Annotated in this window: 39 protein-coding genes (1 of these 39 running past the window's edge); 24 read left to right on the forward strand and 15 right to left on the reverse strand. The window is 44.8% G+C overall.

The window, feature by feature from the left end; all coding sequences use genetic code 11:
• Positions 1 to 144: 144 nt before the first annotated feature.
• The 4 genes from AC19MX_RS16635 to AC19MX_RS16650 all read right to left on the reverse strand — a co-directional run bounded on the left by AC19MX_RS16635 (position 145) and on the right by AC19MX_RS16650 (position 7,882).
• Positions 145 to 1,437, reverse strand: a complete 1,293-nt coding sequence (locus tag AC19MX_RS16635) for a hypothetical protein (RefSeq protein WP_432403615.1) — start codon at positions 1,435 to 1,437, stop codon at positions 145 to 147.
• Between the two features lie 1,039 nt (positions 1,438 to 2,476).
• Positions 2,477 to 4,054, reverse strand: a complete 1,578-nt coding sequence (locus AC19MX_RS16640; protein WP_432403613.1) for a hypothetical protein — start codon at positions 4,052 to 4,054, stop codon at positions 2,477 to 2,479.
• 118 nt (positions 4,055 to 4,172) lie between these two features.
• Positions 4,173 to 6,611 carry a LamG domain-containing protein gene (locus AC19MX_RS16645; protein ID WP_432403611.1) on the reverse strand — a complete coding sequence of 813 codons (2,439 nt, stop codon included), beginning with the start codon at positions 6,609 to 6,611 and terminating at the stop codon, positions 4,173 to 4,175.
• Between the two features lie 2 nt (positions 6,612 to 6,613).
• Entirely contained in the window at positions 6,614 to 7,882 is a 1,269-nt protein-coding gene (locus tag AC19MX_RS16650) for a hypothetical protein (protein WP_432403609.1), read from the reverse strand.
• A 409-nt stretch (positions 7,883 to 8,291) separates the two neighbouring features.
• Between AC19MX_RS16650 and AC19MX_RS16655 the strand changes: the two genes are divergently transcribed.
• The 21 genes from AC19MX_RS16655 to AC19MX_RS16755 all read left to right on the forward strand — a co-directional run bounded on the left by AC19MX_RS16655 (position 8,292) and on the right by AC19MX_RS16755 (position 43,053).
• On the forward strand, positions 8,292 to 10,922 hold the full coding sequence (locus tag AC19MX_RS16655) for an HzsA-related protein (protein ID WP_432403607.1): 2,631 nt from the start codon (positions 8,292 to 8,294) through the stop codon (positions 10,920 to 10,922).
• A gap of 54 nt (positions 10,923 to 10,976) precedes the next feature.
• Positions 10,977 to 11,717, forward strand: a complete 741-nt coding sequence (locus AC19MX_RS16660) for an outer membrane beta-barrel protein (RefSeq protein WP_432403605.1) — start codon at positions 10,977 to 10,979, stop codon at positions 11,715 to 11,717.
• Entirely contained in the window at positions 11,687 to 12,349 is a 663-nt protein-coding gene (locus AC19MX_RS16665) for an outer membrane beta-barrel domain-containing protein (RefSeq protein ID WP_432403603.1), read from the forward strand. The genes AC19MX_RS16660 and AC19MX_RS16665 overlap by 31 nt, the downstream gene beginning before the upstream one ends.
• Positions 12,350 to 12,400: 51 nt before the next feature.
• Positions 12,401 to 12,919 carry a TlpA family protein disulfide reductase gene (locus AC19MX_RS16670; RefSeq protein ID WP_432403601.1) on the forward strand — a complete coding sequence of 173 codons (519 nt, stop codon included), beginning with the start codon at positions 12,401 to 12,403 and terminating at the stop codon, positions 12,917 to 12,919.
• A gap of 7 nt (positions 12,920 to 12,926) precedes the next feature.
• Positions 12,927 to 13,187 (forward strand): DUF4266 domain-containing protein, encoded by a 261-nt coding sequence (locus tag AC19MX_RS16675; protein WP_432403625.1) that lies wholly within the window; start codon positions 12,927 to 12,929, stop codon positions 13,185 to 13,187.
• A complete protein-coding gene (locus AC19MX_RS16680) occupies positions 13,174 to 14,328 on the forward strand; it encodes a DUF3570 domain-containing protein (protein ID WP_432403599.1) in 1,155 nt (384 codons plus the stop codon). The genes AC19MX_RS16675 and AC19MX_RS16680 overlap by 14 nt, the downstream gene beginning before the upstream one ends.
• Positions 14,328 to 14,948 carry an AraC family transcriptional regulator gene (locus AC19MX_RS16685; RefSeq protein ID WP_282109931.1) on the forward strand — a complete coding sequence of 207 codons (621 nt, stop codon included), beginning with the start codon at positions 14,328 to 14,330 and terminating at the stop codon, positions 14,946 to 14,948. The genes AC19MX_RS16680 and AC19MX_RS16685 overlap by 1 nt, the downstream gene beginning before the upstream one ends.
• A 108-nt stretch (positions 14,949 to 15,056) precedes the next feature.
• Complete coding sequence (locus AC19MX_RS16690; RefSeq protein WP_432403597.1) at positions 15,057 to 17,096, forward strand: tetratricopeptide repeat protein; 2,040 nt, start codon at positions 15,057 to 15,059, stop codon at positions 17,094 to 17,096.
• On the forward strand, positions 17,096 to 20,140 hold the full coding sequence (locus AC19MX_RS16695) for a tetratricopeptide repeat protein (RefSeq protein WP_498299254.1): 3,045 nt from the start codon (positions 17,096 to 17,098) through the stop codon (positions 20,138 to 20,140). The genes AC19MX_RS16690 and AC19MX_RS16695 overlap by 1 nt, the downstream gene beginning before the upstream one ends.
• Positions 20,127 to 20,918 (forward strand): tetratricopeptide repeat protein, encoded by a 792-nt coding sequence (locus tag AC19MX_RS16700; RefSeq protein ID WP_432403593.1) that lies wholly within the window; start codon positions 20,127 to 20,129, stop codon positions 20,916 to 20,918. Before AC19MX_RS16695 ends, AC19MX_RS16700 begins: the two co-directional genes overlap by 14 nt.
• A gap of 1 nt (position 20,919) precedes the next feature.
• Complete coding sequence (locus AC19MX_RS16705; protein WP_432403591.1) at positions 20,920 to 21,282, forward strand: hypothetical protein; 363 nt, start codon at positions 20,920 to 20,922, stop codon at positions 21,280 to 21,282.
• Positions 21,283 to 21,403: 121 nt separating this feature from the next.
• Complete coding sequence (locus AC19MX_RS16710) at positions 21,404 to 22,057, forward strand: MotA/TolQ/ExbB proton channel family protein (protein WP_160054681.1); 654 nt, start codon at positions 21,404 to 21,406, stop codon at positions 22,055 to 22,057.
• 5 nt (positions 22,058 to 22,062) lie between these two features.
• Entirely contained in the window at positions 22,063 to 22,617 is a 555-nt protein-coding gene (locus tag AC19MX_RS16715; protein ID WP_432403588.1) for a biopolymer transporter ExbD, read from the forward strand.
• A complete protein-coding gene (locus AC19MX_RS16720) occupies positions 22,614 to 23,147 on the forward strand; it encodes an ExbD/TolR family protein (RefSeq protein WP_432403586.1) in 534 nt (177 codons plus the stop codon). Before AC19MX_RS16715 ends, AC19MX_RS16720 begins: the two co-directional genes overlap by 4 nt.
• Before the next feature lies 1 nt (position 23,148).
• Positions 23,149 to 24,153, forward strand: coding sequence for an AgmX/PglI C-terminal domain-containing protein (locus AC19MX_RS16725; protein WP_432403584.1), 1,005 nt, complete (start codon positions 23,149 to 23,151; stop codon positions 24,151 to 24,153).
• Between the two features lie 388 nt (positions 24,154 to 24,541).
• Entirely contained in the window at positions 24,542 to 25,405 is an 864-nt protein-coding gene (locus AC19MX_RS16730) for a helix-turn-helix domain-containing protein (protein WP_432403582.1), read from the forward strand.
• A complete protein-coding gene (locus AC19MX_RS16735) occupies positions 25,389 to 33,251 on the forward strand; it encodes an SDR family NAD(P)-dependent oxidoreductase (RefSeq protein ID WP_432403580.1) in 7,863 nt (2,620 codons plus the stop codon). Before AC19MX_RS16730 ends, AC19MX_RS16735 begins: the two co-directional genes overlap by 17 nt.
• Positions 33,248 to 35,341, forward strand: coding sequence for a PfaB family protein (locus AC19MX_RS16740; RefSeq protein ID WP_432403578.1), 2,094 nt, complete (start codon positions 33,248 to 33,250; stop codon positions 35,339 to 35,341). The genes AC19MX_RS16735 and AC19MX_RS16740 overlap by 4 nt, the downstream gene beginning before the upstream one ends.
• Positions 35,338 to 41,130, forward strand: coding sequence for a hotdog fold thioesterase (locus AC19MX_RS16745; protein ID WP_432403575.1), 5,793 nt, complete (start codon positions 35,338 to 35,340; stop codon positions 41,128 to 41,130). Before AC19MX_RS16740 ends, AC19MX_RS16745 begins: the two co-directional genes overlap by 4 nt.
• Before the next feature lie 19 nt (positions 41,131 to 41,149).
• Positions 41,150 to 42,778: an eicosapentaenoate synthase subunit PfaD gene (gene pfaD / locus AC19MX_RS16750; protein WP_432403573.1), complete on the forward strand. Its 1,629-nt coding sequence runs from the start codon at positions 41,150 to 41,152 to the stop codon at positions 42,776 to 42,778.
• 17 nt (positions 42,779 to 42,795) lie between these two features.
• Positions 42,796 to 43,053, forward strand: coding sequence for a hypothetical protein (locus AC19MX_RS16755; protein WP_432403571.1), 258 nt, complete (start codon positions 42,796 to 42,798; stop codon positions 43,051 to 43,053).
• Between the two features lie 75 nt (positions 43,054 to 43,128).
• On the opposite strand, the gene AC19MX_RS16760 is transcribed toward AC19MX_RS16755, so the two are convergent.
• The gene (locus AC19MX_RS16760) at positions 43,129 to 43,818 is read right to left on the reverse strand and encodes a fumarylacetoacetate hydrolase family protein (protein ID WP_432403569.1); all 690 of its coding nucleotides are present in this window, start codon (positions 43,816 to 43,818) and stop codon (positions 43,129 to 43,131) included.
• 248 nt (positions 43,819 to 44,066) lie between these two features.
• Here AC19MX_RS16760 and AC19MX_RS16765 point away from each other — a divergent pair, with 248 nt between their 5' ends.
• Positions 44,067 to 46,103 (forward strand): methyl-accepting chemotaxis protein, encoded by a 2,037-nt coding sequence (locus AC19MX_RS16765; RefSeq protein WP_432403567.1) that lies wholly within the window; start codon positions 44,067 to 44,069, stop codon positions 46,101 to 46,103.
• 199 nt (positions 46,104 to 46,302) lie between these two features.
• On the opposite strand, the gene AC19MX_RS16770 is transcribed toward AC19MX_RS16765, so the two are convergent.
• The 4 genes from AC19MX_RS16770 to AC19MX_RS16785 all read right to left on the reverse strand — a co-directional run bounded on the left by AC19MX_RS16770 (position 46,303) and on the right by AC19MX_RS16785 (position 50,625).
• Positions 46,303 to 47,886: a methyl-accepting chemotaxis protein gene (locus tag AC19MX_RS16770; protein WP_432403564.1), complete on the reverse strand. Its 1,584-nt coding sequence runs from the start codon at positions 47,884 to 47,886 to the stop codon at positions 46,303 to 46,305.
• A 387-nt stretch (positions 47,887 to 48,273) separates the two neighbouring features.
• Positions 48,274 to 49,284: a succinylglutamate desuccinylase/aspartoacylase family protein gene (locus AC19MX_RS16775; RefSeq protein WP_432403561.1), complete on the reverse strand. Its 1,011-nt coding sequence runs from the start codon at positions 49,282 to 49,284 to the stop codon at positions 48,274 to 48,276.
• Complete coding sequence (gene rimK, locus AC19MX_RS16780) at positions 49,284 to 50,189, reverse strand: 30S ribosomal protein S6--L-glutamate ligase (RefSeq protein ID WP_188958869.1); 906 nt, start codon at positions 50,187 to 50,189, stop codon at positions 49,284 to 49,286. The genes AC19MX_RS16775 and rimK overlap by 1 nt, the downstream gene beginning before the upstream one ends.
• A 4-nt stretch (positions 50,190 to 50,193) precedes the next feature.
• Positions 50,194 to 50,625: an ATP-dependent zinc protease family protein gene (locus AC19MX_RS16785; protein WP_432403559.1), complete on the reverse strand. Its 432-nt coding sequence runs from the start codon at positions 50,623 to 50,625 to the stop codon at positions 50,194 to 50,196.
• A gap of 609 nt (positions 50,626 to 51,234) precedes the next feature.
• Here AC19MX_RS16785 and AC19MX_RS16790 point away from each other — a divergent pair.
• Together AC19MX_RS16790 and AC19MX_RS16795 are read left to right on the forward strand one after the other, a co-directional pair.
• Positions 51,235 to 51,906 (forward strand): DUF2461 domain-containing protein, encoded by a 672-nt coding sequence (locus AC19MX_RS16790; protein WP_432403557.1) that lies wholly within the window; start codon positions 51,235 to 51,237, stop codon positions 51,904 to 51,906.
• Between the two features lie 157 nt (positions 51,907 to 52,063).
• The gene (locus AC19MX_RS16795; RefSeq protein WP_432403555.1) at positions 52,064 to 53,458 is read left to right on the forward strand and encodes an RsmB/NOP family class I SAM-dependent RNA methyltransferase; all 1,395 of its coding nucleotides are present in this window, start codon (positions 52,064 to 52,066) and stop codon (positions 53,456 to 53,458) included.
• A gap of 175 nt (positions 53,459 to 53,633) precedes the next feature.
• Here AC19MX_RS16795 and AC19MX_RS16800 read toward each other — a convergent pair whose 3' ends face one another.
• The 6 genes from AC19MX_RS16800 to AC19MX_RS16825 form a co-directional block, all read right to left on the reverse strand.
• Positions 53,634 to 54,032, reverse strand: a complete 399-nt coding sequence (locus AC19MX_RS16800; RefSeq protein WP_432403553.1) for a DUF2802 domain-containing protein — start codon at positions 54,030 to 54,032, stop codon at positions 53,634 to 53,636.
• An 82-nt stretch (positions 54,033 to 54,114) separates the two neighbouring features.
• Positions 54,115 to 54,609: a chemotaxis protein CheW gene (locus AC19MX_RS16805; RefSeq protein ID WP_432403551.1), complete on the reverse strand. Its 495-nt coding sequence runs from the start codon at positions 54,607 to 54,609 to the stop codon at positions 54,115 to 54,117.
• A 2-nt stretch (positions 54,610 to 54,611) separates the two neighbouring features.
• Entirely contained in the window at positions 54,612 to 55,682 is a 1,071-nt protein-coding gene (locus tag AC19MX_RS16810; protein ID WP_432403549.1) for a chemotaxis protein CheW, read from the reverse strand.
• A complete protein-coding gene (locus AC19MX_RS16815) occupies positions 55,666 to 56,460 on the reverse strand; it encodes a ParA family protein (protein WP_432403547.1) in 795 nt (264 codons plus the stop codon). Before AC19MX_RS16815 ends, AC19MX_RS16810 begins: the two co-directional genes overlap by 17 nt.
• Before the next feature lie 37 nt (positions 56,461 to 56,497).
• A complete protein-coding gene (locus AC19MX_RS16820) occupies positions 56,498 to 56,953 on the reverse strand; it encodes a membrane anchored protein in chemotaxis locus (RefSeq protein WP_432403545.1) in 456 nt (151 codons plus the stop codon).
• Positions 56,946 to 57,671, reverse strand: the 3' portion of a protein-coding gene (locus AC19MX_RS16825; protein WP_432403543.1) for a protein-glutamate methylesterase/protein-glutamine glutaminase. The gene runs 501 nt beyond the window's last position; 726 of the gene's 1,227 nt are visible here — the last part of the coding sequence; the start codon falls outside the window, past its right edge; it ends in the stop codon at positions 56,946 to 56,948. Before AC19MX_RS16825 ends, AC19MX_RS16820 begins: the two co-directional genes overlap by 8 nt.

Consider the following 57,671-nt stretch of genomic DNA (forward strand, 5'->3'; position numbering starts at 1 on the left):
TTCACTAAGAGATGGATGGATCGCAGTTCATTATCCTAACCAAAAAGTGAGTTAGGAGTTCTAAATGAACCGCCCTGTGCGGAGCCGCATGCAGGGTGGTGTGGGGGCTGGAGGCTAGATACCTCCGACTACCCGATTAGCCATTTACCACGCAGGTATTTGTGGTCTTTTCCCTCTGGCTATAGATACGCGATTAATTACAGCAGTATATTTAGCTATATAAATTGGATCTTTTAGCAAACCAATAGCATAAGTTTCCATATCATTTCTAGTATTAAAAACTTTATCAGCAATTAACTCAATTACATCTTTTATGTAACTAAACATCTCTTCACAAGAATCATCAGGATCTTCATTTAATTCATAAAAATCCTTACCTTCATGCACCAGTTTATTTCTTACATCGGTATATAATAAATCGTATTTCTCTAGCTTACTCTCAAATGCATTTGCAGAACCTTTAGATAATAATGCAGCAATGAAAGTTCGATGTTTCCATCCATTACCAACAGGATCAGTTAGCCCATCTAGCGTAAATACCAAGTTCAAAAACTGTGACTCAGAACCAATTGAATAGAATGATTGACGACATGATCTTAAAGCTGAAATCACCGATTTTGCAATTTCATTGTTGGTATCATTGCTATAAATATAAGAAAGATATTGAATACCTGGAACATAAAACCCATCCACTTGGGGCCCTAGCCAATTATTACTTACAGAAATAGGTCTTGATATCCCACTGAGCTCAAATGCCTTCATGTGGGTTTGCTCCATGGGAATAATATTCACAGAATAAAATCCATTGCTCATTTGCCCTGCTGGATTTGGGGTAAACTCTTTGACCTTAAATGAACTATGAGAAAACCTTACAATATCAAGTGCATGCTCAGCGAGAGCTAAACATTTATTAATAACGTAGTCATTATGATCCATTGTTTTATTGAGCCTTAGTAGATCTTTATAATTTAGATCAACTTCAAACTGAACATATTCACAGTCGAAGTTTCCATATCGCTCGTAAGGTTCTTGATCAAATTCTTTTCGACAGAAAAATGTATATTTATCTAAGTGGATTTTTTCTTGAATGTATATCTTATCCAAAGGAACAACTACGATACATTTTAATAAACGATCATCACTTTCTAAGTCTGCTAACTCGGTATTTGAATCAGATGAAATGCCTTTATCAATATCAACCCAATCAAAACACAGGATAAAATCTTCTAACATCTCTTCATTATTTCTAATGATTTTTTCATCATAAATATTAAAAGTAACACCATCCCCTTCAGGAAATTGACTAGCCCAATACCCAATTTCTCTTAGCTTATTAAGTGATATCTCTATTTCAGCTTTCTTAGTCGAAAAGCTTTCTTTATTCCAAAGTAAATTACCAGAATAGTTTTCTCTAGGGGGCAAAAACCTTGCTTTCATGCTAAATCCTATTTATGGCTAACAGCTTATTGAACGGCCAAATAAATTTAAATTCGGCAGCTTAAGTTATTGATTAATATCATCCTACATTTGCTATCTTACTGAAGTAAAGCAATTAATTATGTCTAACCGACAAAAACAAACCGTGCTTGCGCGTAAAGTAGAATTCACCTTCATTTTACAAAAAACTAAAGATAACAATATCAGACAATTACGATTTCTCAATTGATAAACCGATACAATTAAAGAACGACTGTTAATCATTTTTGTCGTAAACCAGTGAAAAACCATTATACCTGTACATAAAATCGGTACATGCCACATAAAAGTATTCATGTTGATTTTGTTTTTAACGCTTTTGATTTTTTTACATGCGCAGCATGTGATGCTTGGGGGGTAAAATCCCCCCTTTGTTCGAGGTGATTCTGCCACATCCATGAGCCATTATTTCTCTACACTTTAGAGTCAATACACAGCAAGCAACGAAGACATAGAGCCTCAGGTGCAAGCGCGGCTGTGATCGTCCATGACATGGACGTTATGGCCGAGCTTACAAGGATGTACTCGCAGCGTGTCACAGAAGCGTTTGAACTTGAGGTGATTCAGCCAAATCCATGAGCCAATATTTAGGCTACATATCTGTCCAGATACAAAGCCAGCAACGAAGGCATAGAGCCTCGGATGCAAGCGCGGCTGTGACCGTCCATGATATGGATGTCATGGCCGAGCTTACAAGGATGTACTGGCAGCGTGTCACTGAGGTGTTTGAACTTGAGGTGACTCTGCCACATCCATGAGCCAATTTAGCTACACATCTGTGCCGATACACAGCCAGCAACGAAGAAATAGAGCCTCGAGTGCAAGCGCGGCTGTGACCGTCCATGACATGGACGTCATGGCCGAGCTTACAAGGATGTACTCGCAGCGTGTCACAGAAGCGTTTGCACTTGAGGTGATTCAGCCGCATCCATGCGAGCTAGCGATATATCAAAAAGTGTCTTTAATACGCCAGTACAACATTCTGGCGCTGTCACACTCTCTACACTATCGGTTGAAACGCGGTTAGCGAGTCGAGCATAGTGGCATTACCTAACCCTTGCATTGGGGCTACGGAGGTAAATTGACCTTGTTCGCCGTGTAATGCCATGTAATTAAGCAGTACCGTTTCCACTAACAAATTCACGTTATTAGCAGACGGCGCAGACGCGGTATCGACTGACGCATCAGAGCGCATAAAACCGATTTGTTGTTTTTGGGCCATTTGCGAGGTAGTGCCACCCATTAACTGTGGCTTGCCAGATGGGTTATACACCAAAAAGAACGAGGCTCCGGTTGAAGAATTATCACCCGTCCATTCGCCTTTACCACGTCCTTCCATTGAGTCATCAATCCGGCCATTACTTGAAACTGAGCCATCACTAAACACATACAACATTAGCGGCATATTACGACGTGAAGCATACTCTAAGCAGGCTCCCATACAGCGCCCTGCTCGTAAATCGCGTAACTCACCGGTTGCACGCTCGCCTGTATGATAATCAAACCCACCCATAGTGACCGTACCCGCGCCAGAAAAGCCATTCACCACTAGCTTCATAATCGATGCTGTTTTTTGAAACTCTGATTCAGAATCAAACTCGTTAATGCCAAATATGCCACCTGGCCCCACAATATCTGGGTCTAATAACGGATTTAGGGTTGAAGGGTCGCCAAAGCGATCTGCTAAATCAGCGCTTTTAACATAACCGCAATTAACTAAATCTTTAATCACATCACCTCGGGTCACCTGGGTATTCACCGCCGCCATTTTTTGCGCGCTAATGCGTTGAATACTCTCCATTACTGCCACAGCATCACGTTGCGACAATAAACTAAATAAGTCGCCCACATCTACCAAACCGGTGACATCAGACGGTCTGTCAATTTTGGTCGGTCGCATGCTTAAATCAATAAAACTGGTTGGCGCCATTGAATTGCCGCCCGAGTCAGAATTACGCGAGCCCACCAACGGCATTAACGAGCCATTCGCGCCTGCTGCCGCAATAGCATACATAGGATTGTGTGGATTATTACCGGTGTCGTTGTCTGAGCGATTAGGGATCACTGCACCGTTAATTCTTGATGCCGTGTCTGATGAAACCTTTTCTAAAATACCGCGTAAAAACGCCGAGTCAGAATGAAATGCTAGGCCTAAATCGGTATTGATAAAATCAGACATGCCAACATTAGGATTAGCAATTGAGGGAGCCATATCACCCGGTAAACCTAACTTGTTGTAACCAGCTGTAGATAAAAAGTCTTGCTGACCACCCGCGCCGCCAACGAGCACATTTGAGCCCGCAATGTTAGCGCCACCCGCTAAATCAAAACTAATAAACGGAATTTTACCCGCACCTTGAACGCTAATGCCGCAAGAACCTCTTAATGCTTCAAGATCTGGCGACAATGCCGCATGTGCATTGTTAGGATTAGCAAACATGCTAAACAAAGATAATCCCGCAACCGCCGCACCACCTTTGTATAAACCCGTTGAAATAAACTCTCGTCGAGTCATGGGTTTACGGTGGTCGGCAAACAACAATGGACTGTCTGGATGAAGATGTTTTGGTTTAGTCATTGTTGGATCCTTTTTGTCTCTGTTTTACGGCAACAAATGCAGTGCTGTTCAGTGGTGCATGCATCAATTGAACAAAGCTCAATTGCGCGGTTGTTAATATATTTATCATCTGCGGCCCCTATTGCACTAGCATGACAGCACTGGCCAATACCGCAGCACAGGTTGATTTAGCAATGGTTCGAGTGCGCTCTGGATTACACGTACCACTGCACACCGACAAGCCTGTCACCAAACTGTCTAATTCTGCATACACATCGCTCTGGCTAGGTTGGTTACTCAATGACAATGGCATCAATTGATTGATTAATGGATTGAGCAAGTTACCTCTATCAGCCGCACTTAATGCCACGCTTGGCACCGCCGTAAAATCAACATCAGGGAACCAATTACTGCGTATGGTATTATCTTCAATTGCCGAGTCGCAGTAAGCGATTGCTAATTGGGTGATGCCCATTTGCTGTGCTGAAATAAAGGTTTCAATGTTTTCAAGACTAGGTAATTGACGTTTAACCAACTCATAAGTGGCAAACACCTTGGTTGATTGCTGCGCCACTCCGGTTAGCACACTCATGCTGTGATTAATTTCAGCAAAATTACGCACACCCACTTGAGCTGACTCAGTCGTGGCAGGCACCTCTGCAGGGGTAACAAATACGCCAGGTAGCACCACATTACTGTGCTCACCTAATTGCTCAAAGGTTAAGAAAAACTCATCCTGATTAGCGCCTTTTTCAAGCGCGATAATGGTGCCAAGTGCCGAGATAGAAAACGGCTCTGCAAGTCCCTGCCCTGCCGATACCGACAAGTCGAGATTTGCGTAGGATTGGCCTTGTGCGCTCTCTTTACCATTAATACCAATACGTAAGCCTTTTACCTCAAAGCTGTCACTCACTGGCGTGCCGTCAATATTTACAATCGCAGCATTGCTGAATAAATAACTGTAATTGTCGAACTGACTAACCTCAAACATTACATAAGTATTAGGTAAATCGATGAGATGGCTTATTGAGAACAGTAAAAAGAACTTTTCACCAACGCCCACTTCATAATTTTGCTGCACTTGCTCAGGCGCTAAAACCCGATTGTAAATAGCCAATAAGCGGACATCGCCCTGCCATACATGTTGATTAGACGCTTCACGGCCTAAAATTAGCGCAAAGCTGTCATCCCAATTTGCTAATGGGGCAATATCTTCATCAACCACATCAATCAGCTGACCGTTCACATAAATACTGCGGCCGTTAGTGGCGTTGTAAGTCATGACTACGTGCTGCAACGTCGCTTGCAATACTTCATCGGCATCGGGCGTACTTAAGGCCGGCTCACCATTGGTACTTGATGCTTCAGTTCTGAGCATAAAATCATAATTATATTGGGTTTGCCCAAGGGTAAAGTTACGCGCGTCATCACCTGCTGAATAAGTGACGATGCGGGCAGGCCCTTCTTGAGTCACATTATTGGGCGTCACCCAGGCTTCTATTGAAAACTCACCCGTTGCGGTAATTAAATCGTGCAATTTTTTGCTATTGGCGGTGCTAGCCTGCGCTTTACCATTGGTAAATGACAATCCCCAGCCGCCTAACCAATCGACATCACCCGTGAGCGTTAAATTTGCCGCAGGTGAAATACCCGAGGTGTCATAGGCAATGGCGCCCTCACCGGTTTTGAATTGGTACAGCGCAATCACGTCAGTTTCAAAACGACCACCGCTTGATGCGGTAATACCGTCGGTTAACCGTAACGATTTAGACACCACCATATCCGGTGAGATCTCATCGAGTTCAATGCCATCACTTAACGCCATAATCGCATCGCGCATTACAATACTGTCGTCTAAACAGTTACTCCAACAGTTATGAAACTCCGAACCTAGGCGAACCACTAATCGTGATTGTGCTGGGGTATCTAAATTCATCAACCCTTTTGCGGCTTCATACGCTTGCTCGATATCGTTGCTGGCAAAAAAAGGTGATTGCGCCGCTTGCACGCCTTCGCTATGGCAAGAGACACAATATTGATGCACAATCGGATAAACATGCTGGCTAAATAAACTGCTGTCATCGGGGAAGTTTTTGCTTGAACCTGGGTCTCTAATGACAGGTGCTGTTAGCTCAATAGTATTGGCTGTGCTCACGCGGTCATCAGCCCATAACTTAATCCACTGAGTCATGGTTTCGCCGCAAGCTGAATCACTGGCCAACCAACAGTTATGGCCACCAGCGACTTTACTGACTAAACGCGAAGCTTTTGGGTCGGTTAAGTCAACCAACGGGTTGGTAGCGGCATAAGCGTCGTTAACATCATTACGGCTGGCAAAATAAGGGGCTTGGTTACCTTCGGTATGACAAGCGCCGCATTTATCCTGAGTCGATATATTGTCCCACAATGACGTTTTGTACTTTTGAATATCGGCGGTTGCCGCGGCAGGGCCAGTATATACGTTAGAGGTTGGGGTTTGCTGAGCGGGTGGATTTTTTTCTACATCCCCACCGCCACAAGCACTTAAGCCAAACAATAATGAGACAATAACAAGGCGTTTAATCATTAAAAATTTCATGCCTATTCTCCCATACAATAATTGCCAACTTCAGCGAACACTCGCTTAAGCTGGTAAGCATTCTGCTTAAAAGAGGTTGTTGTTGCACTAATTTGCGCAATATCGGCCTGGCTTTCTGCATCACGCAAACATACTGACTTAAAGACTTTTTTCACTTGGCATTGTGCAAATGCATTACTGTTAGCCAGCTCTTGCCCTAACGACTTGGCGCCACTACCCTGCCCAGATAAGCTGTTATCCCAACCCAGTTTTTGATTAGGCCCTTGGCGCCAATAGTTTTGCCAATTATCATTTGGCGTCACAAAACCATAAGGGAAGCTTGTTGAGTTGATATGGTATTTACCTTGTACACGAGAGCCCGTGTCGGGATCGGTTTGACCGCTGGTGTTATAAGCAATTGAACCGCTTTCACCACTTGGGTCCTGATCGAGGTTAAATTCATACTCATAATAGGCAAATGCTTGAGCTAATGGATCCATGCCGCTGTGACAACTTGAGCAGTTATTAATAAACAAACGACTATCACCACCAGGGCTTCGACTCACATCCTGGCGAATACGGTCAGTTGAACGGGTATTGTCTTTAAGCGGTTCTAAATCGGTACATAAATGATTCATTAGGGTAAAGCGGAACATGGCGCGATTAGTGCCTAAATAAAAAAACTCTTTGGCCGCGGCGCGGCTGGTTAGCACGCCGGCGGTGGCTGACGAAGGTAAACCGTTTAGACTTGATTGCGTGGTGCGCTCAAGGCCATCTTTTAAATCAATAAATTGGTCTTCTAATGCTTGGTAATGGGCATTATCATTACGGTTATAAGCAGGTAAATTTAAACTGTTTTTGCCTACATACACCATATCAGCCTGTAAGATTTCTCTAAAATCGACATCATCTCTAACGGCACCAATGACAGTGGCAGAATAGTCATTTAATGGCGCAAAAATATCTTGTTCAATATTGGTCCACGGCGTAGCAAATAACTTAAGTGTGGTTGAATAAAATGCTGGGGTTTCCATCGCCAGATAAGCGGCTTCTATCGGTTTGCCATCATCTAATAACGTCGCCATGCTCTGTAACGTCGCTTCTGAGGCAGCAACACCGGCAATACGGTCGTGTAATTGTTTTGCCTGCTCTAAACTCCCTGCTGCCGCATTCACAGACAACAAGCTCAACACGCCAATAGTCAATGCATTAACGACGTGTTTCAGCGGCATGATTGTTCTAAAATTAGATAATAAGCTCAAGCTTGTTATCGTACGAAGCCGATCCTTCATACTGTCTCCTTGTTCACACTTGACTGCCTTGCAGTAAACTGACGTTGCGGTGCCGCACTGCTTATTTGTTTTATCAACATTCTCTTTTAATGAGCAAATGTTGTTACTCCCACTTGGTTTGAGTGTTTTTTAAGCAGTGATGGTGGCGAATGGTGCTGATTAAATCATTCAACGGGCAATATTAAAAGTTTTTATTTTGTTAATTTTTTTGACACTCTCAGCCAATAACTTGGCGCCAAAAAAGTGCCTTGAACCGTCAAAAAAAAGTATTGAAACTATTTCACAAAAAGCCTTGAAACACTGAGCCTACAAGGCAATAATGTCAAGCCTAATCGGGATTGGCTAAAACTCTTACAATAATAATGATGGTTAAGGAAAACAAATGAGGCCGACCTCAGGCTATAACATAATGATGTTTACAGTTATTGCATTGTTACTAGGATGTAATACTGAAACAGCAATTAAAGATGAACAGCCTGATCCCGTGCTTGTGGAATATCCGGTGGCGTATATCGAGCGCACTTTAGCCGCTGTCGATCAACCCCCAGCAGAATTTGACACTTTCAATCCCGCTCATTTTAATCCGGGCGCTCAGTTACTGATAAAACGTAATGCCTTTGCCGACTCACCAGCCACCAACTTAACGGCCAGTTTATTTGGTGAAGATAAGCTTATTGATATCCGTGATATCTCTGTGTCAGACGACGGCCAGCAATTACTGATGGCCATTCGCGCCCCTGAAATTGACGATGCCGACGATGATGAGCAGCCCAAGTGGAATATATGGCGTTATCGCGTTGCCGATGAAACCCTAGAACGCGTGATAACTAGCGATGTTACGGCTGAGCAAGGTGATGATTTAATGCCAAGCTTTTTGCCTGACGGCAGAATTATTTTTGCCTCAACTCGTCAGCGTTTATCGCGCGCCATTTTACTCGACGAAGGCAAACCGCAATACACTGCTTTAGATGAAAGCCGCGCCAATGAAACCTTCAATATCCATGTGATGGACCCAGACGGCAACGGCATCAAACAGCTGACATTTAATTTAAGCCACGACTTTTATCCGCTAGTGCTACAAAGCGGTAAAATACTTTATAGCCGTTGGGACCGAATGGGCGCAGACCATGGGGTCAATTTGTACCGCATGAACCCAGATGGCAGCGACAACGAACTGGTTTTTGGCTGGCATTCGCACCAACTGAGTGTCGATGGTCAAACTGAATCAATTGATTTTGTTAAACCGCAACAATTACCTAGCGGCGAGATTTTGATGTTGCTCACCTCACAAGATGATAGCGTGATTCAAAAGCGTCCTGTGGTGATTAACATTGATGACTATATTGATGCAGAGCAAGCCACTGCCACATCAGGTGCTCAGGACAATGCCATTACTGACGCCGTATTGTCTGATTTTCAATTTTCATTCTCAACAGCGTTATCCGAAACCGGTCGATTGAATCACTTATTTCCGCTTCCCGACAGCAGCCAACGTTATTTAATGAGCTGGGATTTATGCCGAGTGATAGTCAATGATGTTGTCCGTGCTTGCGGCCAGTTAACGGCTGAACAACTGGCCGATGAAAACTTGATTCAAGCTGATCCATTGTACGAACTCTGGTTACTTAATAATGCTAATAATACCCAACAATTAGTCGCGACAACGACCCTAGGTACTGTGCTAACAGAGTCGGTCGTGATGCAACCTAGCGCGCAGCCTAAAAGCTTTATTGCCGATAAAGTGGTCGGTAATGAACTCGACTCACAACTTAGCCAGGAGCTAGCAGGCTCAATCCACATTCGCAGCGTGTATGACTTTGACGGCATTGACAGTACAACCAATAGTGGTGGGATAAGCCGTTTAAGTGACCCATCTCAAACGCCTGCGGCTAATTTACCTGCGCGTTTTTTACGCATTGTTCGTGGTGTGCCCATGCCACCTGATCAGGTGCGTGATATTCCCAACACTGATTTTGGCCGCAGTAATAACCAACTCATGCGCGAAATCATAGGTTATAGCCCTATTCAACCCGATGGCTCGGTGAAAATTAAAGTGCCAGCCAACGTACCACTCGCCATCAGCGTATTAGATGCTAATGGCCAGCGTATCGGCGGTCGTCATCGCCAATGGATTACCTTAATGCCTGGTGAAACATTAGAGTGTGTCGGTTGCCATACCGCTAACAGTCAATTGCCTCACGGCCGACTAGATGCACAAGCTGCCAGTATTAACTCAGGTGCGATTGGCGGCTCTGCTTACCCTAATGCCAGCAGTAATATTATTCCTGAGCAAGGGCAAACCATGGCCGAGGCAGATGAAATGGTCAATGGCCTTGCAGAATTAAATGCGGGTCTTTCCTATCTCGATATATGGACCAACCCAGTATTGTCTGCGGTCAATCCAAGCATTGATTACAACTACAGCAATTTAGCCACGCCAGCACCAAATGGCAGCCAATGTTTTGATAACTGGACCGCGTATTGCCGCATACAAATCAATTATGTCGAGCACATTCAACCTCTGTGGGATCTTGCAAGGCCTTTTGTCGACACAGCAACTCAAATGATCGTTGCCGATAACACTTGTACCAGTTGCCACAATATTGTCGATGCCGACGGCGCAGCTCAGGTGCCTGCAGGGCAATTGTCATTAGTCAGTTCAGCGTCTAGCGACGAGCCAGCCCATTTAACCTCATACCGCGAACTGCTGTTTAACGATGTTGAGCAGGAAGAAGTCGACGGCATTTTAATCGACAGGTTAATTGAAGTGCTCGATGCTGACGGCAACGTGGTGTATCAGGTCGACAGTAATGGCGAGCTCATTCTTGACGCAGATGGTAATCCTATTCCAGTGTTAACCACGGTCAATGTACCCGCCATTTTGTCGACTAACGGCGCTCGCTCAAGCAACACATTTTTTGAGGTGATGAACAACACCACTCACCAAAACATGTTGTCGGCAGATGAGCTCAAATTGCTCAACGAATGGTTAGACATTGGCGCCCAATATTACAACACGCCTTTTTACTCACAGGACTAACAAAGCAAACGCCAACCCTCAACGTTGGCGCAATAGACTTTGCGATAAGGAATTATGCAGACTTATATACGCAACACCTGGCTGCTATTGGCACTTTTGTGCTTAAGCCCATTATTACAGGCTAACGACAACCCAAGTTTACGTATCGACGTACCTTTTGTTGAACTCAGATCTGGCCCGAGCGCGGGTTACCCTGTGGTATCGGTTATTGAAAAAAACGAGATGGTCAGCGTGTTACTTAAGCGCACGTCCTGGTTAAAAGTAAAAGACAAACGCGGTGTTGAAGGCTGGTTTCATCAAGATGATTTATTGGGCTTATCTCAAGACGGTCAAGCGATTAGCGCCATGCAAATCACTGAACAAGATGTCATAAACCGTCAATTCGACGTTGGGGTGATGTACGGCGACCTAGAAGGCGCTAACTTTTATAATTTATTTGCCGGTTATGCCTTTACTCCCGTCTTTAGCGCTGAGTTATCAGCGGGTAAAGCATTGGGTAGCATTTCAGACAGTGATGTATTTGAAGTGATGTTATTAAGTCACCCAATACCCGATTTACTTGTTGTGCCTTACATCGGCGTTGGCGCTGGGATCATTAATACCGAACCTCATAGTGTTTTAGCCGACACCGAATCACGTCGCAGCACGCTAATGAGCGCCGCTGCAGGCGTTAAATATCACCTTGCTCGTAACTTTATATTACGCGCCGAATACAAACTCTCGTTAGCCTTAACCGACCGAGATGAAAATGAAGAGATCCAAACATGGAAAATAGGATTCAGCGTATTTTTTTAATGCCGTTACTGACCGCCAGCACCTTGGCGTTTAGCGCATTAACCCCAAGCTCAGTTGCCTTTGCAGCAGATGACACACCAAACACTGTTAAAGCGGATGTAGAGCGCCGCGATGTGCTTGACGACCTGCTCGACACAGAAAATTTTGAAGTGGGTATTCAAGGCGGCATTTTGTCGATTGAAGACTTTGAGTCAAGCCCGTGGGTCAGCGCACATGTGGGTTATCACATCAGCGAACATTTTTATGTTAAAGCGCGTTACGCCCAGGCTAAAGCCGGTGAAACCAGTTTTGAAAAACTGGCCAATGCCGCGCCATTGTTAACTGACGACGAGCGTGAACTGACTTATTACGGTCTTAACATTGGCTATAACATGTTACCTGGCGAAATATTTTTCAGTAAAGATACCGTTTTTAACAGTGTCTTTTCCGTTGAGTTAGGCGGCGGCAACACAGAATTTGCCGGTGACGAGCAATTTACCGTTAACTTAACCGCCAATTATCGCGTGTTTTTAACCGACTGGATAGCGTGGGATTTAAGCATGAGTGATTACCTGTTTAACACCGAGGTTACCGGCGAATCTAAAACCACGCATAACCTCAATTTTGCTACGGGTGTGTCGTTTTATTTTTAAGTGTTATTGATGCAAAATCAGTACACAAAAGAAAAACCAAAAGGAAACTCAATGTTGTTCAGTCGATTTAGCGGTAAATGTCTTATTGCCTTAGGTGCATTGTTATTGTCGGTACAGATGTTGTCGATGCAAGCACACGCGCTCACTATTGGTGACGCAGCGCCCGACTTCACCTTAAAAAACCAGCAAGGCACTAACCTTAACTTAGCCGAACAGCGCGGTGAGATTATCTTAATCAACTTTTGGGCATCCTGGTGTGGCCCTTGCCGTAAAGAGATGCCTGTGCTGCAAAAGTTACAAGACAAATATCAAGAGTTAGGCGTGCAAGTTTGGGGCGTCAACGTTGAGCAAGAAAACCAGGCCGGTAAAGATTTTCTTGCCGATCTTGATTTGAGCTTCTCAATCTTTTTTGACCAAACCAACTCCTTGTCTAAAACCTATCAGGTTGAAGCCATGCCCACCACAGTGATAATTGATCGTGATGGTAAGGTGCGTTTTGTGTTTCAAGGTTATCAAGACGGTTATGACAAAAAATACGCCGCGGCCATTAAACAGCTGATCAGAGAGTAAATCGATGATGACATTCACCTTTTCACCTCGCCTCACCGCCTTATCGCTAAAGTGCATCGCACTGCTAAGCATTGTCGGCCTGAGCGGTTGTTCGAGCATGGGCATTGAGCCCTGGGTTAAACCCTACGAGCGTCAAAACCTGGCTGATCCAATTATGCGCATGAATCGTCACCCTAGTGCCAGCATGCATGTGGCGCACGTCCTTGAAGGGCGTGAATCAGCTCGTGGCGCTGAAGGCACCGGAGGAGGTGGTTGTGGTTGTAACTAATTTGCTTAATAACAGCGTTAAACTCTTTGCGGCACTGTGCCTGAGCATTAGCGCCTTAACTGCGCAAGCCGCTGTGCTCGATCCGGACCGCGCCGATATGCTTTATCACAGCTACGAAGGTGGCGGAATGACCATTGATGGTCCGTCCGTCATGCTGCGAAAAAAAGCCTCAGAATCGGTCGCGATTACCGCCTACTATTATATGGACAGCATTTCATCCGCCTCTGTTGATGTGGTCAGCACCGCCAGTCCGTACACCGAAAAACGCCATGAAGGCCAGGTCGGGGTTGAATACCTGTACGACAAAACCTTAATGTCACTCAATTTACGCCAAAGTAATGAAGACGATTATTTAGCCCAATCTTTTAGCATCAATGTGTCGCAAGACACCTTTGGTGATTTAACCAATCTTAATTTGGGTTTATCTTACGGCGACAACGAGATTAAGCGTAATGGCGATGACATCTTTGAAGAACAAAGCGAGCAATATCGAATTCGCGCAGGCATTAATCAAATTTTAACACGTAACCTCACAGCCAGTTTCAACGTTGAGGCCATTGCCGACAGTGGTTACTTAAATAATCCTTATCGCACCGTGCGTTATGTCGACAACAGCATTCCATCGGGTGTGGGGTATCAAGCCGAAGTCTATCCAGAAACCCGCAATTCGTTTGCGGCAAAATTATCGGCCAGTTACTTTTTACCTTACCGGGCTGCGCTGTTTTTTCATTACCGCCATTTTAACGACAGTTGGGAAATCACCGCCAGCGACGTTGAAGTAGGTTATCGTCACCCCATTGGTGACAGTTTAGAACTAGAGCTAAAAGTACGTTATTACCAGCAAACTCAAGCTGAGTTTTACAGCGATTTATTCCCCTATCGTGACGCGCAAAATTATATGGCGCGCGACAAAGAGTTAAGTGACTTTAGCGACATAACCTATGGTTTAGGGATCACCTATATGCTGCCCGCGTCGATGTCATTTGGCGATACTCGCTCAGAGGCATCCTTACAGTGGGATTATATCGACTTTCAGTACAATAATTTTAGGGACCCCACCGCAGACGGCGGAGTCGGTAGCGAACCTTTTTATGGTTTTTCAGCCAATGTGATCCGTGCCTTTGTTAGCGTGTACTTTTAATGTCTGTGTTTAACGTTATCGATAAAATATTGATCTTACAACGAAATTACCAAGGCCTTAACCCTATGACTACCGTGCGTAAATCTTGTGCATTTTTAACCCGCTTATTTGCTGTCACTGCACTGCTTACAGGCTTATTATCTATACCAGTGCATGCTGAAGACGCTAATAAAGGCGCGCTGGCATCAGAGCTTGAAGACATTAAAAGCCAGGTGCTAAAGCTCAATCGCGATTTGTTTATTTTAGAAGAAGATTTACTGTTTCCGGCCAGCACTCAAATTGCGGTTTTTGTGTCAGTTGATGTAGGGCGTTTTCTTAAACTCGACAGTGTTGAGCTTAAAATTGACGACAATAATGTTAGCGGTTTTTTATATACCGAACGCCAACGTAAGGCCTTAGAACAAGGCGGCATTCAACGCATCTATTTGGGAAACATAAAAATGGGCCCGCACCTGCTTACCGCCATTTTTACCGGTAACGATGCAGAAGGTCGTACAGTACAACGCGCCATTACCCATAACTTCGATAAAACCGATGAAACCGTAATGATTGAGCTTAAAGTTGAAGACAGTGAATCAAGCTATCGCGCTGATATCAAAGTCGAACAGTGGGTGTTGTAAATCATAATGGTCGTTATCACTGCATTATTTAAGATTAGTCTTACTCAACTAAGCAATCAATTTGCACGAGGTTTAGCTTGTGTCGTTATGCTATCTGGCAGTTTGCTCATGTTCAATACAGCAGACGTACAGGCCTCAGAAACAGTAAGCCAATCAGCAAAAACCACAGATTTAGAAGACAAGTTTTATCGTCAAGCCTTGTACTTTTACTTCGCTGGTGATTATGGGTCTGCACTGAGGCAAATTAGTTTAAATCGTCAACGCCAAGGGGTTGATTCTGATCGCAGCCAACTGTTTGAGGCAGGCCTGCAGGTTGCGATTGGATTACACGACCAAGCAACACAAACCTTAACGCGTTTTGAGCAACGCCAAGCCAATGCGGCTACCCATAACAGCAAAGCAAAATCGGCCACATCACCGCAAGAGCTACTGCTCATTGCTTTACTGCAATTAACCGAGCAACAAATTGATCAAGGCGACGTTGAAACAGCTAAGCTGACCCTAGGCAGAATAACCACAGTATTGCCTGCCTATGTTGAGCAATATCATGTATTAAGCCAATTAGCTTATTGGCCGGACACGCCGCCGTTAACCGCCCAGGTACAGCAAAAAGCCAATACAGAAGAAAACACTTTACCGACTAATTCATCTGCCGCTTACATTGCATTAAACCAAGCGTTATTGCACATGGATCAACAACAATACAACGCAGCTCACCCCATATTAATTGAGCTTAAAGAGCAGCAATGGCAGGCTCCTGAAGTTAACTTTTGGCAAAAACTGTTTAACCCTTTTGCACAGCCCGATATTTTTGACGCCAACGACGAGCTCAAACCTGAAGTGCAAGATGCCCTATTGCAACAGCAAGCAATTAACGACTACGCCAAATTACTACTGGCACAATTGTATGTAGCGAACCAACAATACGATTTAGCCTATAACGAATTAAGCGATTTCCCGCAGCAAAGTCCCTATGCCGAATCGGCATTGTTTTTGTTTGCTTATTCAGCCCAGCAGCAACAGCAATACGACATGTCATTTAAATTACTGGCGTTATTGCAACAACAATACCCTTATTCAAATTTAGCCTGGCAAGCCGCGTTGCTCAGCGCCAATCAAGTGAGCGAACAACAATCGTTAGCACAGGGCTTAACCTTGTATCAGCAAGCTGAGCAATTATATTTGCAAAAAATTGCTGAGATTAAACAATTCGGCGAGACCTTCAACGACAGCAAAAACATCATGGACTTTGCCACTAAGGCTGAAGATGAGCAAAATACCTTATTAACACCAAAGTCAGATGTACTCGCGCTTATCTTAACCCAACGCTTTAACACCGACGCCCCCTGGCTTAAAAAAGCCTTACAAGATCCTTTGCTAACAAACGATTATCAAACCCTGCTAAGCCTTGAGTTACTCAGTGACAATGTCAACACTCAGCAAGCTAACAGCCAATGGCTTAAAGACACATTAACGTTAAACCGCCAGCGTCAGGCCAAGGTGATTGAACAACAAAAACAACTGGCTTATCGCGATATGCTTCTAAGCTTAACAGCGCAAAAACAACGTATAGCGGAAGTGATCGCCCAGGCTGAAGTTGAACAAAACGCGCAGGTATTTGCCGATCCAAATCAACAACAGTGGTTAACACGGATCGACGCTAGCCAAACAACGCTTAATACATTGGCAAAACAACGCAATATAGATGATGAACAGCAACGACTTGATAGAATAAAAGGCGTGTTGCAATGGCAATTACAAGGCTCATTCCCACAGCGACTTTGGCAGCATAAGCAAAGCCTCAAACAATTAACTGAACAACTCGAATTGCTTGAGCTGCAAGCTAGTCGGTTTAGTGACTTATCCACTAATAAACGTTTGTTGTCTGACTTTGACGTGCGCCAACAACAAACACAAACCGACATCAATAAAATGACCTTTAATATCGAAGCGTTGAATCTCAAAACTAGCAGAGAAATCCGCGGCAAGATCAGTATATTTACCCAGCAACAGCAATATACTTTACAACAACTGCTTCTCACCACCCGCCATCAAATGGCCAATGTATTAGAGCAAATGTCGCAAGCTGACCGAGCACCAATAAATCCATCGCCTGCGGTTGATACAGCTTCACAAGGATCGCACTAATGTCTGCCTCATCTTATGTATCAAGCGCACTCATTGTGATGAGTGGCATGCTGTTATCGGGTTGCTTTAGCAGTGGTCAATCAGATTATACCCAGCAAGCTAAACGGGCCAGCTTGAGCGATTTAGCCAATAAAAGCACTAGCAAAAAAGTCGCCGCCGTTGAAATGAGTCAACAGCAACGAAGTGCCGCTTTGGCTGGGATTTATCAACAATTATTGACCTTAGAGCCCGATCCAGAAGTGCGTACTCATGTGGAATATCGCCTGGCGCAAATTAACACCGAATCCTTTGAAGCCCAATCTTATGCAGACTTAGGTGATGAGCTAACGGACCCATCGCAAGCTGACAGCCAAGTATTGGCCCAACTGAGCCAAAACGATGCGGCATTACAGCAATTAATTGAGCAATACCAACAGTTATTACAGCGTTATCCGCAAAGAGCAGAAAACGAGCACATTCAATATCAGTTAGCTAAAGCGCTGGATTTACAAGGTAAATTAGACGCCAGTTTGGCACAGGTTGAGTCGCTATTGCGCCAATACCCACAAACAGAGTATTTGGCCGAGCTCAACTTTAGGCGCGGTGAGATTTATTACAATTTACAAAATTACTCAGCGGCCATTCAAGCCTACAAACAGGTCTTAACCGCCAGTAATAATCAAAAATACCAGCTTAATAGCCTGTACATGCTTGGCTGGTCTGAATTTAAGCTCAACCGACTTGCCAATGCCGATAACGCGTTTTTACAAGTGTTTGAAGCACTGGTTGCTAGCCAACAAAACAACCCCGATATAGCTAGATTAACGGCTGATAATTTTGCCTTTGAAAAACTGGGCAGCCGCGCGCAAAACTTAGCTATCGATACCCAAAGAGTGCTGAGTATTTCATTAAGCCAACAACTGCAATCTCAGTCATTAGTCACTTTGGTTAAAGACAATCAGTCACTGCCTTATATTGATTTATACCAGCATGTATTATTTGCTAATTTGGCCACCTTTTTACTCGACAAAAAGCTCGACTACGATGCGGAGCTAACTTACCAGGCTTATATCGACTTTGCCCCTAATCATATTTGGGCGGCGCGATTTTCACTCGACTTGCTTGACCTTTATCAGCGTCAAGGCAAATTTGCCGCCATGCATAAGCTCAAAAATGATTATGTAAACCAATATGGCTTAAACAGCGCATTTTGGCTAAATGCTTCAACAGCTCATCAAGGTGAATTATTACCTAATTTACTGAGTTTTAGTGACGAGCACAGCCGCCGTTTATATGCCGAGGCTCAAACTCAAAAAGGCAATACTCGTATCAGTGCCTTTGCGCAAGCGGCCACTGCGTTAAACACCTATTTACAACTGGCCCAATTGCCTCAAGCTAAGCCATTACTCAGCAAAGACATTATTCATGACCAATACTTATTTGCCGACGCTAACTTTGAGGCCGAGCAATATCAAGCCGCGCTAGACAGCTATTACAGCATTGCATATAGCTCAACACCCGCTGAGGCATCAACAGCCTTAAGCCAAATCCAGCAACAATCGGCCTACGCAACTACGGTGACTATCCGTGAGCTAATAACAAAGGACAGCCAACGCAGCTCAAGTGATCTGACGCCACTATTGACCAAGCGGAATCAATTAGATAAACAATTTATCAATCAATACCCACAAGATGAACGCGCTTTGCAATTGGCCAGTAATGCCGCGCAATATTCATTTGATAACCAAGATTTCGGCGAGTTGGCATACTTTACTGATTTTGTCCTACAAGCTCATGGCATTGCACCACTGACTGCAAGCTCTAGCGCAGCACAAACGGCCATTCCCTTGTCAGACTCAGCCCGTAAACAAGTCCAGTTTGTCAGCCAACTTTATGCCAACAGCCTTTACCAACAAGCGCAATATGTTCAAGCAGAAGACGGCTATGTTCTAGCGTTGCAATACACAGCTAGCGGCAGCAGTGCCTGGACAGAAATGCGTAACTTGCTCGCATCAAGTATTTACTTCCAGGCGCAAGCCGTTAAACAAACCGAGCCTCAATTAGCGGTTAGCCAATTATTACGCGTCGCGCAAGTGGTACCAGAATCAAAATATGCGATGAACGCCGAACTCGACGCCGCGAATTTATTGCTTGAACAACAACGCTGGCAAGAAGCAGTAGACGTATTAAAGCCATTTCAAAGCCAACATCCAAACCATGAGTTTAGTGCGGCCATTCCAGCAAAGTTAGCTCAATCTTATGAAGCATTAGCGCAGTGGGATTTAGCCGCAGAGCAGTTATTAATTATTGTGGCTAACGAGCAACCGGGAGCATTAAAGCGTGAGGCACAATACACCGCTGCTGAATATTATTTAAAAGCGGGCGATCGCGGTAACGCTCTTACCACCTTTAGACACTATGCAAAAACCTACCCGCAACCGTTTGATGTGGCTCAAGAAGTACGCTTTAAAATGAGCGAGTTTTATCGCCAAAGTGGTGAAGCCAACAAACAATATTATTGGTTTAGGCAAATACTCAGCTTTGATCGCCAGCAACTGCAAAGTGATGCAAACGCCATTCAAGCACGCCAGGTCGAGCTAGCCTCAATTGCTGCATTTGCCCTAGGCAAAGCTGAGCAACGCAGTTTTGCGGCGATTAAGCTCAATGCGCCACTGCAAAAAAGCTTAAAAAGCAAACAAGACGCTATGAAAAAAGCCATTGGTTATTATCAACAAGTGCTCGACTTTCAATTAGCTAAATATGTGCCACATGCTACTTATAATTTGGCAGAAATGTATCGTCAACTGGCAAGCGACATGATGAATTCTCAACGTCCGAGTGATTTAGATGAGTTAGCTTTAGAAGAATATGAGATTTTACTTGAAGAACTTGCTTACCCATTTGAAGAAAAAGCCATCGACATTCACATCAGTAACACCCAGCGGGCATGGGAAGACATTATTGATCAATGGATAGACCAGAGCTTTCTGCGTCTAGCAGAGATGTCACCTGCCCTGTACCAAAAATCAGAATTAACACACGAGGTTATCGATGCGATTCATTAATTCATTATCAACCTCATCACGCATGCAAAGCGCATTACTTGGGTTGTTCAGTGTGGTTTTATTAGCAAGTTGCAGCTCCGCGCCAAACAGCAATAATTTGAGTTCTCAAACACGCTCTGAACCTTCAGTGAATGCGGCGGATAAAGACATTGTCGATTTAGTCAATTTGAATAGCAAAGGTGCTAATAACAGCCTAAGTGATATTGCTGGTAGCACAGATACACGCAATGCCTACCTGGAGCAAGCGCCGCAACGCTTAGCCGAAGTACCCGCTGCGGTATTAGCACAATACCAACAAGCCATTAATGCAATGAAAAACCAGCAATGGCAAAGCGCCAATAGCCTGTTTGACGACGTTATCGCAGCCCAACCGCAGTTGTCGGGCGCTTATGTCAACAAAGCCCTTATCGCTATTAATCAACAAGCGTTTGCTCAAGCTGACACTTTGTTAGAACAGGCGATTAAAGCCAACAGTAATAATCCATACGCGCACCAAATTAAGGCCAACCTTGCCAGAAAAAATGGCCAATACGCTCAAGCTGAGCAAGGTTATATCAGCGCATTAACACTGTGGCCTCAGTATCCACAAGCTCAACTCAATTTAGCGATTTTATTAGAGCTTTATCGCGGTAAATTATTACAAGCAAGGCAGTTTTATTTGGCTTATTTAGCCAATCAACCAGACGATGAACAGGCAAAACGCTGGCTTGCTGGCGTCGAAATTAAAATTAAACGTGCAGGGTTAACCCTACCCGGTAACACCAACGGAGCAGGCTAAGATGAACACAATAAAAGTGCTGCAACGATTACCTTTGATGTTCATTTTGGGGGCTATGGCGATTCAATCTAGCTCAGCCAATGAGGTCGACACAAACAACATAACGCCTGCGGCTAGCCCATCAAAAACGACGAGCTCTGCGGCTGCAAATAACAAACCTGTGGTGATCCAAAGCCAAGTGACGGGCTCTCAAGAGCAGCCTAAAGTGCTGTACATTATGCCGTGGCAAGGAATAACCAATCCAATAGATATTAATAACAAAGATATGCGGCTCACCCTACCTCAATTTAAACCCATTAACCCCAAAGCATTTAGGCAACAGGTGAGAGACTTTGCCAATAGCAGCAAAAACAGTAAGAAATAAATAGATAGCCCTGAGTCACTACGCATTACATTAAAAACAGAATCAACAGCAAACAAAATAACTGAGCCCATGAAGCCATCAATGCTATGAGCTCAAACAACAAAAATAGAAGGAACATCACATGAGTTTTACCGACCATATCATTGCGTTTTTACAAAATGGTGGCCCATTTATCTACCCTATCGCGTTAGTGTTAGTGGTCGGGTTGGCCATTACCATTGAGCGCTGGTTATATTTAAGCTCAGCTCATCGCACCAACCAGCAAGCCTTCGCGCTGATAAAAAATGCGCTAAAAACAGGTGATATCAATACCATTAGTCAACATGCGCAAAATCATAAAGCGCCAGTATTTGACGTATTGCGCTCAGGTATTGCGCGTATCTCAAGCGCGAGTCGCCGTGAAGATGTTGAATACGCCATGGAAGAAACCGTGATGGAATACATGCTGCGCCTTGAAAAACGCACGCCCTTTATTGCCACACTGGCGAATATCGCCACGTTACTCGGTTTGTTAGGTACCATTATGGGCTTAATTGCGGCGTTCTCGGCCGTTGCCAGCGCCGACCCAGCTGAAAAAGCCAACTTATTATCTTCAAGTATCTCAGTTGCAATGAACACCACTGCATTTGGTTTGATCACCGCTATCCCACTGATTTTATTTCACTCGAGCCTACAAACTAAAACGGCCACCATTGTTGACTCAATTGAAATGGCAGGCATCAAACTGCTTAATTCGTTGTCATTTAAGCAGCAAACGGATAACAACCGAGGCTAATGAGTATGAGACGCCACCGTCGCCCAAATACCCAAGATGCAGAACTGGATATCACCTCATTTATGAACTTAATGATCGTGTTAGTACCCGTGTTACTGCTGAGTTTGGTGTTCTCACAAGTGCGCATTCTTAACTTACAGCTACCGGTATTGTCAGAAGCTGAACAAGCACAAGATGAACTAGAACCCAAAATACTCGAATTGGTGATTACCCCTAGCCGCTTAACCCTTAACTATCCGGCGGGTATGGCACTTAAACAATTTGACATAACAGAGACAGGCTACGACTTCGCAGCACTGTCGGTGTACCTGCAAGATTTAAAGTTAACGTTTCAACAGCAAGGTATTGAGAAAAACGACATCGTACTACTGCTCGACCCAGCAATAGACTATCAAACCATCGTGTCGGCCATGGACACAGTGCGATCGTTTAAAGCCGTAGTTGCAGCTAATTTGGTTGATGCTGAGTTATTTCCAATGATCTCGCTTGGTGATGCTCCCGCTGTTAGTGACTCAGGGGCACAGGTCACTATTGGACAACCAATAGGAGCTAAGCAATGATGAAACAATCGGCCAGAAGCCGCAGATTAGTTAAACATCACAAGCGCCTAAAAGCAGGTAGCAAGCTGAACCTTGTCGCCTTAATGGATATTTTCACGATTTTGGTGTTTTTCTTAATTGTGAATCAGTCTGAAGTGCGCGTATTGCAAAATATCGAAAAGCTCAGCTTGCCAGTCTCTGTAGCTGAAACCTTGCCCGTTGAAAACCTTGTTATCACAGTTATCGCCGACACAGTGTTAGTACAAGATCGGGCTATATGGCAAAAAAGTGAAGATGGACAAGGACTCACTGAACAAGAAAACCCTGAGTTTATTAACTCCTTAACCACCGAGCTGACCTATCAAGCCAGTAAACGTACAGACCTGAGTGAAACCGAACAACAAAACGGCCGCGCAGTCACCATTATTGGCGATGCGGCAACACCTTATGTGGTGTTAAAGCAAATAATGGCAGCCTGTGCAGCAACCGGTTATCGTGATATTTCGTTAGCGGTTGAACAACAAGCTAAACAAGCCGATGGGGAGAGCTAACATGAGTGCTGCGACCCTTGGAACAACTCAATTTAATCAGCACACCAGTAATAGCTTCAATGATTTAGGCGACTTATTTAAACCCAGTAAACAAGACAAACTGTTTAAACAGATTTTGTGGCTATTGCTGCTGGTTTATTTGGTGTTTGCCGTTGTCGTGCCAATGCTTGAACAAGTTGAGCTGCCGCGTGAAGTGAAAGAGCAAGTGCCGCCACAACTGGCGAAAATCATCTTACAAGAAAAGCAGCTACCACCACCGGTTAAACCTGAAGTGAAGCCACCAGAGCCTGAGCCTCTGCCTGAGCCAGAACCGGCTCCGCCAGAAGAAAAGGTCGTCGAGAAACCGGTAGAGCCCGTGGTAAAACCTCAAGTTGTGCAGCCCACAACCCGTGAGGCAGCCAAAGAAAAAGCCAGCACATCAGGCTTAGCCGCCATGAAAGATGAACTATTTTCAATGCGCGAAGCTTTTGATGTTACCCCAACGGCGCAGCGTAAGCTTGACCAAACCACCAGCCAAGAAGTCAAAGTAAAACGTGACCTATTAGCTGGGGCGGCCAATAAGCAAACCGACAGTTTGGCAAAGTCAGCCATTAGCCAAACTGTATCGTCAGGGGCACTTAGCGGTAACGAAACTCAACAAATTCGTCTCGCTAAAGAGGAAGTGTTAGCCAGTCAGGGCGCCGCAACAGAAAAAGCCAGCCAGGCCAGTCAAGGTGGGCAACGATCTGAGGCGGCATTAAGGCGCACATTAGAAGCGAATAAATCTCGGCTTTATTCACTCTACAACCGCGCCTTAAGAAAAGATCCGTTCTTAAAAGGCAAAGTGATGTTTGAAATTGTCATTCAACCCAATGGCAGTATCAACAAGGTGACCATTAAATCTAGCGAGCTAAATGACGCTAAATTAGAGCGCCAGTTAACCTTGGTATTACGTTCAATCACTTTCCCAGCTGAAAGTGTTGCCGTAATGACCACCATTTGGGCCATCGACTTCTTCCCAAGTTAATCAGCGTTACCCGCTGACTTTAGGCAATAAAAAAGCAGGTGATGATAGTCTCATTACCTGCTTTTTTTATCTGTAATATTTTTTAGACATTACCAATGCCTCATACATTAATACCGACTAAACACCCTCGGCATACATAAATATCACCATCAACATCGCTTTAGGCACTCATTCATGTTGGTATGCTAATGGCTGCTTGAGAGCGGTCTATTATCGCGAAATCAAACAATTTATTTACATGGTTCACGCTTTTTAGTCTCGGGTGATTGTATCGAGGTGAAACCTCAGGTAATCTGCTTGTTCTTAATACGCATAAATGGATATTTGAGCTAACTTGAGTGAGTCTAGCGAGCGAACGTCCCAATAATGATTTGGAACCCCTGTCTAGATGACAAAAAAGATAAATTCACATCCAGAACCCAACTCTCTTGAGGTTCGGCCACGTCCAAAAACGGTTAACCACCGTAATGCGACGACCACGCCAGAGATGCGTCAATTTATTCAACAATCCGATTATAGCGTCAGTCAACTCTCTAAAATTCTAAATATCAGCGAAGCCACTGTGCGCAAATGGCGTAAGCGTGACTCAATCGATAACACCCCAAATACTCCACACAAACTAAACACCACGTTGTCACCTATGGAAGAGTACGTGATGTTAGGGCTGCGTTATCAACTCAAAATGCCATTAGACAGATTGTTAACCGTCACGCAAAAGTTTATTAATCCTAATGTGTCTCGCTCAGGCCTAGCGCGCTGTTTAAAGCGTTTTGGGGTATCAAAACTCGATGACTTTGATAGCCCTTTTGTGCCAGAAAAATTCTTCAATCAGCTCCCTATCACTCAGGGTGCCAATATTCAAACGTATACCGTAAACCCTCAGACATTAGCTGACACCTTGGCACTACCGAGTCCAGATCATGACAACGTAGTACAGGTGGTGTCCTTGAGCATCCCCCCGCAACTCACAGAGCAACAAGCTTATTCTGTTTTATTGGGGGTCGACTTTAAGTCTGACTGGGTTTACCTAGATATTTATCAAGACAGCCATACCCAGGCGAGTAATCGCTACATGGCTTATGTGCTAAAGCACGGACCGTTTTATCTACGAAAATTATTAGTACGTAACTATCACACTTTTCTTGCTCGTTTTCCTGGAGCAAGTCAATCAGCCGCGAATGCAGCTGCATCCCAACACCAGATAACTGAACCTCAGTTGTCCAACGGAGACTCATATGAGCCAATCCAGTAATATCGACAAGCGTTTAAATAAACGTTTAAAAGACATGCCCGTCGCCATTGTCGGCATGGCGAGCATCTTTGCCAATTCACGTTATCTGAATAAATTTTGGGATTTAATCAGCGAAAAAATTGACGCGATTGTGGATATTCCAGACACCCATTGGAATGTAGATGACTATTACCATGCCGATAAGTCTGCGCCCGATAAAAGCTACTGTAAACGAGGCGGTTTTTTACCTGAAGTCGATTTCAATCCAATGGAATTTGGCCTGCCACCTAACATCTTAGAATTAACCGATACCTCACAGCTATTGTCATTAGTGGTTGCCAAAGAAGTGTTAGCCGACGCTGGTGTCGATGCGCAATATGATACAGACCGTATTGGTATTACGCTGGGCGTGGGCGGCGGACAAAAAATCAATCACAGCTTAAGTGGTCGCCTACAATATCCTGTACTCAAAAAAGTATTCAAAAACAGTGGTATTAGTGACGCAGATAGCGAAATGCTGATCAAGAAGTTTCAAGACCAATATATCCACTGGGAAGAAAACTCGTTCCCAGGGTCGCTCGGTAACGTGATTGCTGGCCGTATTGCTAACCGTTTTGACTTAGGCGGCATGAACTGTGTGGTCGATGCGGCTTGTGCTGGCTCGTTAGCGGCCATGCGCATGGCCATTACTGAATTAGTTGAAGGCCGCAGTGACATGATGATCACCGGCGGCGTGTGTACCGACAACTCACCGTCGATGTACATGAGCTTCTCAAAAACCCCAGCGTTTACCACCAATGAAACGATTCAACCGTTCGATATCGATTCAAAAGGCATGATGATTGGTGAAGGCATTGGCATGGTGGCGATTAAGCGCCTTGAAGATGCTGAGCGCGATGGCGACAAAATTTATGCAGTCATTAAAGGTATTGGTGCCTCATCAGACGGTAAGTTTAAGAGTATTTATGCACCCCGCCCTGAAGGCCAGGCCAAAGCATTAAAACGCGCTTATGATGATGCCGGTTTTGCGCCACATACAGTCGGACTCATTGAAGCACACGGTACAGGTACCGCTGCAGGTGATGTTGCCGAATTTAATGGCTTAAAATCGGTATTTGCTGAAGACAACGACAGCTTCCAGCACATCGCCCTAGGCTCAGTTAAATCACAAGTGGGCCACACCAAATCAACCGCTGGGACGGCTGGCTTAATTAAAGCGGCATTAGCATTGCACCACAAAGTCTTGCCACCAACGATTAACGTGAGTGAGCCACATCCTAAACTGGGTATCGATGATTCACCATTTTATCTCAACACCGAAACTCGCCCATGGTTGCCTCGCCCTGACGACACACCGCGCCGCGCCGGAATTAGCTCGTTTGGTTTTGGTGGCACTAACTTCCACATCGTGTTGGAAGAGTATCGTCAAGATCACGCCCGTAATGACAAATATCGTCAACGCGCGGTACCACAAAACCTGTTAATTCATGCTGATAACAAAGCCGATTTGCAAGCTAAACTGACTGAACTACAAACTGAAATCAACGCCATTGATATCAGCCAAGCCAATACTCAAGAGCTGGTACTAAACGAGCTTGGACAGCGTTTTGCTATCTCTGACATTGCGCCAACAGCCGCGCGATTAGGGTTAGTCGTTGCCTCCATTGCAGACTTAAGCACGCAGTTAACACAAACATTGGCGCAGTTAAGTAGCAACACAGATCTACAGTGGCAATTGCCGTCTGGCACAAGCTATCGTAGCGCCAGTTTAGTACACAAAGGCGCTAAGCCCAAAGTGGCGGCACTGTTCGCGGGTCAAGGCGCACAATACGTCAACATGGCCACCGAGCTTGCGTGTTTCTACCCTGAAATGCGCCAACAAGTCATGCTTGCAGACAAAGTATTTGCTAAGCATAAGCAAACACCATTGTCGCAAATTATGTACCCTATTCCGGTATTTTCGGCCGATGGTATTGCTGCGCAACAAGCCGCCTTAACCAACACAGCCTATGCACAAAGCGCCATTGGTGCGGTTAGCATGGGTCAATATGCACTGTTCACTCAAGCCGGTTTTAGCCCTGATATGGTCGCAGGCCACAGTTTTGGTGAACTGTCAGCATTATGTGCTGCAGGCGTGATTAACCAGGCCGATTATTATCAGTTGGCATTTGCTCGAGGCCAGGCCATGGCTGCGACGCCAGCCGATCAAGACCCTGGCGCCATGTACGCTATTATTGTTCCGCCACAAGCAGCAGAACAAGGAGTAAGCCAATTAGAAAACTGCATCAGTGTTTTTGATGGAGTAAAAGTTGCTAACTACAATGCGCCAACGCAATTAGTGATTGCTGGCCCTACAGACGCTTGTGCTAATGCAGCTAAAGCCATTACTGCAGAGTTAGGCTTTAAAGCGATTGCCTTGCCAGTGTCTGGTGCATTCCATACCCCGTTAGTCGCCCACGCGCAAAAGCCATTTGCTAAAGCCATTAGCAAGGTTAAGTTTGCTAAGCCTAAAGTGGCGTTATATGCCAATGGCACAGGTCAACTTCACCCAAGCGATGGCAAAGCGATTCAAGCGGCCTTTAGCGAACATATGCTGCAATCGGTACGTTTTAGTGAGCAACTCGTTGCCATGTACGATGCCGGTGCACGTGTATTTGTTGAATTTGGACCTAAAAACATTTTACAAAAACTGGTTGAGGCGACATTAGGCAACAAGTCAGAAGCGGTCACTGTTGTCAGCCTAAATCCTAACCCTAAAGGCAGCAGTGATACACAGTTGCGTCAAGCGGCAACGCAATTAGCGGTATTAGGTGTGGCATTAACTGAGGTTGACCCTTATCAAGCACCAATAGCTGAACTTGCAAAAGTGTCTCCAATGAACGTTAAGCTCACCGCAAGCAACTACATCAGCCCAAGCACACAAGCCAAAATGAACAAGTCATTGCAAAACGGCGAAGTCACCAGCAAGACAGTGGAAGTGCCTGTCGAGAAGATTGTGGAAAAAATAGTGGAAAAACAAGTGATCAAAACCGAATACGTTGAAGTGGCCAGTGCACCTACAGCATCAGATCAAGCGCCTCTTACACAAACGAATGCACCGCTAGCACACACTAGCCAAACAACAGCTCAAGCACCAGTACATGCCAATGCCGCTGTTAACAACGACAGCTTAAGTGCATTTTTTGCCGCTCAACAACAAACGGCAACATTACATCAGCAGTTTTTAGCTATTCCACAACAGTATGGCGATACCTTTAATCATTTGATGACGGCCCAGGCGCAAATGGCCTCATCAGGGGTTGCTATCCCAGAAAGCTTGCAACGCTCAATGGAATTATTCCACCAGCATCAAGCGCAAACACTGCAAAGCCACACACAATTTTTAACCTTACAAGCACAAACTAGCCAGGCTGCATTGGCCATGCTACAAGGTCAAGCACCGACAGCGCCAGTGAGTGCATTTGCCAATACCGCGGCCGCACCACGACACGTTGTTCAATCTTCGGTGGCAGTAACACAACCTTTAGTGGCTCCAGTGATTGCCCAAGCTCCTGCTACACAAGTACTTGCACCAGCGGTTGTATCACCACGTCCTCAGGCTCAAGCTGCTCAACCGTCTGTCACGCCACAAGCGGTCACTCAACCAACAGCATCTATGCCAGCAACGGCATCTGTTGCAAGTGCATCTACAGGATTGTCAGCAGATAAAGTTCAACAGACTATGATGACTGTGGTTGCCGACAAAACCGGCTACCCTACTGAAATGCTTGAACTTGGCATGGATATGGAAGCCGATTTAGGCATCGACTCCATCAAGCGTGTGGAAATTTTAGGTACCGTACAAGATGAGTTACCAGGCTTGCCAGAGCTCAGCCCTGAAGATTTAGCCGAGTGTCGCACCCTAGGTGAGATTGTGAATTACATGCAATCTAAATTATCATCAGCGCCGGCCTCTACATCGACTCAAACGACTAGCACACCAGCACAAGTATCAGCAGCATCAACGTCAGGCTTAAGTGCAGACACTGTACTTAGCACTATGCTAAGTGTGGTTGCCGACAAAACCGGTTACCCAACTGAAATGCTTGAGCTTAGCATGGACATGGAAGCCGATTTAGGCATCGACTCCATCAAGCGCGTAGAGATTTTAGGTACAGTGCAAGATGAGCTACCAGGCTTGCCAGAACTCAACCCTGAAGACTTAGCGGAATGCCGTACTTTGGGCGAGATTGTTGATTACATGCAATCTAAGCTGTCAGCGGTTCCAGTGGCTGCACAAGTTCAAGCGCAAACGGTCCAAACATCAGCACCTGCATCAGGCTTAAGCGCGGAAACAGTGTTAACCACCATGATGTCAGTGGTTGCCGACAAAACCGGTTACCCAACGGAAATGCTTGAACTTGGCATGGACATGGAAGCCGATTTAGGGATTGACTCTATCAAGCGCGTCGAGATTTTAGGCACAGTGCAAGATGAGCTACCAGGCTTACCAGAACTCAACCCAGAAGACTTAGCAGAGTGCCGCACCTTAGGCGAGATTGTTGATTATATGCAATCTAAGCTAGCGCCAGTGGCTGCACAAGTTCAAGTGCAAACGGTGCCAACATCGCCTGCTCCAGCATCAAGCTTAAGTGCAGAAACCGTACTCACGACCATGATGTCAGTGGTAGCCGATAAAACCGGTTATCCAGCAGAAATGCTTGAACTGACCATGGACATGGAAGCAGACTTGGGTATCGATTCAATCAAGCGCGTCGAGATTTTAGGCACAGTGCAAGATGAGCTACCAGGCTTGCCAGAACTCAACCCTGAAGACTTAGCAGAGTGCCGCACTCTAGGCGAGATTGTTGACTACATGCAATCTAAGCTATCAGCTACTCCTGTGGCTGCACAAGTTCAAGCGCAAACATCAGCGCCAGCATCAGGCTTAAGCGCGGAAATCGTGCTCACTACCATGATGGCCGTTGTAGCCGATAAAACCGGTTATCCAGCTGAAATGCTCGAGTTGACCATGGACATGGAAGCAGACTTGGGTATCGACTCAATCAAGCGTGTGGAGATTTTAGGTACCGTACAGGATGAGTTAGCCGATTTACCTGATCTGAACCCAGAAGATTTAGCCGAATGTCGTACATTGGGCGAAATCGTCAGCTATATGCAAGCAACCCTAGGCGCGCTAAATTCAACCGCGACAACCACAGCAGAGCAAAACATAACAGCTAAGCCAACACTTGATAGCTCTGACTTACCGCCACACAGCGGGGTAGCGCTAAAAAAGTTGCCAGCGGCGGATAAACTAGAAGCATGTTATTCAACAGACAGCTGCATTGTCATCACAGATGACGGCCATAATGCCGGTGTACTTGCTGAAAAACTGAATGCAAAAGGATTAACCGTCGCCGTTATTCGTAACCCAGAAAGCATCAGCACAGCTCATTCGCCTTTAAGCAGCGACATCAGCAGCTATGCCTTAACCAGCATTGATGATGCAGCCATTGCCAAGGTAATAAGTGAGATTAGCGCTAAACACCCTATTGCGGGTTTTGTGCACTTACAACCGCAGTTTAACGCTGACAACAAAAAACTGGTCAGTTGCAATGAGGCAGCAAAAGCCGCTGTTGATAACGCCTTTTTATGGGCGAAACATCTGCATGCTGAATTTGCTAAGCCACTGCAATCACGCTTGAGTTACTTTACCGTAAGCCGTATTGATGGTGGCTTTGGCTACCTTGATAGCGCGGCACTAAGCAAAGCAGAGCTTAACCAGGCTGCACTGTCTGGGCTCACCAAAACCTTAAGCCATGAATGGCCAAATGTGTTTTGCCGCGCGCTTGATATCGCCAATGATATTGATGCCAAATCGTTTGCCAATGCCATTATTGCTGAACTGTTTGATGTTAATGGTGCAGCGCCAAGTGCTAAACGCATTACCGAAATCGGCATTAGCCAACAAGGTCGCGTAACGTTAACCGCAGCGAGCCAACCTAACACCAGTGCAAGCTATCCTGCTGCCCAACTGACACAGCAAGACAATGTGTTAGTGACTGGCGGCGCTAAGGGTGTGACCTTTGAATGTGCGTTAACACTGGCCAAACAATGCCAATCGCATTTTGTATTAGCCGGTCGCAGTCAACACCTAGGCAATGACATGCCAGCCTGGGCTCAAGGTAAACAAGCCTCTGAGCTTAAAGCAGCAGCCATTGGTTACATTCAATCGCAAGGCGCTAAACCCACACCAAAGCAAATTGATGCGTTAGTGTGGCCTGTACAAAGTAGCTTAGAGATTGACCGTGCCCTCGCCGCCTTTATCAAGGTAGGCGCCAGCGCGCAATATGTTGCTATGGATGTCAGCAATGCTAAAGGCGTTATCGACGCACTGGCAGAGTTAACCGATGCTAACGGTAAAAAGTTAGTCATCAATGGTGTCATTCATGGTGCTGGCGTACTGGCAGATAAGCATATCCAAGACAAAACATTGGATGAACTGAACCGCGTATACAGCACCAAGGTGACTGGTGTGGCAAGCATTATTAATGCGCTTGAACCACAACAAATCAAATTGGTTGCCATGTTCTCGTCGGCGGCTGGGTTTTATGGCAACACAGGTCAAAGTGACTATGCGATGTCGAATGAAATCCTTAATAAAACCGCATTAAAATTGGCCGCACAATTGCCACAAGCCAAAGTCATGAGCTTTAACTGGGGCCCATGGGACGGCGGAATGGTGAGTTCTGCGTTGAAAAAAATGTTCGTAGAACGTGGCGTGTACGTCATCCCGCTTGAGGCCGGAGCCAATTTATTTGCTCATAGCTTACTCAGCACGCAAGGCGTGCAAATGTTGATTGGTTCAGACATGCAAGGCTCAGCCACACTGGATGCAACTGCAAAAAAGCCTAATGCGAACACTTTGCCGCACGCAGAGGGTTCGCTGACGTTTTCTGCTCCATATTGGGCTGCTGATACCCAAACCATAACGGTGACACGGGTGCTGCAACCTAATGAGCTTGCATTTGTAAACGATCACCGCATTGCCGGCAACCCAGTGTTGCCGACCGTGTGTGCTATCCAGTGGATGCGCGAAACTGCACAAACCTTATGCCATGTGCCTGTGAGTATTGCTGACTATAAATTGCTTAAAGGGGTTATTTTTGACACCGACCAGGCACATTTACTAAATCTGCAACTCACCCACACAGACACAGGCTTAAGTGCATTGATTTCGAGCTGTGTGTTAGACGAGCCTGACAGCACAATGAAGCCGCAATATCAGGCAACATTAGTTGTCAATGGCGCGCTAACTCCCACCGCGGTTGCTCAGTCATCGTTACCTGCAACCGTGCTGCAAAAGCTAGCACAGATGCCCGCAATACACGCTGGCAACACCTTGTATCAAAACGGCACCTTGTTCCATGGGCCGCGCTTGCAGGGTATTAAGCAAGTGTTGAGCTTTGATGATGCGCAGCTGTTGTGTGAGGTTAAGTTACCGCAAATTGACCCTGCCGACTGCCCAGGCTTTGCACCATCGGCAGTATCCGGTGGTAGCCAAATATTTGCCGAAGATTTGCTGTTACAGGCCATGTTGGTTTGGGCAAGGCTCAAGTACGATGCTGCCAGTTTGCCATCATCAATGGGGCAATTTATCACGGTAGCACCTTTTGCCAGTGGCGATCAGGGTTACATCCAACTTGAGGTGTTAAAACACAGCGGCAGAATGTTAATGGCCAATGTGAGTTTGTATCATCAAGATGGACGTTTAAGCTGTCAAATGCGTGATGCCAAAATCACCATTAGCAAAACGCTGAATCAGGCCTTTATCAATCAGCCTGCGAACCAGCCTGAAAATCAGCACAGCAAGGATACCGTGTGACCTTTTTAGTAAACGCGATGTCCGCAGATCAGCAAGCAGCGTTAACCGAAAAGTTAACCGCTGATCTCAAACAACAACAAGCCAAGCCAATGCGCCTGGCCTTGTTGTTGGCTGCGCCTGATGCAAAAAGTGCGAGTAATTTATCCATAAAGCATCAGCCGTTAGAAGCTCAGTTGTTAGAAGCTAAGTTGCTAGAAGTCCTGTTGTTAGACGCGGCAGGTCTACTTGGCAATCACAGCTGCGATATTGTGAGTCTTAACGATAAACTGTGGATTATGCCGGCAATTACTGCGGCTAAAAATGGCTTACATGCTCATGCCTATTTAAATGGAATAGGTTGTGGTGATAACACCGAGCAAGCAATGGTTCAAGCACTCGCTCATGCCAAAAGACAACATACTCAACCTCAAGCGGTAGAGTTAACTCAGGCTAATAATGCACTCAATGCATTGGTCGCGCTTATCGAAGACATTGCCTATCGACGTGTGCCCAACAGCCAAGGTTTTTGGTTTACCCCAGCACACCAAAGCCGCGTGGCAAGCTTGTGTTACCCGAGTAACATCGGTGTGCTCGCACTCGTGCTCACACAAGGCAATCAATTACTGAGTGCTAAACCATTATTAGCAGCAAACCGATTAATGCTGCCAGTATCAGCACAGAATATTGCCCAGTTACACTCACAGTTAACCGCCGTTTGCGACGCTCTCAGCGAGCCATGCGATGAGCTAGGCCTGCTCAAATTTATCCACCAACAATGGCAACAATACCAATCGCAAGCGCCTTATGCCTTGGTGTTAATGGCGACGAGTCAAAGCGGTTTACAGCAAGAAGCATCTACCATGCTCGCGGCACTCGAAGCGCAGCAAACTCAACACAGCACAACGCTTAACAACAAAAAGTTACACTACAAAACACCTGCAGGCAGTTGCTTTACCGCTTCACCATTAGGAGCTTCAGGTCTGAGTTTTGTCTACCCAGGTGTCGGCACGGTTTACCCGCAGATGTTTAGCCAGCTCGGTCATGTTTTTCCTAAGCTATTTGCTAAGTTAGAAGCGCAAGGCGACTTGCCAGCCATGCTGCAAACTCAAGCGATTTATGCCACAGCAGAGAAAAACAATAACCACATGAGCCTCAGTGAGCTTGCCATTGCGGGTGTGGGCGCAAGTTACATGCTTAGCAAAATATTGCAGGATGAATTTGAGATAACACCGGCCTTCGCTTTAGGCTATTCGATGGGCGAAGCCGCCATGTGGGCCAGTTTAGGTGCATGGCAAGCCCCGCATCAGTTAATCGATTCAACCCGAAATAGTAGTATTTTTAATCAAGACATTTCAGGTGAGCTTCGCTGTGTGAGACAAGCCTGGCAATTAGCAAATGATGAACCAATAGTGTGGAACAGTTTTGTGACCCGCGCGACCGTTGCGGACCTTAGCCCGCACTTAGCCGATTATCCACGGGCGTACATTGCTATTATTCAGGGCGACAGTTTAGTGTTAGCCGGCTGCGAAGAAAGCTGTAAAGCATTACTCAAACAAGCCGGTAAACGTGGCATTGCGGCCAATAGAGTCACGGCAATGCATACCCCAGCGGCACTCAATATTGTTGACGATGTAAAACAGTTTTATCTGCAGCCATTAGCTGCAACGCTACCCTCATCGACCCAATTTTTATCGGCAGCGCAAAAACAGCCAGTTGAATTAACATCACACGCCATTGCTCAGTCAATTGCCGACACCTTTTGTCATCCGCTGGACTTTAGCCAGCTTATCAGCGACTCAATTAGTCATGGCTGTCGTTTATTTGTCGAAGTTGGCGCCGACAGACAAACCGCCACTTTAATCGATAAAATTATTGGCCAACAAACCACAGATGTGCAGGCACAATCGTTGGCCGTCAATGCCAAAGGTGCTGACGACATCAACAGTTTATTGAAATGTTTAGCCCAGTTAATGACTCACAGAGTACCCATGTCATTAACCCCGTTTATGCAAAGCTTAAACGAAGCCATCGAACAACAAACCTTATTCATTGCCGCCAACAGTTTTGCTGTTGAGCATGGTGACACTTTATTAGAAGGAGAACCTCATTGAGTTCTCAAGCTGCTCCCAAGATAGCCATTGTAGGCTTAGCCAACCAATATCCCGATGCCGATACCCCGGCAAAATTTTGGCAAAACTTAATTGATAAAAAAGATTCGCGTAGCCAAATAAGCGCACAAAAACTCAATGCATCACCAGATGACTATATTGGTGTTCAAGGGCAATCAGACCGTTTTTATTGCGATAAGGGCGGCTACATTCAGGATTTCAGTTTTAACTCTGATGGTTATCATATTGATAGCAGTGCTTTTAAAGGCCTAGACGACAGCTTTTTATGGGCCACAGATACGGCACGTAATGCGTTAGCTGATGCAGGGATTACCGATCTTAATCATCCTGGCTTACAGCGTACCGGTATTGTGATGGGCACCTTGTCGTTCCCAACCGCTAAGTCAAACCAGTTATTTGTGCCGCTGTATCACAGCGTGGTCGAAAAAGCCTTACAAACCAAATTACAGCAGCCTAATTTTGTGTTGCAAGATTTTGGGTTAACCGCACAAACCGAGCAACATAATTGGCGCAATGGCGCAGTGGCTCACAATGCCTCAAAGCTAGTAGCAGATGCCTTAGGGCTGGGCGGCGCGCAATTAAGCCTAGATGCGGCCTGTGCTAGTTCTGTTTATGCATTAAAGCTTGCCTGTGATTATTTGCATACTGGCAAAGCAGACATGATGCTGGCTGGCGCGGTATCGGGTGCAGATCCCTTTTTTATCAACATGGGCTTTTCGATTTTTCATGCCTATCCAGACCACGGCATTTCAGCACCGTTTGACAGCAACAGCAAAGGCTTGTTTGCCGGTGAAGGTGCTGGCGTCTTAGTGCTTAAACGCCTTGAAGATGCCCAGCGTGATGGCGACCATATTTATGCCCTCGTCAGCGGCATTGGTTTATCAAACGACGGTAAAGGCCAGTTTGTGCTTAGCCCAAACAGTAAAGGTCAGGTGCAAGCCTTTGAGCGAGCATATCGTGAAGCCGCCTCATTAGACTCAAGCATTACCCCTGCCAGCATTGAAGTAATTGAATGCCATGCCACGGGGACGCCATTAGGCGACAAAGTTGAGTTAACTTCAATGGAGCGCTTTTTTGAAGACAAACTCAATGGCAGTGCCACGCCATTGATTGGCTCGGCTAAATCTAATTTGGGCCACTTACTCACCGCTGCAGGCATGCCAGGCATTATGAAAATGATTTTTGCCATGCGTGAAGGTGTGTTACCACCGAGTATTAATATCAGCGCACCTATCGCCTCTCCTAATGGCTTATTTGGTCAGGCAACCTTGCCCAATGAAGTGCTACCTTGGCCAGATAAAGCCGGTAATCGCGCCCGTCATGCTGGCGTGTCAGTCTTTGGTTTTGGGGGGTGTAATGCTCACCTGTTATTAGAATCGTACTGCGATAACACGGCAACATCACAACAACCGACTCAGGTGATCAACGCCAGCGAAAAACCGATGCATATTACCGGGATGGCAGCTCACTTTGGCCAGTGCAGTAACATCAACCAACTGGCCGAACGTATTCGCGCCAAACAGAATCTATTTACCCCATTGCCCACTCAGCGCTGGAAAGGCATTAACAAACATCCAGAATTGTTGGCCAAATACGGTATTGAGCAGGCGCCTCATGGCGCTTACATTAATCAATTCGACTTTGACTTTTTACGCTTTAAAGTGCCGCCGAATGAAGACGACCGATTAATATCGCAGCAGTTGTTACTGATAAAAGTCGCCGACGAAGCCATTGTGAATGCTAACCTCAAACCCGGTAGCAAAGTGGCCGTGTTAGTGGCCATGGAAACGGAATTAGAATTACACCAATTCCGCAGCCGAGTGAACTTGCACAGACAGCTAGCGCAAAGCCTCGCCGCTCAAGGCGTTAAGCTCAGTGAAGATGAATACCAGGCCCTTGAAGCTATCGCCATGGACAGCGTGCTCGATGCCGCCAAATTAAACCAGTACACCAGTTTTATTGGCAATATTATGGCGTCGCGGATTTCATCGTTATGGGACTTTAACGGCCCAGCCTTTACGATTTCAGCCGCTGAACAATCGGTTAATCGCTGTATTGATGTGGCGCAAAACTTATTTGCCATGGGCTCGTTACAAGAACCGCTCGATGCGGTGATTATTGCTGCGGTCGATTTGTCTGGCAGTATTGAAAACTGCCTACTCAACAATGCATACCTGCAAGCAGCAGGAATGCAGACAAGCACAATCCACTTAGGTGAAGGTGCTGGCGCGATTGTATTACAGCAGGATCATCCAACCGACAGCTTTGCCAGTATTGATAGCGTGCTATTTGCCAAGCAAGATAAGCTCAAACTCGAGCAAACCTGCGATATTAACGAACTTAATATTGCACCACTTTGCCAACAGTCTGATTTTGGCCTGCAGTTAACGAGTCAGTTAACTCAAATGGCTAAGCCAAATAGCATTACAAGCGCCCAGCATGTGTTAGGCCATACCTTTGCCGCCTCTGGCATGGCAAGCTTGCTTAATGCACTTATCCAAAGCCAGCAATTACAACAAGCGGACGTTAATGCACAGGTGATTAGCGCCAGTGAAAACCAATACTCACGCATTGGTTTATCGCTCAACACATTACAGCAGCAGGCGCTTGCAAGTCGCTTAAGTCAGCCACTGACAGAACAGCTAACCAAAAGTGCCAAATTGAGTTTAATTAAACAAGTCAGTTTAGGTGGCCGCGATATCTATCAACATATCGTCGACAGCCCAGTTGCTGCTATCGATAATATTGTCAATCAATGCGCCGCGATAAAACCCGTTTCAGTGGAACAAGCCCCGAATAAAATCAATAATAACGAGCCTATTATGCCCGCAAGTCATTCAGCACAGATTCCAGGTTCGCAGCCTCAATCAACAGACAATCACATTAATCCAACTCAAGGGATTAACTCGGCGATACCACCAGCACATTTAACGGCTTTCCAGCAAAATCAATGGCTAGCACAACAAGCCCACTTAGCGTTTTTAGCCAGTCGTGAGGCAGGGTTAAAAGTCGCAGACAGCTTGTTAAAATCACAACTGGCTTCGATGACGTCAGCCGCAACAGCGCAAACAATAGCACCAACGATAACAACCAATGCACCAACTCAGCATTACGTTGAAGCTCAACCGGTACTGGCAGAGCGTAAACCTAACCATGCGCAGGTTCCGGCCTACACCGCCCCCATTCCGGCAGATAAACCGTGCATTTGGAACTACGCCGATTTAGTGGAATATGCCGAAGGTGATATCGGCAAAGTATTTGGCCCAGATTATGCCATCATCGACAGCTATTCACGCCGCGTCCGCTTACCCACTACCGACTACTTATTGGTGTCTCGCGTAACCAAACTTGATGCCACTATCAATCAATACAAACCTTGCTCAATGACCACAGAGTACGACATCCCAGTTGATGCGCCATATCTGGTTGACGGCCAAATTCCCTGGGCAGTCGCGGTTGAGTCAGGCCAGTGCGATTTAATGTTGATTAGCTACTTAGGCATCGATTTTGAAAACAAAGGCGAGCGCGTTTATCGCCTACTCGACTGCACCCTAACCTTCCTAGGTGATTTACCGCGTGGCGGCGACACCCTACGTTATGACATTAAAATCAACAATTTTGCCCGCAATGGCGATACATTATTGTTTTTCTTCTCGTACGAATGTTTCGTCGGCGACAAGATGATTTTGAAAATGGACGGCGGATGTGCTGGCTTCTTTACTGATAAAGAATTGTCTGATGGTAAAGGCGTTATCCAAACCGAAGATGAAATTAAACTGCGTCAGCAAGTGCTTAACAACCCGAATAAACCGACATTTGCACCGTTACTACACTGCACACAATCAGCCTTTGATTATGGTCAAATCCACCATTTATTAACCGGCGATATTGGCAGCTGCTTTGGTGGCGAACACGTTGGCCACCAGCTGCAAACGGGCATGCAAAAATCGCTGTGTTTTGCGTCTGAAAAGTTCTTAATGATTGAGCGCGTAAGCAACTTACAAGTGGGCGGCGGCACATGGGGCCTAGGGTTAGTTGAAGGCCACAAACAATTAGCGCCAGACCATTGGTATTTCCCGTGTCACTTCCAGGGCGACCAGGTGATGGCCGGCTCATTAATGGCTGAAGGCTGTGGCCAATTACTGCAATTCTTTATGTTGCATATTGGTATGCATACGTTAGTTGAAAACGGCCGTTTTCAACCGCTGGAAAATGCCTCGCAAAAAGTGCGTTGTCGTGGACAGGTGTTACCGCAACACGGCGAGTTAACTTACCGTATGGAAGTCACAGAAATCGGTATTTCGCCACGTCCATATGCTAAAGCCAATATTGATATTTTGCTTAATGGCAAAGTAGTAGTCGATTTCCAAAACCTCGGGGTGATGATCAAAGAAGAAGCGCAATGCACCCGCTACCTTGGCGACTCAATGGCTAATACAAGCACCAAGCCAACAGCAGACACAACAAATCAAACACCAACTGGCATAAACAACTCAGCCAGCCAGCAAGATGTCGCCCCGTTAATGGCGAAAATAGCCGACACCAATGCAGCAACCAATAAAGGCGTTATCCCGCTTAAACACGTTGCAGCACCGCAAGTCAGCGCTGATTCTAAATACGCTAACCGCATGCCTGATACCGTGCCTTTTACGCCGTATCATATGTTTGAGTTTGCTACTGGCGATATTGAAAAATGCTTTGGGCCAGACTTTAGCATTTATAAAGGGCTGATCCCACCGCGTACACCTTGCGGTGATTTACAATTAACCACCCGCGTTATCGACATTAACGGTAAGCGTGGCGAATTGAAAAAACCATCATCGTGTATTGCTGAATATGAAGTGCCAACAGATGCATGGTATTTTGCCAAAAACAGCCATCAGGCGGTAATGCCATATTCGGTGTTAATGGAAATATCATTGCAACCTAATGGTTTTATTTCTGGCTACATGGGCACCACATTGGGTTTCCCTGGGCAGGAGTTGTTTTTCCGTAACCTCGATGGTCACGGCATCTTATTGCGTCATGTCGATTTACGCGGCAAAACCATCGTTAACGATTCGCGTTTATTGTCGACCGTGATTGCAGGCAGCAATATTATTCAAAACTTTACCTTTGATTTAAGTGTCGATGGCGAACCGTTTTATACCGGCGGCGCAGTGTTTGGCTACTTTAAAGGTGATGCGCTAAAAAACCAGCTTGGCATTGATAACGGTAAAATTACCCAACCCTGGCATGTCGACAACAATGTCGCAGCCGACACCATTATCAACTTGCTCGATAAGCAATCGCGAGTGTTTAATGCGCCTGCACATCAGCCACATTACCGCTTAGCCGGTGGTCAGCTTAACTTTATCGACACGGCAGAAATCGTCAATAACGGCGGCAAATATCATCAGGGCTATTTGGCAGCGTCACGTACCATCGACCCAAGTGATTGGTTCTTCCAATTCCATTTCCATCAAGATCCGGTAATGCCCGGTTCATTAGGCGTTGAAGCTATCATCGAGTTAATGCAAACTTACGCGATTACTAACGATTTAGCCGCTGGTTTTACCAATCCTAAATTCGGCCAAATTTTGTCTGATATAAAATGGAAATACCGCGGCCAAATTAACCCGCTCAATAAACAAATGTCTTTAGATGTTCACATCAGTGCAGTGAAAGACGAAAACGGTAAACGCATCATCGTTGGCGATGCCAATTTAAGCAAAGATGGTTTACGTATATACGAAGTAAAAGACATCGCTATTTGTATTGAAGAAGCCTAGCTTTTCAAGGAAAAATATAATGACAACTCAATTAAAAAACGAAAAGCTTTCACCATGGCCTTGGCAAGTCAGCCAGCAGCACGTCAGTTTTGACCCGGCTGGAATGAACAAAAAGCTCAAAGACTTATCGCAAGCCTGTTATGTGGTTAATGATAACCAACAAGGCCTTGGCGTCGCACAACAAGCACAAGTGGTAACCGATGCAATTACTGCGGCCAATGAACTACCTGTCAGCGCCTTTGCTCCCGCCCTTGGCACCCAAAGTTTAGGCGACAGCAACTTTCGCCGCGTACATGGGGTTAAATACGCCTACTACGCTGGTGCAATGGCCAACGGTATTGCGTCTGAAGAACTGGTTATCGCATTAGGCCAGGCCGGTATTTTATGTTCATTTGGCGCAGCGGGACTCATTCCGTCACGCGTTGAGCAAGCCATTAAGCGCATTCAAACCGCCCTGCCAAATGGGCCATACGCCTTTAACTTAATCCATAGTCCAAGTGAGCCAGCACTTGAGCGCGGTAGCGTAGAGCTATTTTTAAAACACAAAGTGCGCACCGTTGAAGCCTCAGCCTTTTTAGGTTTAACGCCACAAATTGTCTATTACCGCGCAGCAGGGTTAAGCCGTGATGCACATGGTGATATTCACATAGACAACAAAGTCATCGCTAAAATTAGCCGCACCGAAGTGGCGATTAAATTTATGCAACCGGCACCGGTAAAAATGCTGCAACAACTGCTAGATGATGGCTTGATCAGCGCCGAACAAATGGAATTAGCCCAATTAGTGCCGATGGCTGATGATATTACCGCCGAAGCCGATTCTGGTGGTCACACAGACAACCGTCCATTAGTGACCTTGTTGCCAACGATTTTGGCGCTAAAAGATGAAGTCCAGGCACAATACAACTACAAAACCCCTATTCGCGTTGGCGCGGGCGGTGGCGTGGGTACGCCCGATGCCGCTCTTGCGACCTTCAATATGGGCGCAGCGTTTATTGTCACCGGTTCTATTAACCAGGCTTGCGTAGAAGCTGGCGCCAGTGAACATACCCGTAAATTATTAGCGACGACTGAAATGGCCGATGTCACCATGGCGCCAGCAGCTGATATGTTCGAGATGGGCGTTAAGTTGCAAGTGGTTAAGCGCGGCACCCTTTTCCCGATGCGCGCTAACAAGTTATACGAAATCTATACTCGTTATGACTCCATAGAAGCCATTCCGGCTGATGAGCGTGAAAAGCTAGAAAAACAAGTGTTTCGTTCAAGTCTAGATAACATTTGGGCCGGCACAGTGACGCATTTTAATGAGCGCGACCCTAAACAAATCGAGCGAGCTAAAGATAACCCTAAACGTAAAATGGCGTTAATTTTCCGCTGGTACCTTGGCTTATCAAGCCGTTGGTCAAATACTGGTGAAACGGGCCGTGAAATGGATTATCAAATCTGGGCCGGCCCAGCACTTGGTGCATTTAACGCTTGGGCAAAAGGCAGTTATTTAGATGACTACACCCAGCGTCATGCAGTAGACTTAGCCAAACACTTAATGCACGGCGCCGCTTACTTAGCACGAGTGAATCTATTAACGGCTCAGGGTGTTAGCCTACCCGTTGCATTACAGCGCTGGCGCCCAACAGACCAAGTGAAATAGCCTGCATAGGAACAATGATGAGCGACACACAAAAACTTGATTTTTCAGCGGTAAACGGCCCAACTTTGGCGTCATTTAACCAGCAGAAAAACCTGATTAAACGCATGCTAAAAGGCAACAGCGCGACTTGTGCCGAATGCAATAAACCACTGACATTGCAATTGCCACCTAACAGCAAAAATGCCAAGCCAAATACTAAAGCGCCTGGCATTTATTGCGCTAAAGGCTGTACTGATATTGAGCTCGATATGGAAGCCGTTGCATTAATGAAATAACCCAAACTGATTTGGATTATGAATAAAAAAGACCCTCTTAGCTAAGAGGGTCTTTTGCTTTTAACACACAGTAACTCAAACTGCTTGCCATTGTTTAACTAACATGGCTGGGCCACAAAGCTGAGTCATTGATTTATCGCCAGACAGTGCCGTTTCAAATATCTCAAAAGGTACATTTGGCCACAGGCTGATTTCAAACGAAGTATTAGCAGAAACAGCGCCAACCCCTTTTGGGGTACCGGTCATCACAATATCACCGTCATTTAAACTCATAAACTCAGTGATGGCGGCAAACATGGCGTTGGGTTGATAGGTCATTAATTGCTGATGCCCTAGTTGAGTCATTACGTTATCAATGGTTAATTGAAAACACCAATCTTGTTGCGCCGACGTCATTGGAATAAACTCGCTAAACAATGCTGAGCCATCAAACGCTTTACTGCGCTCCCACGGTAAACCCTGCTTTTTGAGTTTGCCTTGCAACTCACGCTTGGTCATATCAAGCCCAATGCCTACCGCGCTAAATCGACCATCCTTAACCATAAAACACAGCTCGGCTTCATAATGCAGCGTTTCACCCATCTCACTGCACAAAGTGCCAGTAATAGCAGAACTCGGCTTTAAAAACACCACCATTTCATCAGGAATGTCATTGCCCAGTTCATGAATATGATCTACATAATTACGACCAATACAGACAATTTTTGATGGTGAAATTGCTATATCGTCAGCTTGTTGCTTTAGTAAAACGCTGTGTGATCTCACATTAACCTCGTATTAATCTACTATATATTTAGCATTTATCTTTATTGAACCACCGTTTATCACATAACTTGGTAAGCACAACACTGAAACAAAATGACATTTAAACTCAAGAATACTGAAACAGAACAATAATTCCACAGCACGATTGCATTACCCCGCAACTAGATTTACATTTAATTAACAAAAGAGAATAAATCTGTCCTTAACAATGACTGTCATCACTGTACAAAAATAATAAGAGACACTTAATGACGATGTTAACATTAACAATTAAACAAAAAGTAGCACTGGGGTTTGCTTCTATTGGCATATTATTACTTGCTGGTAGTAGTTTTTTTTACCGTTCGCTTAGCCAAATTCAAACAGCGAACAACAATATTGAAGTGTTAGCCGTACCCGTTCAAAACCAATCTAATGCCTTACAAATTACCCTGCTCAAAATGGCCAAAACAGAAAGTTTGGCCTATTCGCAGATTGGCAACGACAATATTACGATTAGTTTTAAGCAATTTAATACTTTACAGCAAGATTTTTCGAGTGCGTTAGCGGATTTATCTGCCAAAGTGGCCAATCATCCTCAAATGAATCAAGCACTCAACCAGGCTAAAAACGTCTACTTACAATATGCCGAAGCGTCGCAAACCATGTTTAGTGCCAAGCTGGCAATCGAACAAAGTAAAAATGATTTCAGTACACTCAAAAATCAATTTGATAATCTTAACATTGATGCCAGTAACAACATGATCGATCTAGAAATTGTAGAAGCACCCGCCTCAGAAGCACAATTATTAGAAGCCGTTATTGGCTCAGGTGTTCGCATTGATGACATGTTATTTACCCTGAGCAACACCGTCACCGAACTGGGTCGCTTAACCACGGCAGATGCCGTTGAAGTCCATAAGCAGGATGTGGCGATGTTACTTGGCAATATCACGACTAATAATAATTACCTCAAACAACAAGCCGCCGCGCTCCCTGTAACACAATTGTTAGCCGACTTTGATGCCAATTTAGAGAAGATCTTGGTGTTAGTTGATAACCCAGGTGACTTGTATAACGCACAAATGAAAGTGGTAAAGCAATTTCAGCAAGCGGAATCCAGTTATACACAATCGAATCAACTATTTGAATCCACAAACCAACAATTAGATAAGCTGGTGCAATTAGCCAACCAAGGCTTTAACGATATGCAAATGCTCGCTATCGATGAGGTGACTACCGCTAAAACATTAGCCATATTAATGGCCGTTGTATTTGTGTTGATGGCAGGCTTTATTTATTACTTCACTTCTAACGCCATGTTAGGGCCCCTAAAGGCCAGTAATCGTGCATTGTCACGCATTGCCAGTGGCGATTTATCGCGGCGTTTAACAAAGCGCAATGACGATGAGTTTGGGGAACTCATGGATAACATCAATAAATTAACAGATGATCTTACTGAGTTATTACAAGACATTAACCGCGACGCCCACTTACTGGATGACGCGGCAATTCGATCGCAAGATCAAAGTCAAAAAATATCGACATCAGCATTAGGGCAAATTAGTCATATTGAGCAAGCGAAACAACTGGCAGAACAGATACATCACAGCTCAATGACCGTAAACGAGCAAGCGTTAGAGTCTGAACAACACGTGAAATTAGCCTCAGCCCAAGGCGAGCAAGTTAAAACCATCGCCAATGATAACCGTATTCGGATTGATGCTTTATCAAAAGGGTTGGGTGACTCGGTGATTATTATGACTAAGCTCAGTCAGCACAGCGACAATATTGGCGGCATTTTGACCACCATCAGCGCGATTGCAGATCAAACCAACTTACTTGCATTAAATGCAGCTATTGAAGCGGCTAGAGCGGGCGAACACGGCCGAGGCTTTGCTGTTGTGGCAGATGAGGTTCGTTCCCTTGCCTCGCGTACTCAATTATCGACTGCTGAAATTCAAAACATGATTAGTGCGCTGCAACAAGAAACCACTAACGCGGTCAATGCGATATCTCAGGGCCAAAATCAAGCCAATGAATGTGTAGAACAAAGTGTGTCTTTACACGATGCTATCGAACAAATAGAAGCTGCATTAGGGATCATTAATGGCATGAGTCAAAGTATTACTCAAGCCGCAGAGCAGCAAGTGAGTTACAGCCAACAAATAGAACAAACCATGACAGAAACCTCAGAAGCAGCTACACAAAATGCTGACGAGTCGACCACAATGGCGCAACGTAGTGAGCAGCTAAATCAACTGGCTCATTCATTAACCGCTTCAGTAGAACGGTTTAAGCTTTAATGTCTAAGGTGCAAGAGAGTTAGATGTTAAATGTTAAATGTTAAACGGTAGGCGGTAGGCGGTAGGCGGTAGGCATTAATAAACACGACAAGCACTCACAAAAAGTATAAATCCCCACAAACAGTTCGCTAAAATTACCACCATAAAAAGGCCCGACAGATTAATGCCGGGCCTTTTTTAATGACCAATAGCTCAAATCTTATTTTTTACCTAAGGTCCCGACTGCAAAACGGCGAATAATTGAACGCACCATTAATACAGACTTCCCTAGCTCGTTGCTATTAAGCAGTGACTTTTGCGAGGACTCTTTGGTAATTTCGGCAGAATCAGCAATATCAATAATTTGCTGATTAATGTGTTCCGCCACGGCACTTTGTTGCTCAACCGCGGCTGACATGTCTAACGTTAATTGTGTAATCTGCTGAACAGATTGATTAATCGAAGCTAAAGCATTGCGGGTTTTATCAACAATACCCACACCATTCATTGCAGCTTGCTCGCCTTTAACCGACACTTGTACCGCATTTTCTGCACGTTTGGTTAGCACATTCACTATCCCGTGAATTTTGTCAGTTGACTCACGTGTTTTAACCGCTAAAGAGCGCACTTCATCGGCGACAACACTAAACCCGCGCCCTTGATCGCCTGCTCTCGCCGCTTCAATAGCGGCATTTAATGCCAGTAAGTTGGTTTGGTCGGCAATACTGGAAATCAAGCTCGCAGCTTGGCCAATCTCAACTGTCGACGCTGATAATTCGCGTACCGTAGTGGCAATATCAGCAACTGAAATATTGAGTTCATCAATGGAATGTTTTGCTTGATCAGCAAGCATTGCGCCTTCATTGACGTTGTCTAAAGCATTTTTAGCGCTGTCGGCATTGCGTTCCACATTGGCAGACACCTCTTGAATCGCTGTCGACATTTGCGTAATAGCCGACGCAATTTGTTGCGTCGCAAGGCTTTGATGCGCAACCGCTTTTGCAGACGATTCGGCCTCAACTTGAGTGTGTTCAACAATACCATCTAATGACTTCGCGGCATCTTCAATGCGTGTCATTGCTGTACGACAACGAGCAATTTCACATCCTAGTGCTAATTTTGCCTGTGCTTTAGCACCAAAATCGGCAAAATATGTTTCAGCAACGGTTAAGTCAGTAAATGAATTAGGGTTAAGCTTAACCACTTCAAACCAATCTTGTTGTTGTTTATATCCGCTCCACGCTGTCGAAATAATCAATGTCAACAAACCAACACCACCGGCTCCACTCCCCCAAAGCTCAAATAATACAAAACTAAGAACAAGCATGGGTAACCAAGTAGGTAACAGCTTAATAGCATGGTGTTTTAGCTTCGCACTAAGAGGTTTAGGTGGTTTATTATTTCTAATCCGAGCATAAGCCGTTTCTGCACGGGCGATTTCACTGGGTAATGCGACGATACGCACAGACTCAAACCCGACCACTTTGTTGTGTTCAAAAATAGGCGTGACAAAGGCACTCACCCAATAGTGGTCACCATTTTTACGTCTGTTTTTGACTAATCCCATCCACACTTTGCCCGCAGCAATGCATCCCCACATGGCTTTAAAAATATCACTAGGCATGTCAGGATGGCGCACAAGGTTATGCGGTTTACCAATCAACTCGCTTTTATCAAAACCACTGACCTCAACAAACGCATCGTTGCAATAGGTAATATGACCACGTAAATCCGTACCAGAAATGAGGCGTAAATCATCATCAAAATGATATTGCTTTTGGGTCACGGGTTGATTATTGCGCATAGGCACGGACTTCCTAGTCTGAGAGTAATGAAGATTTAATCGTTTGCACATTTTTAACACCACTCACTAAAGCGGCAATCTAGCTGTTCAAAGATTATAAGACGAAGCTTAATTAATGATGAATAATATAGCGTTAAACGGTTAAAATACATAACCTTATTTTTTATAAGTTCAATTATGGTATCTACTTGAAATTTATCAAATAAATAACAATTAAAGCCTCAATTTACCGAACGAAAAGCGTTAATATTATTTGGCAATTATTACATATGATTCAAACATCACCTGGGGATAAACTACAGAATAAAAAAATGGCGTGGAATTCGATTCCACGCCATTTTTCACTCTAATCAAGCTGTTAATTCGTCAAGCTATTCACTCGTCAAGCTATGCGTATTCCTGCATAAAATCATCAAGATTGTCATTGATAATTTCAATTTCATCGCCACTAAATTGGGCTATATGAAACAGGGCTTCACCTTCATTGGTTACCGGAATATTACTGTTTCCAATAATAATGCCGTCAGACGGTGCCAATAACGGCCATGGTTCGCCACCTAAAGGGTTAACGATATTAGCCAAGACTTGACCTTTTGATACCCGCTCACCCAGCTTTAGCTTGATGTTAACAAGTCCGTCGGCTTCACTGCGGACCCAATAACTGCGGCTGGCATTCACACTGGTTGTGGCTTTAATTTTACCTTTAAGCATACCAATACAACGCATCACATTAATCACGCCATTAAGGCCTGACTTAATCGACATGTCACTAAAGCGTAATGCCTCACCGGCTTCGTATAAAATACACGGAATATCAAGGCTGTTAGCGTAACCACGCATAGAGCCTTCGCGCGCTTTAGAAGACATCACCACTGGTGCACCAAAGGCATTGGCCATCGCGAGCATGGTTTCATCGTCAGTATCACAACGAATTTGCGGCAAGTTCTCACGATGAATCGCACCGGTGTGCAAATCAACAATATGAGTTGCGCGCTTAACTAACATGCTGCTAAACAAATGCGCTAGGCGACTGGCAAGCGCACCTTTAGCGGTTCCTGGAAAGCAGCGATTTAAGTCGCGGCGATCAGGCAGGTAACGCGATTGCTGAATAAAGCCAAATACGTTAACAATCGGGACCACTAATAATGTGCCGGTTAAGGTTTTAGCATTCACACGACCGAGCAAGCGTCGACATATCTCAATGCCATTTAACTCATCGCCATGGATAGCTGCACACACTAATAAAGTAGGGCCAGGTTTAGTACCGTGAAACACTTCTACATGCAAATCCATTGGCGTATCGTTATACAGTTTTGCTGCGGGCAGTTTTACACTAAGCTGTGTACCTGCCGCGACGCTAACATCACCAATAACAAACGGTTCGTGCTTTTTTGCCATTAACCGACTCCTTTAGTCTTCGAGCTAGTAGGCTTAACATTCTTTTCAATAAATTGAATAATTTTTTCTGCCACATCAATGCCAGTGGCTTTTTCGATGCCTTCAAGACCTGGCGACGAGTTTACTTCCATCACGAGTGGACCGTGCTTAGAACGTAAAATATCTACGCCGGCAACGTTTAGGCCCATTGTTTTAGCCGCACGAAGTGCAGTTGAGCGCTCTTCTGGGGTTAATTTAACAATGCTCGCAGAACCACCACGGTGTAAATTAGAACGGAACTCACCCGGTAATGCTTGGCGCTTCATTGCAGCAATGACTTTATCGCCAATCACAAAACAACGAATGTCGGCACCGCCAGCTTCAGCAATATACTCTTGCACCATGATGTTGGCTTTTAAGCCCATAAAGGCTTCAATAACCGATTCAGCGGCTTTACGCGTTTCGGCTAATACCACGCCAATACCTTGAGTACCTTCAAGTAATTTAATCACACACGGTGCGCCGCCTACCATATCAAGCAAGTCAGGAACATCGGCTGGTTGGTTAGCAAAACCGGTTACCGGTAAACCAATATTTTTACGTGACAAAAGCTGCAGTGAACGCAGTTTGTCGCGAGAACGTGTAATGGCAACAGACTCGTTTAAAGGGTGTGTACCCAACATTTCGAATTGACGCAGAACAGCTGTGCCATAAAAAGTCACCGAAGCACCAATGCGCGGAATAACCGCATCAAATTTCGGCAATTCTTCGCCGCGAACATGGATACTTGGTGCATTCATGTTGATGTTCATATAACACTTTAATGGGTCGACAATTTTAATTGTATGACCACGAGCTTCGGCGGCTTCTTTAAGACGACTTGTCGAGTAAAGATTACGGTTTCTCGACATAATGGCGATTTGCATTTTGCTATTCTCCTGCTAAAAACGACTCTGCTGAATTAACCAAAAAACGCCCTTCTAATGCGCGTCTACCGAGTAACATTCTAAATTTCATGTTATCTCTGTTTGTTAAGGTCAGTTCGATGTCAAATTGTTGGTCACCGATAATAATCGGCGTATTTATCACGTAGCGCTTCGTCACATGTCCGCCAGAGTCACTTACCGCTCGACGATCAAATACAGGGAATTCGCACACTACTTCACGATCTGAGTCTTGATCTGGATGAAGCCAAACTCGGACCCACTTTTGTTTTTCTTTTTGAAACGGTTTAATTTTAAACGCATGTAAACAGGACGTTTTTGCGCCAGTATCCACTTTGATTTTGACTCTTTCGTTGCCAATCTCAGGAAAAGTGCCCCACTCTCGCCAACCCACAATACCGAGGGAGTGTTCAGTCATGGTCAATCCTTTCTTGTAGAGGAATTTTCATTCCAGAGTGTAATCTATCAATAAAATCTATGTATGATTATGTACTGTAATATCGTCAATCTGTGACTTTGTTGCCATCAATGTGACATCGTTCAATATATTCTCACCCACTAATTGACTCACGACTGACTAATTTTTAACGTCAGCAAGTCGTACTCATTACATTAACATGTTAATCCAGAGGATGGATGAGTCATTATGAATGAATACGAATTAGGAAAGAGTGAACAAGATGCTGCACGACAAATAAAAACAACAAGACTGGGATAAAACAACCTTTGGCTCAATTTTAACACTAACGCTTTATTTATATCAAACTAACATTAACGCTTAGAAGAAAATAAAACATCAACTCAGTTAGTTACAACGTTAACACTTGACAATAAAATGACCAAAAACACACGTCAACTTGAGATAAACACCTTAAATTCGCTAAGTAAAAATAAAAAAGGTCAAATATCACTCATCTTTTGCATGATTTAATTATAACTTCGACATTTAATCTTGGTTTCACTCGTCTACCACATTGATTATGATGGTTGAGTTTCTATTAAGTAAACCCGTTTAAAAGGTATTGCTATGTTTAGCCTACAAAGTTTTGATTTTTTACATAAGCTGGCCAACAACAACGACAGAGAGTGGTTTAAAGCGAATCAACCTGATTATGAAGATCGCGTGCGTACACCCGCATTGCAATTTATTGAAGCGATGCAGGGCACGGTTCTAGGGTTGTCGCCTCGTTTTACTGCCGTTCCTAAAAAAGTCGGTGGCAGCTTAATGCGCCCGCAACGCGACAGCCGTTTTAGCAAAGATAAAACACCATATAAAACCAATGTAGGTATTCAGTTTCGCCACTTTCAAGCAAAAGATGTGCATGCCCCAGGGTTTTATGTGCATGTAGCTAACGACGAATGCTTTATTGCTGCAGGTATTTGGCATCCCGAAGCTAAAGCATTAAATGCCATTAGACAGTGCATAGATGAAAATCCAAACGGTTACAAAAAAGCCTTAGCCGTATTGAGCAAAGCTGGTTTTGAACTCACTGGCGACAGCCTAATTAGACCGCCACGAGGGTTTGATAGCCAGCATCCGTTAATAGACGAGCTAAAACGTAAAGATTTTATCGCCATTAAACCCGTTTCGATTGAACAAGTGTGCAGTGACGACTTTGTCGAGTTTTGTACAAAAGAATTTGAGCAGACACGTTCGCTAATGGCTTATCTTTGCTTTGCATTATCTTTAGACTTTTAACGTTTAATGCTCTAAACACAAACTCAATATCAAGCCAGTGAAGGCTTAACTAACTCCACTGGCTTATAATGATTTCGTTTCAAGACATGGTAAACTACCGCCATATTGCATTAAGTTGCACCAACATCGTTGTTATATCGTCATATCAGGTCATTACATGAGTCAAACACGTTCTGCTCAACCCGCCCTTTCTGTGTTCAATGATACCCTCAACATTGAAGCCACTACGCCAGCGCAAAAGCGTGCGCTCAGTTATGCAGCAACAATCGAAATGTTGTTTAATCAAGTGATGAGCAGCAAAATGCCTGCTGATAGGATTATTGGCCAATATTTTCGTGAAAATAAAAAACACGGTTCAAAAGACAGACGAGTGATCCGCGAAAGTCTATTTGGTTTATTTCGTTGGTGGGGTTGGCTGAGCCAGTTACAAGCATCACAACAGCATGTGATTTGGTTTAGGCAATTAAGTGCCTGTGCAGCACTTGAACAACATACATGGCACGATGTCACCCAAGCTTGGGACGATATTGCAGCATGGCACGATGCGACCAAAGCAGAGAAGGAAGCTCCTGGAGATCAAGTTAACAAAACTCAACGCACCGAGAGTGTCAATGATAAGTTAGCGCTATTTATTGACTTATCAGGTATGACACAGTGCCAAACCAGTGACTTATTACCCCAATGGTTTTGGCAAACCTGCCCTGTAACAGCAACAGAAAAAACAGCCGTTGTTGAAGCCATGAGCAGCCGCCCACCCATTTGGGCCCGAGTACAAAATATGACGACTAAACAAGCTTTAGCGCAGTTGTCTAAAGCGGGTATTGAAGCTACAGCAAGTGAGTTTTTTACTGACGCCATGAGCCTGGGTCATAAAAGTATTAACCTCAATGAAGTCGACACGTATAAACTCGGGCATCTTGAGATTCAAGATCTTGCGTCGCAAGTGATTGGCCAGATCTGTCAGCCCCAAGCGAATGAACAATGGTGGGATGCCTGCAGTGGCGCTGGCGGTAAAACCTTGCAATTACGTTCGTTGATGCTGCAACAAGACCCAAATAGTCGCGGCAGTATTATTGCCTCAGATATCCGTAACAAACCATTAGAAGAACTGAACAAACGGGCTAAGCGTGCTGGTTTTAAGCATATCTCGGTTTCAGCTTGGAAGTCAGATGCCCTTCCCGTTAACCCCAATGCATTTGATGGCGTGTTAGTCGATGCACCTTGCAGCTGTACGGGCACGTGGCGCCGAAATCCTGATATGCGCTGGTTAGACGATGTCAGTGCAGTCAGCGATAAACCCGCGCTTCAATTGGATATTTTAACTCGAAGTGCTGCAGCTGTTAAATCGGGTGGGCAGTTAGTGTATGCCACATGTTCACTGTCGCCGAGTGAGAACGAGCATGTCGTGGAGGCTTTTTTGGCGCAAACCAATGAATTTGAGCTTATTCCAATTACACACCCGTTTACTGGTGAGTTATGCAACATGCTCACCATATGGCCGCAACTGGCAGACAGTGACGGTATGTTCGTCGCTAAAATGCGTCGAAAATAAGCGCGACTTCAAGCCTATTCTTATGCTTTCAATGACAATTAATTAGTCATTAGTTAGTCTAATCATTAATCAGTCTAATAATTAGTAACAAAACGCCATCAAGTTGATGGCGTTGTTGTTTTTATCTATATACCATTCCGTCTTAATAAGTGATGACTCAGAATGCGGATTGGTATTACTTTCGATGCAATCTTAAAATCAGCTCGGCTTCGGCTTTGGGTAGTTCACATTCTTGAATTAACTCTTCAATACCCGCCCCTAGCGCAACCATTTTAACCGCACGAGAATACAACTTAGCTTGTGGGTCTTGCTGGCTGGATTCTTCAATCATATCGGACTGTTGAACAAGCTTTTTTTCTAGTTCAACCACTCGACGGCCAACACCAATCGTGCCGCTGCGCAATTCTTGTAATTCGCGTTTTACAGCTTCGCGTTGGCGATCACTTTCTTTAACTAGCACGGTTAATGCGTCAACTTTAGTCTTTAACTTGCGTGATTGTTTTTGTAAGTAAAGCACCAAACCAAGGCAAATAATCACGGAAACTAGCGCAGCAATTAAAAATTCATCACCCATCAACATACCTACATTGCCATTACATAAAAGCAAAATAAAAAGCCAACAAACAATGGTTGGCTTTAGGATTACAAATTAAAAATTAAAGCTGTGTTAATTCGTCCCACTCGTCGTCTGACAATAACTTATCTAGGTCGACTAAAATCAATAATTCATTATCACGATTACTCACGCCTTGAATAAACTTAGCACTTTCTTCAGTTCCCACATTTGGCGCGTTATCGATTTCTGAGCGACGTAAATAAACCACTTCTGCAACACTGTCTACCAAAATACCAATAACTTGTTTTTCGGCTTCGATAATCACAATACGGGTAGAATCATCAAGCTCAGCTGACTGCAAACCAAAACGTGAGCGCGTATCAATGACGGTCACGACGTTGCCACGAAGGTTAATAATGCCTAGTACATAATCAGGCGCGCCCGGCACAGGGGCTATCTCGGTATAACGCAACACTTCTTGAACTTGCATTACATTGATGCCGTAGGTTTCATGGTCTAACTTAAATGTTACCCATTGTAATACTGCATCGTCTTTACCCGCAGCAACCGCTGCTACACTTCTAGAATCGCTCATAGTTAACCTCGGTCAATCGAATCCTGACAACCTAAACCTGCATCAAGCATTTCAATCAATGCTTGTACATGCAAAATGCCACACATTTGTTGTTTTACTACCCCAGCAAGCCAAGGACGCTTACCCGGTTTTTCACGCCAATTGACGTGTGATTTGTCTATCTTCACGGCATTAACCAATGACTCACAGGTTAAGCCCCAAGAACTGTTTTCTAACATAACAAGATACTGATAGTTCACTGTTTCTGCCAGTGCCGGTGTATATTTTTCTGGCATGACCCAGGCACAGGTATCAACCACATTAATTTTACTGTCGCGGTGAGTTTGCACTCCTTTAAACCATGACGGCCTACCAATGAGATGGTTAATTTTCTCTATCTTTATAATGCCACCTAAACTCACTAATGGCACGGCTAAGGTTAAGCCTGCAACATTAAAGAATAATACCTGAAATTCATCATCTAATACGTCTTGTAAATTTTGAGTAATACTCGGTGGTGTCGCCCCAGTTTGCGTTTGCAACGCTTGTTGTTGCGCGGCTTTGTCTTCAGCGAGCTTGTCATGTTTAATAATAGCGTCTTTTAATTCAGCTAGCGCACTATTATCAGTTTTTATATCGACTAACGGTTTGATTTCTTTATTCGTTAATGACGTTTTTTGTATATTTATACTTTTTAGCGCGGATTGCTCAACAGGTGTCGTCTCTGTTTGGCTGATAGCTTGACGCACTCTTTCTGCACTGGCCTTAATTTGCAGCTGTATATCAGTGCCTTTGTCGACATGCGATACCGCAGACAGTAGCTTTTCCAGTGCTAATTTATCGACTTGAGTTGCGGGTTCAGCAAAACGTCGAGCACTCGCAGCTTTTATTTGTGACGCAAATGAAGACTCAGGTTTACTGGTCACATCTGCACTCTCTTGTGCTGACTTAGCATTGTCTATCGATTTAGGATGAACCGCGATAGGTGCAGCGACTGGCTTGGTTTCAGATGTTATTGCAGGTTGGGCTTCTGCCGGTTCCTGTAATAAAATACTGAAATAATCAAAAACAGTTTCATCAACCGATTTTGACATGAGTAAACTCCCGAGCGTATAAAAAATCAAGCAGACGATTGTATGCTTTAACCCCACGACTCGTCGCAGAATAATGTGATGCGGGTAAATGCGCTAGGCTGGCATCTCTAAATTTGGTATCTACTGGGATCACGTCATTAGGCCACAATGTTTGTCCATATTTGTCTTGTAAAAACTGTAACGCTATTGGTGATGCTTTGGTGCGTTTATCGTACATTGTCGGTAACACTGTGTAGCTATAACGGGTCTTTTTAGAACGGCCCATAATTTCCATGGTTTTCACCATTCTCTCTAAACCTTTTATCGCTAAAAACTCAGTCTGCACCGGAATAATAATATGATTACTCGCCGCTAACGCATTGACCATTAATACCCCAAGCACTGGCGGACAATCAATAATGGCCACATCGTATTTGTCTTCAACTAATGATAATAAATTACGTAATACTAGCCCCATACCTTCTTGATGACCTAAAGAACGGTCAAGTGTGGCAAGTGCCATATTGGCGGGAATAATATCTAAACCTTCTATTTGAGTGGGTATCACATTTTGCATAATCAATTCTTGAGTCAAAGCTTGATGATTTAAAAACACATCATAAAGCGACCCTGGTACTTCATCGGAATCAATACCCAAGTAATAGCCCAATGAAGCATGAGGATCGGTATCAATCATCAACACACGTTGACCACGTTTAGCTAACGCTCCAGCTAAACTGGCAACCGTGGTGGTTTTACCGACACCACCTTTTTGATTTGCTACTGTCCATACTTTCAAAAAAAGCCTCTCAACTTATCATTATGCGATGGAATGCTCATTGCTGTTTTTGTTGTTTATCTTCTCGAGTGGTAACTCGAATACCGCCATTAGGCAAGCGAATCACTTTAACGCCTTGAGCATTTTCAGACACTATAACTTCATGCGTTGGTAATGTCTGTGAGCTGTCAGTCGATGGTGATAATTTGTCATTGTTAGGCGCCTCTGCTCCTGGCCCAACTAGCACACTTTTCGTGTCATTTTTGCCCGACTGACTAATCATGGCTTGGGTTTGCTCTGGATGCATTAACAACCAATTGGAAATATTTTCAGCTTGGTCTTCCGGTACCATCAATAACACTTGCGAAGATTTTAGTTGTTCAACCTCTTTTGTAAGTAAGGTCATTTTACGCCGTGAATCAAGATATAAACTGCCTAACACAAGGATGGCAACAAAGCACAAAAATAAGCCTAATCGAAGCTTAGTGATTAATGATGTTGCTGAATTAGCCACGACTGGTCTCTTTTAAAATCGCATCGGCCATATTATCAAGCGCAATAGAATGTACCGATATTCCAGCAGAAGCAACGGCTTGTGGCATTCCATATACGACACAACTGGCTTCATCTTGAGCCCAAATAGTCGCTCCAGCTGACTTAAGCATTCTGGCGCCTTCGCGGCCATCGGCTCCCATCCCAGTTAATACCACAGCCAAGACATCACCACCATAAGCTTTAGATGCTGACGCAAAAGTAATATCTACCGATGGTTTATAATTCATGTCTGCGTTACCAGCTAACACTTTTAAGCGTGCGGTCATCCCGGCGCGCTCTAACATTAGCTGCATACCACCAGGTGCAAGATACGCACAACCAGCACGCATGACGTCGCCATTTTGTGCTTCTTTCACTTCTATTTTGCATAACGAGTTTAAACGAGCAGCAAATGCGGGCGTAAACGCGGCCGGCATATGTTGAATGAGTACAATAGGGTGCGGGTAATTAGCTGGAAATGCCGTCAGCACTTTTTGTAGTGCAACAGGCCCACCTGTTGAGGTACCGATTAATAAGACTTTGTATTGTTTACCACTGGCTCGAATAGTAGACACTGATGGAGCAATCTGTGCTGATTGACGCTCAGTCACTGGCGAAGTTAATCCGCTGCGCGAGGGTAATGAAGCATTCCCAACAGCTGCAGTGCTTTGATTAATTCTTGAGCTTAATGGTCGGCG

The sequence above is a fragment of the Shewanella sp. MF05956 genome, assembly GCF_059758055.1.

Excerpts from the sequence above, each read along its gene's own strand:
- AC19MX_RS16635 (WP_432403615.1), bottom strand. The coding sequence starts at position 1,437 with ATGAAAGCAAGGTTTTTGCCCCCTAGAGAAAACTATTCTGGTAATTTA.
- AC19MX_RS16640 (WP_432403613.1), bottom strand. The coding sequence starts at position 4,054 with ATGACTAAACCAAAACATCTTCATCCAGACAGTCCATTGTTGTTTGCC.
- AC19MX_RS16645 (WP_432403611.1), bottom strand. The coding sequence starts at position 6,611 with ATGAAATTTTTAATGATTAAACGCCTTGTTATTGTCTCATTATTGTTT.
- AC19MX_RS16650 (WP_432403609.1), bottom strand. The coding sequence starts at position 7,882 with ATGAAGGATCGGCTTCGTACGATAACAAGCTTGAGCTTATTATCTAAT.
- AC19MX_RS16655 (WP_432403607.1), top strand. The coding sequence starts at position 8,292 with ATGATGTTTACAGTTATTGCATTGTTACTAGGATGTAATACTGAAACA.
- AC19MX_RS16660 (WP_432403605.1), top strand. The coding sequence starts at position 10,977 with ATGCAGACTTATATACGCAACACCTGGCTGCTATTGGCACTTTTGTGC.
- AC19MX_RS16665 (WP_432403603.1), top strand. The coding sequence starts at position 11,687 with ATGGAAAATAGGATTCAGCGTATTTTTTTAATGCCGTTACTGACCGCC.
- AC19MX_RS16670 (WP_432403601.1), top strand. The coding sequence starts at position 12,401 with ATGTTGTTCAGTCGATTTAGCGGTAAATGTCTTATTGCCTTAGGTGCA.
- AC19MX_RS16675 (WP_432403625.1), top strand. The coding sequence starts at position 12,927 with ATGACATTCACCTTTTCACCTCGCCTCACCGCCTTATCGCTAAAGTGC.
- AC19MX_RS16685 (WP_282109931.1), top strand. The coding sequence starts at position 14,328 with ATGTCTGTGTTTAACGTTATCGATAAAATATTGATCTTACAACGAAAT.
- AC19MX_RS16690 (WP_432403597.1), top strand. The coding sequence starts at position 15,057 with ATGTTCAATACAGCAGACGTACAGGCCTCAGAAACAGTAAGCCAATCA.
- AC19MX_RS16695 (WP_498299254.1), top strand. The coding sequence starts at position 17,096 with ATGTCTGCCTCATCTTATGTATCAAGCGCACTCATTGTGATGAGTGGC.
- AC19MX_RS16700 (WP_432403593.1), top strand. The coding sequence starts at position 20,127 with ATGCGATTCATTAATTCATTATCAACCTCATCACGCATGCAAAGCGCA.
- AC19MX_RS16705 (WP_432403591.1), top strand. The coding sequence starts at position 20,920 with ATGAACACAATAAAAGTGCTGCAACGATTACCTTTGATGTTCATTTTG.
- AC19MX_RS16710 (WP_160054681.1), top strand. The coding sequence starts at position 21,404 with ATGAGTTTTACCGACCATATCATTGCGTTTTTACAAAATGGTGGCCCA.
- AC19MX_RS16715 (WP_432403588.1), top strand. The coding sequence starts at position 22,063 with ATGAGACGCCACCGTCGCCCAAATACCCAAGATGCAGAACTGGATATC.
- AC19MX_RS16720 (WP_432403586.1), top strand. The coding sequence starts at position 22,614 with ATGATGAAACAATCGGCCAGAAGCCGCAGATTAGTTAAACATCACAAG.
- AC19MX_RS16725 (WP_432403584.1), top strand. The coding sequence starts at position 23,149 with ATGAGTGCTGCGACCCTTGGAACAACTCAATTTAATCAGCACACCAGT.
- AC19MX_RS16730 (WP_432403582.1), top strand. The coding sequence starts at position 24,542 with ATGACAAAAAAGATAAATTCACATCCAGAACCCAACTCTCTTGAGGTT.
- AC19MX_RS16735 (WP_432403580.1), top strand. The coding sequence starts at position 25,389 with ATGAGCCAATCCAGTAATATCGACAAGCGTTTAAATAAACGTTTAAAA.
- pfaD (WP_432403573.1), top strand. The coding sequence starts at position 41,150 with ATGACAACTCAATTAAAAAACGAAAAGCTTTCACCATGGCCTTGGCAA.
- AC19MX_RS16755 (WP_432403571.1), top strand. The coding sequence starts at position 42,796 with ATGAGCGACACACAAAAACTTGATTTTTCAGCGGTAAACGGCCCAACT.
- AC19MX_RS16765 (WP_432403567.1), top strand. The coding sequence starts at position 44,067 with ATGACGATGTTAACATTAACAATTAAACAAAAAGTAGCACTGGGGTTT.
- AC19MX_RS16770 (WP_432403564.1), bottom strand. The coding sequence starts at position 47,886 with ATGCGCAATAATCAACCCGTGACCCAAAAGCAATATCATTTTGATGAT.
- AC19MX_RS16775 (WP_432403561.1), bottom strand. The coding sequence starts at position 49,284 with ATGGCAAAAAAGCACGAACCGTTTGTTATTGGTGATGTTAGCGTCGCG.
- rimK (WP_188958869.1), bottom strand. The coding sequence starts at position 50,189 with ATGCAAATCGCCATTATGTCGAGAAACCGTAATCTTTACTCGACAAGT.
- AC19MX_RS16785 (WP_432403559.1), bottom strand. The coding sequence starts at position 50,625 with ATGACTGAACACTCCCTCGGTATTGTGGGTTGGCGAGAGTGGGGCACT.
- AC19MX_RS16790 (WP_432403557.1), top strand. The coding sequence starts at position 51,235 with ATGTTTAGCCTACAAAGTTTTGATTTTTTACATAAGCTGGCCAACAAC.
- AC19MX_RS16795 (WP_432403555.1), top strand. The coding sequence starts at position 52,064 with ATGAGTCAAACACGTTCTGCTCAACCCGCCCTTTCTGTGTTCAATGAT.
- AC19MX_RS16800 (WP_432403553.1), bottom strand. The coding sequence starts at position 54,032 with ATGGGTGATGAATTTTTAATTGCTGCGCTAGTTTCCGTGATTATTTGC.
- AC19MX_RS16805 (WP_432403551.1), bottom strand. The coding sequence starts at position 54,609 with ATGAGCGATTCTAGAAGTGTAGCAGCGGTTGCTGCGGGTAAAGACGAT.
- AC19MX_RS16810 (WP_432403549.1), bottom strand. The coding sequence starts at position 55,682 with ATGTCAAAATCGGTTGATGAAACTGTTTTTGATTATTTCAGTATTTTA.